The sequence below is a fragment of the Caldibacillus sp. 210928-DFI.2.18 genome (assembly GCF_020554505.1).
GTDB classification, from domain to species: Bacteria; Bacillota; Bacilli; order Bacillales; family Caldibacillaceae; genus Caldifermentibacillus; species Caldifermentibacillus hisashii.
This window is the reverse complement of record NZ_JAJCHL010000011.1, coordinates 1-56,635: the sequence shown is the minus strand read 5'-3', so window position 1 is coordinate 56,635 and position 56,635 is coordinate 1. Positions and strand designations below refer to the sequence as shown.

Genomic DNA, 56,635 nt, shown 5'->3' with positions numbered 1-56,635 from the left:
TACATACAGTAGGGGGGTATAGTATAATAAAAATATCAGGAAGGGGGTATACTCCAAATGGAAGAAGTGAAACAACCTGAACTGGAAAGCTGTGCAGAAGTTGAATGTTGCACCTCGACAAGTGAACGGAAAAGTCACCATTCCGAACAGACGAAGAAAAACTTGGTAACCCGGCTAAATCGGATTGAAGGGCAAATTCGCGGTGTTAAAGGGTTAATTGAAAAGGACACATATTGTGATGATGTCCTCACTCAGATTGCAGCAATCCAGTCAGCGTTAAACGGTGTATCCAAAATCCTTCTCGAAGGTCACTTGAAAAATTGTGTCGTCGAACGTATCCAAGAGGGTGATATGGATGTACTTGATGAATTTTTAACGACGATTCAACGGGTGATGAAAAAGTAGTTCGCAGCTTTAATGGTAACAAATCATTATATTCTTTTATTAGAAAAAAAGGAGATGTATATTCATGGAACACGTGACATTAACTGTTCATGGCATGTCTTGTGGGCATTGTGTAAAAGCGGTAGAAGGCAGTGTCGGCGCATTAAATGGTGTTGACCGCGTTGTTGTAAATTTAGAAGAAGGGAAAGTGGATGTTGACTACAATCCTGAAGTTGTGACGCTTGATACGATTAAAGAAACCATTGATGATCAAGGATACGATGTCGTTTAAGATTTGCACAACCCGTGTTCTTTCGAGGGGCACGGGATCTTTTTGAAGACCATTTTTGCGATGGATTTGAGAATAGACCGTTCACCCAGGAGTAATTTTTTCGGAGCAAATTTTGTTGTGATTGATTTGAGAAAATAAAACGTTCATACAAGAGTAATTTTTTCAAAGCAAATTTTGTTACTATCAACCTGATGTTCATCCGGGAGTAAATTTGTTAAAAATATTTTTCAAAAACTTTGTTGCGATAGATCTGAGAAAATAAACCGTTTATACAAAAGTAAAGTTGTCAGAGCTATTTTTAAAAATCTTGTTGCTATTGATCCGAGCCTAGCTTGCCAAACTTGTGCCGTACCGGGGGTTTGAAGTCTGAATTCCGATAAGACATCATTGGCGAGTCACCAATTACTTTATTTAAAACAAATGCCAACAAACTTTTAATAGGTAGTCTTTTCGAAAAAACATACCCCATATAGGTATGGAGGAGGTGCGAAACATATGACTACAACAAAAGAAACAAACCTGCAAATCCTTGGCATGACCTGTGCAGCATGTGCCAATCGGATTGAAAAGGGATTAAATAAAATCGAAGGGGTCGAGCAGGCAAATGTAAACCTGGCTCTGGAAACAGCCAGTATCAAGTTTGACCCAACAAAAACAAATCTCCAAGACTTCGAGAAAAAAATTAGAGATCTCGGCTATGATGTGGTCAGTGAAAAAGCTGAATTTACGATTACCGGGATGACCTGTGCGGCATGTGCCAACCGGATTGAAAAAGGCTTAAATAAAATGGATGGCGTCACAGCGGCTACTGTCAATCTGGCCCTAGAAACTGCCACCGTCGAATACAATCCGTCCGTCGTGTCACCAAAAGACATGATTGAAAAAGTGGAAAAGCTTGGCTACGGAGCCATTGAAAAACGTGACGAAGAGAAAGCAAACGTCGATTACCGGGAACAAGCAATCCAGAGACAAAAATGGAAATTCATTATATCCGCGATCCTCTCATTGCCGCTCCTATGGACGATGTTTGCCCATTTCTCGTTTACGTCTTGGATGTATGTACCGGATATTTTTATGAATCCATGGTTCCAACTTGCCCTTGCTACTCCGGTCCAATTTATTATTGGAAAACAATTTTATGTTGGCGCATATAAAGCGTTACGTAACGGCAGTGCCAATATGGATGTACTCGTGGCAATGGGTACCTCGGCCGCATATTTTTACAGTTTGTACTTGGTTCTTCGGTCTCTCGGTGCTCACCACCATATAGAAGGTTTATATTTTGAAACAAGTGCTGTCCTAATTACCTTAATTTTGCTAGGAAAATATTTTGAAGCAAAAGCAAAGGGGCGATCATCCGAAGCAATCAAAAAATTAATGGGTCTCCAAGCAAAAACAGCTACGGTCATCCGGGATGGGGTGGAGACAATCATCCCACTGGAAGAAGTTGTTGTTGGTGATCACCTTCAAGTAAAACCGGGAGAAAAAATACCGGTAGATGGTATCATTATTAGCGGGGAGTCAGCTATTGATGAGTCGATGCTTACCGGAGAAAGTGTTCCGGTTGATAAAAAGGCTGGTGATACCGTAATCGGCGCAACCATTAACCGAAATGGCTCCCTCCGTATTGAAGCAACCAAGGTTGGTAAAGATACGGCTCTTGCACAAATTATTAAAGTAGTTGAACAAGCTCAAGGTTCGAAAGCGCCTATTCAACGGTTAGCCGATAAAATATCCGGTATTTTTGTTCCGATTGTTGTTGGGATTGCGCTGATTACATTTCTCGTTTGGTATTTTATCGTTGACCCGGGTGAATTTGCTGTAGCATTAGAAAAACTCGTTGCCGTACTCGTTATCGCCTGTCCATGTGCCCTCGGACTTGCGACACCGACATCGATTATGGCCGGTTCCGGTCGCGCCGCTGAATACGGGATTTTATTTAAAGGTGGCGAACATTTGGAACGGACGCACAACATCACTACCGTTATTTTGGATAAAACCGGAACAATTACAAACGGAACACCTGTATTAACCGATGTGATTGTGGAAAATGGTTGGCAAAATGAGGAGTTTCTCCGGCTGGTCGGTACAGCGGAAAAAAATTCTGAACACCCTTTGGCCGAAGCAATTGTTAGTGGCATCCAGGAAAAGGGAATAGCGCTTGGCAAAACCGAACAATTTGAAGCAATTCCGGGATTTGGAATCAAAGCAGTTGCTGATGGGAAGGAAATTCTTATTGGTACAAGGAAATTACTTGACCAATATCATATTGATTTTACCGTGGCCTCCAAAACAATGCAGCAATTGGAGGAAAATGGAAAAACAGCCATGCTCGCAGCAATTGATGGGAAACTTGCCGGTATCGTTGCTGTTAGTGATACAGTAAAAGACACCTCAAAAGCAGCAATCAAACGGTTGAAAGAAATGGGCATCGAGGTTATTATGATTACCGGCGACAATGAACGGACGGCCAAAACGATCGGTGAGCAAGTCGATGTCGATCGTGTCATTGCAGAAGTACTCCCTGAAGGTAAAGCGGAGGAAGTGAAAAAACTGCAACAACAAGGCAAAATTGTCGGTATGGTTGGTGATGGGATTAATGATGCTCCTGCTCTTGCCACTGCCGATATCGGTATGGCCATCGGGACAGGAACGGATGTTGCCATGGAAGCCGCCGATATTACCCTTATACGTGGCGACTTAAACAGTATTGCCGACGCCATTTTTATGAGTAAAAAAACAATTACAAACATCAAACAAAATCTTTTCTGGGCATTTGCCTATAATACAATTGGTATTCCGATTGCTGCGATGGGCTTTCTAGCACCATGGTTGGCCGGTGCAGCCATGGCCTTCAGTTCGGTATCAGTTGTGTTGAATGCATTACGATTGCAACGGGTGAAATTGTAAAATTGCTGAGAATCATTTTCTTCCGTTTAATTTCCTGTAGTATTAAAATCGACACCATCCATTTCTGTGGGGGGTGTCTTTTTTTACGTTAAGTATGTATAAATTTCCAGCAAAGGAGCGAATTCGACTGAGTGTGAAATTTTTAGAATTTAGTATAAGCGCAACTATAAATTTCTTTTTACCAATAAATGCTTGCTTGAACAGCAGAAAACTTACTGATAAAATATGAAGAGATAGTTCACATAGTGAATAGTTCACCATATTAACTAATATAATAAAAAGGATTTGATGTTAATGGGAAACTTATCCATTCATGAAATTGTTGAACGTTATATACAACTTACACATGAAGTCTGGAAACGGGGTGAAGCTTTAATAAGAGATGAGATTGGGGAAGTTCTGACCAATGATCAGCATTATCTCTTGCGCTATATTTACCGGCAAAAAAGGTGTACACCAACAGAATTGGCCGCTGCCTTCTCTGTACAAAAAAGTGCCATTACTGCTATTATCAACCGGCTTGTCGAAAAAAACCTAATCAAACGTACACAAGATGTGGATGATCGCAGGATCGTTTACTTAACGCTTACGGATCAGGGGGAAATTTTGTTTGAAAAAACGGAAGCGAAAATATTTAAACTAGTTGAATCCATTATAACAAAGTTTGATCAGCAAGAAATTGAGAGCTTCTTAAAAATGTACGGAAAACTTGCGGAAATTTTAAAGGAAACGCAATAGATTCTATGAAACTTTAATAGCCAAAGAAAAATTTCTAAAAATGTTGGGAAAACGAATAATTAATGGTGGAGGCAGACCCGACAAGTGTTGCGGACTACCACTACATTTCACACGAAAAAAATGAATCCTATAATAGTGAGGCGAGCCTGACAATAGGCAAGAACCATCACTAGATTTTACACGAAAGAAACGAATCCTATAATGATGGAGGATATATAAATGAAAGGAATTATTAAAGCAAAATGGCTGATTGTTGTAGCTTGGATTGTTGCTGTCGTCATATTGTTGTTCACCGCTCCAAACATGGCGGATCTTGTTCGAGAAAAAGGACAGCTCGATGTTCCGGACGGCTATTCCTCAAAAGAGGCACAGCAAATTTTAGATGAAATTAATAAACAAAAGGGTGCCGAAAATACAACATCGGTTGCTCTCGTTTTTCACAATAAAGATGGTCTGACGGAAAAAAATATAGAACAAGCGAAGAAAGCTGTCAAACAACTTGAAGACAAAAAAGAGCAACTGGGGATTACAAATATATTAACTCATTTTAATCAGGAAGAATTAAAAGATCAACTTGTATCAAAAGATGGTAAAGCGATTCTCGTTTCTTTGTCCGTCGAATTGAAGGATCGGACGGCACATGAATTAAGTGATGATTTGTACAACGCAATTGAGAATATTAAATTGGAACACTATTATACCGGAAATCTATTTGTTAATGAAGATGTCATTCTCACCTCAGAAGCCGGGTTGAAAAAAACAGAGACGATTACTGTTGTATTCATTTTAATCGTCCTCATTGCGGTTTTCCGTTCGATTGTGACACCATTTATTCCGTTACTTACGGTAGGGATTAGCTATTTGGCTTCACAATCAATTGTTGCTTTTTTAGTGGAATATTTGAACTTCCCGTTATCAAATTTTACCCAAATTTTTCTTGTGGCGGTCCTGTTCGGTATCGGAACCGACTATTCAATATTGCTGTTGAGTCGTTTTAAAGAAGAGTTATCCGCCCGGGAAAATTTAACGGATGCAATTGTAGAAACTTATCGCCATGCCGGAAAAACGGTTTTATTTAGTGGAATTGCAGTTTTAATCGGTTTTGCGGTTATCGGATTCTCGCAATTCAAGCTCTATCAATCCGCAGCAGCGGTAGCCGTTGGGATTGTCGTACTTTTAGCCGCTTTATTCACGATTGTTCCATTTTTTATGGCTGTTCTTGGGAAAAAACTGTTCTGGCCGTTGAAAGGAAGTTTGGAACATAAACCAAGCCGGCTTTGGGCATTTGCCGGACGGATTTCTTTTGCCAGACCGCTTGTATCTTTATTAATCGTTGCCGTTATTACGATTCCTTTTATTGTTACGTACGATGGCGGTTTATCCTATAACTCAATGGATGAAATCGGTGAAGGTTATTCATCGGTAAAGGGATTCGAAATTATTAAAGATCGTTTTGGCCCGGGTCAGGCTATGCCGACGACAGTTGTTATTAAAAATGATGAAGAAATGGATCAAACCGAATATATGTCCATCATAGAAAATATTAGCGGTGAGTTGGAAAAGGTAGATGGTGTCGACACCGTGCGTTCCCTTACCCGTCCGACCGGTGAAAAACTGGATGATTTATCTGTGGCCAGTCAAGCTGAGAAATTAAAAGATGGGATTAATGAAGGAAATGATGGGATTAAACAGATTCGTGACGGGTTGGATGAAGCAAATTCCAAACTCGCCGCATCATCACCACAAATTACCGAAGCAAAAGACGGGATTAGTGCCTTAGTTTCCGGTACGAAAGAATTACAGACAGGTATAGGTCAATTGCAAACAGGTCTTCAGCAAATTGAAGCCGGTATTCGCCAAGGTTCAACCGGTGCCGGAGAGGCAAAAGCGGGACTTGAAGAGATTAAGAAAAATGCTGAGCAAATGTTGGCCGGATATAAACAACTTGCTCAAGGTTACAGTGAAGTCCAAACCAATTTATCTATGTTACAAACAAAATATAAAGATATTGAAAATGGCTTAGTTGGACTAAATAGCCAACTTGCAAACCTCCAACAAGCGTTTGATTTTCTTGAATACTATTTGAACAGTCAACCGGAAAGTGATCCGTTGAAAAAGAATGCAGTCGAAAGTTTTAATGGGATAAAAGTGTATTATACCGCTTTACAACAAAATCTCCCTGCGATGGCAAACGGGATTACTGAGTTAAATACAGGTCTCGGTGCCATTACAGAAGGTTTGAATACAGCGAATACGAACCTTGCTAAACTTAATAACGGGCAAGAGCGGCTAATGAGTGGATTGCAAAAACTGATTGATGGAATTGGTGCTTTGGAAAAAGGACTCGATACTGCAGCCGATGGTCAAGGCACTATTATCGCTAAATTACCTGCTGTAAGTTCCGGTCTCGGTGAAGTAAATTCGGGTCAACAACAATTGTTGGATGGATTTTCCCAACTTGGCGGTCAGTTCGGTCAATTGACTGACGGCCTCGGTCAAAGTGTTAACGGACTTACACAAATTCATGACGGATTTACAGAAGCGGAAGGATTTTTATCAGAGTTAGCCAAAAGTAAAGAAGACACAGGTATATTTATTCCGGACGAAATTTTAGAAGATAAACAATTCGCCCAAGTACTGGATACGTATTTATCACCTGATAGAAAAATTGCCAAGATAGATGTTATTTTCAGTGAAAACCCGTATTCAACAGAAGCAATCAATCAAGTAGGAGAACTGGAAGCTGCAGTCGAACGTGCTGTGAAAGATACAAAGTTAGAAAATGCGAAAGTAAAAGTCGCCGGTGTAACGAGCATGAATCATGATCTGGGAACCATGTCAGATCAAGACTTTTCCAGAACGGTTGTATTTATGTTGGTCGGTATTTTCATCGTACTAGTTATCCTATTCAGATCATTAATTATGCCGATCTATATTGTAGCGTCCTTACTGCTTACTTATTTTACAACGATGGGTATAACCGAAGCGATTTTTGTTAATTTGCTCGGTTATGAAGGATTAACTTGGGCCGTCCCATTCTTCTCATTTGTTATTTTAATGGCTCTTGGCGTCGACTACAGCATTTTCTTAATGGGCCGATTCAATGAATATCGCGGTGAACCGGTTGATAAAGCAATGATCCTTGCCATGGGCTCAATGGGCTCAGTCATCATTTCGGCAGTCATCATCTTGGGTGGTACATTTGCAGCGATGCTTCCAAGTGGTGTCTTATCTTTGTTACAAATCGCAACAGTCGTCATTTCCGGCCTCGTCCTATACTCAGTGGTCATGCTGCCGCTATTTATTCCGGTCGTTGTTAAAATCTTCGGCAAAGCCAACTGGTGGCCGTTTGTGGGTAAGAAAGATTAGTACTTGGAAAAGAACTTTTGATCAACCGTTAGAAGGAAAGTATATATAGTCATCTCCTTAAGTTTAAATATAACTAATTAAAAACCACCTCAGAAATGTAATTGAGGTGGTTTTTTAATAAATGGTGAAAAATCAATGCAGATTCGTTAATATATATTTAAGGAGAAAATAAGTTAATTTGGTTATAGTCCATGGAGGGAAAAGAAAAATGAAAGTGCGAATAGTAAGTGAACATGATTTCATTAGGGGATTCGCACAAAAAATTACTATTAAATTATCCAGTATTTCCCATTAATGTTAATATTTTTTGTTTTGTTCTTTAGTTACCTAAAGGAAATAGTGTATTTCTGTAATTATTTAATAAAAAAATTACAGAAATCGCTGTCGCACTCTATACGGGGTGCGTGGATTGAAATGTGAATAACCTCGACATTTGTCCGTATCGGAGACGTCGCACTCTTCATGGGTGCGTGGATTGAAATCGTAACGGTCTACCTAAAGACGAAATGGAAATGACTGTCGAACCCTACATAAATTTCACACCAAAGGAACTATAAAATAACACAGGAGATGACAATGATTGTAGCGAAGATAGTAATATAATAAAATATGACTTTTCTGGTGGTGTGGATTGTGAAAAAAATTTTGACATCAAAGAAGGCTGTGTTTGGAGGCTTGTTGTTCTTGCTTATTGGTACATGGGTATTCAGCGAAATGAGCAATCGTTTTTCCGTGAAGGGGCAAGAGCCAACTGATGAAGGCTATATTGTTTTTCACAATGGTACGAAATATTTCGTTAAAGGAGAAAATATTACAGATTCTGACTTGGAAAATTTTTCTGATGAAGATGTTACGATGTTTTCAAAAAAGTTTGAGGAAATAGCGATATTACTGGATGATGGAATGAAACTTTTAGGGACAGGAATTAAAAGTGGTGATCAGGTCGCTATTTGGTATGAAGAAGTCCTTGAATCGTACCCGGCACAAATTAAATTAATGCAAATAAGGAAAATTGATAAAAACAAATAAATTTACACTTCTTTACTAATTGTAATTGTTTGTTTTATGAAAATTCGTTATAATATAATCATATTTTGAAAGGAGGTAATATTTTGAAAAAAAGTGTTTTTCTAACAATCTTTTTGTTTACCTTTTTATTCGTTCCAATCAGTGCTTTGGCGGACAATACACTAGGAGACTTTCATTTTAATGCAAAAGAATCTTCACATCCCATGGATAGAGTTAATTCAAAGGGAGAGGTAACAAAATATGAGGATTACAGCAATAAGAACTTAACGTTTATCAATGAAACAAAAAGTTTTCAAGGCTCAGGAGAGCTTAATCCTATTTTTGTTGGTGATTTGCTAAATAAAGGCTTTTTAGAGACTACACAACCTTTAGTAAAAGATGTGACCACAAATGAAGTCGCACCATTTGTTGTCATCGGTCCAGATGGAAGAACTAGAGTAGAAAATACAATAGTATTCCCATATAGTGCCATTACTTATATTTCCTTGGAGTGGGCAGATGGTAGCCGCGGATCTTGTACAGGGACATTAATTGGTATCGATAGAGTTTTAACAAATGGGCATTGTGTTGTGAATCCTACTACGCAAAGAGGGATAGTGAGTGCCACAGTTTATCCGGGTGTAAGTGGTAGTACCGCTTTATTTGGAGCATATAATGCGATCGATTATTATGTTACTTCCCATTGGATTAATACTGGAGCAATATCTCAAGATTATGCAGTTCTTGTACTAAGTCCATCGAATGGCCCCCATGCAGGAGAACGTGCTGGATATGCAGGAATTAGGCAGGTAACGAATATTCTTAATCAGAACATCGGGATCTATGGTTATCCAGGTGATTTGATCAGAAGAGATGGAGCCATAAATCAATATGGGATGAGTGGAAATGTTGCAAGTGAGGATAGTCAAGTAGCTTATTATACAATTGATACAGCACCAGGACAGTCGGGCTCTGCTATGTTAAATACAAGCAATCAAGTCATTGGTGTACATAGCAGCGGTTTTTCTGATCGAAATGGTAATCCGGTGAGAAATGGCGGTCCAAAGATGAGCAGCTTTATGTTTGAGTTCGTTTCAAATGCGTTGAATTAATAATGGATAAAATACTGCACCTTTAAATGTTAGGGAGCACCAACATTTGGAGGTGCAGTTTTGCGTTCGCAAAATACTCAATAAAATGAGTGGGAGTCTGAGAAATGAACTGTTCATAAGTAATCAGTTATTTTGTGCAAAACCAAACTTTTACACGAAATGTGCCGAAAATCTTTTTTATCAACAAATCGGTATAACAAAGTTAATTTTTTGTTTAAGATATAGGATACAGATACTGAGGCAAGAATCCCGAGATAAAAACGAACTTTAAACAATTTTTCTTAGCGGAAACGAAAGATTAGGTGTTTTATGTCAAGGCTTGTAATATCTACTAAGGATGTATCATTCCCAAAAGTCCATTAGTCCTTTATACTAATTGGAGTAAAAGATTTAATGGAGAGGAATTAATTATGACCGTTACGAATGAAGAAATGATTGTTGAGATAAAAAGTTTGGACGATAAAGGCGCGGGACGAGCAACTTTATTTATGAGTCGCCTCAAACGATGAATTACCGCATTCTGATTGTCATCTAATTGAAAATGGTAGATCTATTCGCAAAACTAATCGACTTAAAAATAACTGTTTTTCAGCATTAGCATACATATTTGCTATTCGGATGATAATCTAAACAAATGTCTAATAATTGAATGAATGTCAAAAAAATAGACACTCTTTGCAATTATGCTGAAATTTAAGAAATGAACACGGCCGTCCAAAATTACGCCACACCAACTCAAATACCGTAAAAAAATGTCGACTGTATACATTGGTATCATATTGGCAATGCGATAAAGGTAAAATAATTTTATATCCATAAAAACCACCCAAATGAACAAAAGCAATAGGGTGGTTTTTAAAGGGAAAAAATAAAAGGAAAATGATCACCAAACGAATCTTTATTTAGCAATAATTTTCTGCTTTTCATCTCCTGCATATATTGGCACTTCTTTTTTAATTCCTTGCCTATTTACATACCAATTCGCCGCTCCGACAAACAATCCGCCTCCAACAATATTCCCAAGTGAAACAATGAGCAAATTAAAAGCCGCTCCTGTCAAGGTAATAGTATCCGGGTGAGGGACTGATAAAGAAATAGAAAATAATGCCATGTTGGCAATACTATGCTCATAACCGGAAACAAAGAAAGAAGTGACCGTCATCATGATCAACATAACCTTTGCTGCAAAATTGTCGGTTTGCAACGGGAGCCAAATGGCCAGACAAACAAGCCAGTTACATAGAATACCGCGAAAAAACATTTCCCCTGTCGTTAATCCAATCTTTCCTGTCACCGCACTAAATAAATAGTGGTCAGCTGGAATATCTTTAAATAAACCCGTCTGAACAAATAAAAAAGTAAAAAACAAGACGCCGATTAAATTTCCAAGATAGGTAACACCCCAAACATACAGGGTTTCTTTCAAGGAAGTCTTTTGATCCAGGCTGCCCATTGTCATGTACATCGTATTCCCGGTAAACAGCTCACCGCCACCAATCACAATTAAAACTAACGCTAGTGAGAAGGTCATCCCGCCGATTAAGGATGTGGCCGGTGATCCGGTTGCCCTGAATGCGTCTCCAATTCGAAAGGCAAAAACAACCGCAAACGAAATATAAACTCCTGCAAGCATCGCCTTTGTCCAAAATTTCTTTGGGTCATTTTTCAGCATATCGGCTTTTTTTACAGATGTATCAATGGCTGTACTTAATGCACTTGTAGACATAGAAAAACTCCTAACTTTTTTAATGTATTGTGATCAAAATCACAAGCAACATTAATATACCGATTTTTCTATAGTCAAACAATCCTTTTATAAAAAGTTTCTAAGATTGGTCATAATTTTGTTGTTAATCGTAAATAATTAAACCTTCTTTCCAGGAGAATAAGGAAAAAGATTATCATGTCCATTTTATGCAAGTAACAAGAACGGAAAGTTATCCACAGAGGAACCCTTTATATCCACAACTAATCAAAAATTATCCACATAATAACTGCAGTTAAGCACAGAAAAATCACAACTTATCCACATAACTAACAAAATTGTTCACGGTAGTTGGATAATGCACACAAGTTAGAAGTTAACTATAGAAAAACTACTTGGAAGATGTGGAAAAGTTATCCACAAGCGTTTAAACATACGAATCCGGCAAAATATGATAAAATATAAATTGTATTTTATAAAGCAAAAGCAGGGACTGGGAGTGGTTCCGACGAAAATATAAAAGCCGATCATTATGCAGTTGGTACTCATAAGATTGGAAAAATTGGAATAAAGATACGTGGAATGAACTTCGTCGGACTGACTCCTAAACCGATTATATATTTTGGAGTGAGGGTATGCTTGGAAAATTAATTGCCGGATTAATCTTTCCGTGTTTGTTGGTCATCTTATTTTCACGTGTAACTTATAATCATATCGTCGGATTGCTGTTAACATTGGCTCTGATTTCTGTGTCCGCATATAAAGGTTATACCCATTCATGGCCGTTGATTATTATTGATGGTATTTCGTTGACGATAGGATTTTGGTATTCAAAACGCATGGTAAAAAATTTTAAAAGAAAAAAGGAAGAATAAGGCATAAAATCGCTTATCACAATTTGTTAGGCGGTTTTTCTTTTTATCGGGGAATGTGGATAAGTTCTTCATACCCTGTGGATAAACAGTGTAAAAATTGTGTATAACGTTAATATTGTGGTTAATTAAATTTACAGCTGGGACTGTATCATTTGAAGTTTTTCTTGAGGCGTCCTTAAATCCGCGGAATGGGCATCCTCGTTGGAAATTTATACATTCGCCTAACCTATAAAAATTAAACGAATATTCGTTCGCAAAATAGTGGCTTTTCTGTTATGCTTTTGGTAAAATAGATTCTGTGAATGATGAATGTACGGACCCAAAAAATAATGGGGTGATTTAGATGGAAAAAACAAAGGATCAATTTCAGTTAGTGTCAAAATATCAACCTCAAGGGGATCAACCGCAAGCGATAAAAGAGCTGGTTGCGGGCTTAAAAAACGGCAAGAAACATCAAACATTGCTGGGGGCAACCGGTACAGGGAAAACTTTTACCATTTCTAATGTGATAAAAGAAGTGAATAAACCAACGTTAATTATTGCTCATAACAAGACATTGGCAGGGCAATTATACAGCGAATTCAAAGAGTTTTTCCCAAACAATGCCGTTGAATATTTTGTCAGTTACTATGATTATTACCAACCCGAAGCCTATGTACCACAGACCGATACGTATATCGAGAAGGATGCAAGTATTAATGATGAAATTGATAAGCTGCGACACTCAGCGACATCGGCATTATTTGAACGTCGCGATGTCATTATCATAGCCAGTGTATCCTGCATTTATGGGTTAGGTTCACCTGAAGAATATAAAGAACTTGTATTATCACTAAGGGTCGGCACGGAAATCGAGCGGAATGAACTGCTTCGGAAATTGGTTGATATCCAGTATACCCGAAATGATATTGACTTCCATCGGGGTACCTTCCGGGTTCGCGGTGATGTTGTGGAAATTTTTCCATCTTCACGAGATGAGCATTGTATCCGTGTTGAATTTTTTGGTGATGAAATTGATCGAATTCGGGAAGTCGATGCGTTGACGGGCGAGATTATCGGAGAACGGGAACATGTGGCGATTTATCCGGCTTCCCACTATGTTACACGGGAAGAAAAAATGCAAGTCGCCATTAAAAATATTGAACAAGAATTACAAGAACGGTTAAAGGAACTCCGGGATCAAGGGAAGCTTTTAGAAGCACAAAGATTGGAACAGCGGACAAATTATGATTTGGAAATGATGCGGGAAATGGGTTTTTGTTCAGGAATTGAAAACTATTCGCGTCATTTAACCTTAAGGGAAGCGGGCGCTACCCCATATACGTTGCTCGACTATTTTCCAGAGGATTTTTTAATCGTTGTTGATGAATCCCATGTAACGATTCCGCAAATCCGGGGTATGTATAACGGAGACCAAGCAAGAAAAAATGTACTTGTTGAACATGGCTTCCGCTTACCATCTGCCTTGGATAACCGACCGCTTAAGTTTGAAGAATTTGAAAAACATATCAACCAAATTATTTACGTTTCAGCAACTCCGGGACCATATGAATTGGAACATTGTCCGACGGTGGTTGAACAAATTATTCGTCCCACCGGCTTACTGGATCCGATTATAGAGGTCCGTCCGATCAAAGGACAAATTGATGACCTTATCGGAGAAATTCAAGAACGAATTCGGAAAAATGAGCGGGTTCTTGTAACGACATTAACGAAAAAAATGTCCGAGGATTTAACCGATTATTTGAAAGAAATCGGGATTAAAGTTCAGTATTTACATTCTGAAGTAAAAACATTGGAGCGGATTGAGATTATTCGTGATTTGCGACTGGGCAAATATGATGTCATTGTCGGGATTAACTTGTTACGGGAAGGACTTGATATTCCGGAAGTGTCCCTTGTTGCCATTTTAGATGCAGATAAAGAAGGATTTTTACGGTCAGAACGTTCATTAATCCAAACGATTGGCCGGGCAGCAAGAAATGCAAACGGAAAAGTCATTATGTACGCGGACCAAATTACTCGTTCAATGGATTTCGCAATCAATGAAACAAAACGGCGGCGCCAAATCCAAGAAGAATATAATCGGAAACATGGCATTACCCCGAAAACGATTCAAAAAGAAATTCATGATGTTATTCGTGCAACCATTGCCGCTGAAGAACAGGAAGAATACAGTACGACTGATAAATATGGAAAGTTATCTAAGAAAGAACGGGAAAAATTAATTCAAAAATTAGAAGCGGAAATGAAAGAAGCAGCCAAAGCACTTGACTTTGAACGCGCTGCTGAATTGAGAGACTTGGTATTAGAGTTGAAAGCAGAAAGGTGACGATAAATGAAGGATCAAATTAAAGTAAGAGGTGCACGGACAAATAATTTAAAAAATATTGATGTCGATATTCCCCGTAATCAACTTGTAGTATTTACGGGGTTATCCGGTTCAGGAAAATCTTCGCTGGCTTTTGATACCATTTATGCAGAAGGTCAACGTCGGTATGTCGAGTCCCTTTCTGCTTACGCCAGGCAGTTTTTAGGACAAATGGACAAGCCGGATGTTGATTCTATTGAAGGATTATCTCCGGCTATTTCTATTGACCAAAAAACGACCAGTCGGAATCCCCGTTCAACTGTTGGAACAGTTACGGAAATATATGATTATTTGCGATTACTATATGCTCGTATTGGTCACCCGATTTGTCCGAACCATGGCATTGAAATCACCTCACAAACCGTTGAACAGATGGTCGATCGTATATTGGAATATCCGGAGCGGACCCGGATTCAAATCTTAGCTCCGGTAGTCTCCGGCAGAAAGGGGACGCACGCCAAAGTTCTTGAAGACATAAAGAAAGAAGGGTTTGTCCGCGTCCGTATTGACGGAGAAATGCTTGAATTGAACGATGATATTGAGCTGGAAAAAAATAAAAAGCATTCCATCGATGTTGTCATTGACCGGATTATTATAAAAGAAGGAGTCACAGCACGGCTGACCGACTCATTGGAAACAGCATTGAAACTAGGACAAGGACGCGTCATAATCGATGTCATAGGTCAAGAAGAATTACTTTTCAGTGAGTTACATGCTTGTCCGTATTGTGGTTTTTCCATCGGGGAATTGGAACCAAGGATGTTTTCGTTTAACAGTCCGTTTGGGGCTTGCCCGGATTGTGACGGGATTGGTTCGAAATTGGAAGTGGATCTCGACCTTGTCATTCCGGATAAAAACTTAACATTACGACAAGGGGCGATTGCACCTTGGGAACCGGTCAGTTCCCAGTATTATCCGCAATTATTAGAAGCGGTTTGTAATCATTACGGGATTGATATGGATGTACCGGTGAAAGATATTCCGCAACATTTAATGGATAAAATTTTATACGGTTCAGATGGGGAATTAATTCACTTCCATTATGAAAATGATTTTGGCATGATTCGGGATACGGATATCGAATTTGAAGGCGTTCTTCGCAATATTGAGCGCCGTTTTCGGGAATCCACTTCTGATTATACAAGAGAACAAATGGAAAAGTATATGGCGCAAAACCCTTGTCCGACATGTAAAGGATATCGCTTGAAAAAAGAAACATTGGCAGTGAAAATTAATGGACTTCATATTGCGGAAGTAACCGACTTTTCCATTCAAGAAGCTCTCCATTTTTTCGATAGATTGGAATTAAGTGAAAAAGAACAAAACATTGCTCGCTTAATTTTGCGGGAAATTAAGGAACGGCTCGGTTTTCTTGTTAATGTTGGTTTGGATTATTTAACCTTGAGCAGGGCGGCCGGTACATTATCCGGTGGAGAAGCACAACGGATTCGTCTGGCAACTCAGATCGGTTCCCAATTAACGGGTGTCCTGTATATTTTGGATGAGCCGTCAATTGGTTTGCATCAACGCGATAATGATAAATTAATTGAAACGATGAAACGAATGCGTGATCTTGGAAATACGTTAATCGTTGTTGAACATGATGAAGATACGATGTTGGCGGCTGATTATCTTGTCGACGTTGGACCGGGAGCGGGTGTTCATGGAGGCACGGTTGTTTCAGCCGGAACACCGGAACAAGTGAAGGGTGATCCGCATTCATTAACAGGTCAATATTTAGCCGGCAAAAAATTTATTCCGTTGCCACAAGAACGGCGAAAAGGAAATGGACAATATTTGGAAGTTGTTGGCGGTAAAGAAAACAATTTAAAAAATATCCGTGTTAAATTTCCTCTCGGTACATTTATTGCGGTCACCGGTGTTTCCGGATCAGGTAAAAGTACATTAGTTAATGAAATTTTATATAAAAGCCTATCACAAAAATTAAATCGTGCCAAAGTGAAACCGGGGCAACATAAAGAAATCAAAGGAATAGAAAATCTGGAAAAAGTTATCGATATTGACCAGTCACCGATCGGACGTACTCCACGTTCCAATCCGGCTACTTATACAGGTGTTTTCGATGATATCCGTGATGTATTTGCAGCGACGAACGAGGCCAAAATTCGCGGCTATAAAAAAGGACGCTTTAGTTTTAATGTTAAAGGCGGTCGCTGTGAGGCATGTAAAGGGGACGGCATCATTAAAATTGAAATGCACTTTCTTCCGGATGTTTATGTACCATGCGAGGTTTGTCATGGAAAACGGTACAATCGTGAAACATTGGAAGTGAAATATAAAGGGAAAAATATTGCGGACGTGCTTGATATGACTGTAGAAGATGCATTGGAGTTTTTTGCCAATATCCCAAAAATTAAACGAAAAATCCAAACGATTTATGATGTTGGTCTCGGGTATATGAAACTTGGTCAACCGGCAACGACATTATCCGGTGGGGAAGCACAACGGGTTAAGCTTGCCTCCGAATTACATCGGCGTTCCAATGGCCGCACTTTGTATATTTTGGATGAACCGACAACCGGCCTTCATGCTGATGATATTGCTCGTCTCCTCGATGTTTTGCAACGACTTGTTGAAAACGGCGATACGGTGGTCGTTATTGAACATAATCTCGATGTGATAAAAACAGCGGACTATATTATTGATCTGGGTCCGGAAGGCGGGGATCGCGGCGGAACGGTTATTGCGAAAGGAACGCCTGAACAAGTGGCCAAAACAGATGTGTCTTACACCGGTTATTATTTGAAACGGGTTATCGAGAGGGACCGAGAACGGATGAAAAACATGATTCGGGAAAAAGAAGAACTACCAATACAATCATAATTACCAGATCAAAGCTAAACATTCATGTATAAAATATATATTAAACAGCATAAACCTGTTTCACTAATAGATGAAAAGGCATGGTAACTCAAGTTTTGATTACCATGCCTTTTTGTGTAAAGAAGTTTCTTTAATGTTGTCATCCATTGGGTTTTATATTGAAAATACCTATACTAGTTTTACAAGCTTGATATATTTAAAAAGTCTTTAATGAGAATACATATTTTTTACCGAATTGATTTGCACAATAAGTTTTAATTGTAGAAGATTTGTAAGTAACTTGAGTCTCCCACCTGATAAAGTCAATAAATATTCCTGCATGGAACATAAGAAATAGCATTAAAAACACGCATAAACTTTCTATTATCGGCGCTAAAAAATGGGAATTGCTATATTTACTATTGACATGTATAATTATTATAATAATTGGAATATGTGTTTTGCTTTTATTAAATTTATTCGTAACGACTTTTAGCAAAAGGAGGAATTACTCTGGAGAAAGTTGTGAATATCAAAAATTTAAGTAAAGCGTATCCCGGATTTTTGTTAGATAATGTTAACCTTGAATTGTTTGAGGGAGATATTATGGGATTGGTGGGTGAGAATGGTGCAGGGAAAACAACACTTATCAAGCTGCTGTTGAATCTTATAAATGCGGACAAGGGGGAAATATTGATTTTTGGGAAAAATTATGAAAATGAAGAGAAGTTTATTAAAAATAAAATTGGAATAGTATTTGATGAAAATTACTTACATGAGCTGTTGACCGCGAATCAATTCAATTATATAATGTCACAAATTTATGGAAACTGGGATAAAAATGTATACTATGATTATTTGGATAAGTTTAAACTGCCGCAAAATGTTAAAGTTAAAACGTTCTCCAAAGGGATGAAGGTAAAGCTGAATTTTTCAGTAGCCTTGTCAGTTCGCCCTAAATTACTAATTTTGGATGAGGCTACAAGTGGGTTGGACCCTATGATGAGAGTTGAGATTTTAGATGTCATAGAAAATTATGTTCATCAATATAAATGCACCGTACTTATATCATCCCATATTTTGTCAGATTTTGAGCGAATCGCCAATAAAATAACGCTTATTCACAAAGGCAGACTAATTTTTTCGGATAAAATTTCAAATATAACCCAGGAGGATAGTCTGGAGAATATTATGAGTAAACATATTAAGGGAGATTTTAAATGAAGGGATTAATTGTAAAGGATATATTAGTGCTCAGAAGTAAAATGAAAGTGTTTCCGTTTGTGATACTAATTCTTTTATCGGGCTTGGCTTTATACTTCTTTGGTTCCACCGGGGTGCTGATTTTAGATATTTTTTTGCCAATTTATTTTTGTGCTCTTACTATTCCAGTGTTTCAAGAAGATGATAAAGTAGGGTGGAACACATATGTTTCAGCCTCTCCGTTGTCTAAGAAAGTAATCGTAATTAGTAGGTATATTATTAGTTTTTCTATTATAGCTGCTATTGCGTTTGTATTGCTGATTGCAAATCTGATTTACTCTTTCTTTAGTGATTTTTCTATTTTAGTTCACCTATCCACGCTGCTCCTTTCAATTTTTATTGGATTTATATATTTGTCATTATTAATTCCTTCAATTTATTATAGCGGAAGTAACGGCGCTTCTACAGTTATGTTATTTGCAATTTTAGTAATGTCATTGCTTACGTTCCTTATAAACTCTAAAAAGTTTAACATCAATGCCATACTAGATATTTCTCCTTTGTTTTTAATTGCTGCTATGGTTTTATTTTTGTGCGGCATAATTTATTTATCTTTTCTCACATCACTAAAGATATTTACCAAATCTCTTACTGAATAAGAGAGCGATAAATGAACCACATATAGCAATAATTAAGCGAATCAGTATAATGAAAGCTATCCTGATTCGCTTAAGGGTCAGATTAAATTGCATTAAGCACTAAAAATAAAAAATTGATTTCCTTTTTGTGTATAAATTTATTAAAAAAATACTTTGGAAATATAAAGAAATATATTCCGATTATGAAAATGGAAAAATAATTTTCTTATAAATTTATAAAAAAATATTAGAAAAATGAAAAAATATAGAGGTAATTGCGATGTTCGTTATTCCTTGATTCCCAAAGGATAGAGAATACGCTGAAAAATATTTTCCCCACAGGAATAACGGAAAAATGCGGGCTTAAAGGTCTTTGGGTTACGAAAAATTCAATTTTACTCCCATAAAAAACAACAAAAAATGGACCCCTTGGTGTAAAATTAAGTTAACAAACAAATCAACTTAACGAACCAAAGGAGGATCCATTTATGGCTATTATACCACAACTTAGTCTTTTTGCGTGGGAAGAAATTGAAGAATTAGGAGATTTAGAACGGCTTCGTCTTGTCATAGAGTACATTATCCAAGAAGATTGATTATCCGAGAAGAATTACTGTATGTCTTAAAAATACAGCAATTCTTCTTTTTTTCTTGGATAATCATTTGACACAAGTTTCAGTTTTTATTTTAGAAAATCTGGAATTCTATTTGATGGCTGAGAAGTATCTTTTTTCGTTACATTATTTGGGAACCATTTTTCATTCCACTCTTTTAAATGCCTGTTTACCGTGTCTTGAGAAATTTCTGCATAAATTTGAGTCGTCTGTAGAGATGCATGTCCTAAAAAGTTTTTAATCACAAGTAGAGGTACCCCAGCTTCAAGCATATGGCTTGCAGTTGTATGTCTCATAGAATGAGGTGGATAACTACTAGCAAGAAAAATGGACGGGTTTTCTTTTTTGGCAATGGTTATATATTTTTTAAATATACCTTCTATACAGGCAATGGTCATATATTCATGGGTTTGGCTTGAAAATATATGTCTTTCTGGTTTATCACTGATTTTTCTGTGATCAATATACTGCTTAAGCAAGGTGGCACATGCGGCTGGAATACCGATACGGCGGCTTTTTCCGCCTTTCCCCTTAATATTTAGTGTAGCACCCTTTGGTTGAAACTGAAGATTTCCGACCGTAAGGTCACAAATTTCTTGTGCACGCGCTCCACTTGCATACATAAGACTGAGCAAAATTTTATCTCTGAGGCCAATTTCCCGATTTTCATTAGGAAGGGATAAGAGTATTGTAACTTCCTGACGAGTAAGAATAGCTCTTTGCTTTTGTTGGGTTTTCTTCATAGGAATCTTATTTACACTATTCCTGAAAACAGAAGCTGCAGCAAAATTCCGGTTTTGTGCATAAGCAGAAAAGGAAGCTATTGCAGACAACCGTTGGTTTTTAGTAGAAGCACTGCAGCCACGTATCGATTCAATCCATGTAAAAAAATCTGTTAATGTTTTATAATCAAGCTTGTCAAAGGTAATCTTGTCAGCCTCTATTCCCTTCTCTTTGTACATGAATTCGATCAGCAGACGAAATGCATATTTATAGGATTTGACTGTATTTGGACTTGAACCTATGGAACAAGGAAGATAGGTGGTAATATAAACGTCAAGGAGACTTAAAAAATCAGATGCTTTATTCATCATAATCCACCTCCGGGAAAACCTGTAATGTGTAATCCTCAAACAGTTCTATAGCTTCCGGATATAATTCGCTGCTGAATTTCAAATAACTCTCCGTTTCTTTAAGACTATCATGTCCCAGATATATAGATAAGTAGGGGACAGATGCGTCAATTGAACGCCCTGACTTTTCAGCTTCTGCAAATGATTTGAAAGCAAACACATGCCGTAGGCAGTGAAGGCATGGACCACGTTCCTGTTTTGCTCTACCTTTCATCGATATGCCGGCATATTTCAGTATGGTATTGAACTTATTACGGGCAGCTTTAACAGAAAATGGTACTGCCTGTATTGCACTGGGGAACAGTAGTGCTTCAGCCTTTCCTATCAACCCCATTGCTAAACAGTATTTATTTAAGATCGAAATCAAAGTCTGATGCATGGGTACTAGCCGTTGCTTGTCTCCTTTTGTCTGTTTTAGAATGAGGATTCCACCATTGAGATCTACATTCTTCATCTTCAAAGCTAGAGTTTCCCCTACGCGTAACCCACAGCCATACATGATTCGGAGCATCATTGGAAACTCAAGCTGGATAAATGGATTCGGTTGGCTCTTTGTAAGGGTAATATTATCAGATAATGTAAAAATCCTTTTCAGTTCCTCATCAGTAAAAATATACGGAACATAGTCATCTGTAACCTTAGGTATTGGCGGCATAAAAACCCTAATTCCAATACTGCTTAAATACCGGAGAAACAGTCGTATAACTATAACCTCATTGGCAATGGAACTGCTTTTTCCAGATAAACTTTTTACCCATTCGCTTATTACATTTTCAGAAACCTCCTTATGTTGAAATAGTCTCTCGGAATTCACCGAGCTAGTTGGGACAAAGAATTCACTGTCCCATTAATAGAAGTTCCCTCCTACTTTTTCGTAGGAGTTTTAATTTTATTCAATATTTTAACATCTATAAAATTGTTAAAATGTTGTCACATAAATCGTGAAAAAACACTTGACTTTTCAAAATGTCCCTAAAAATTGCGGTTGAAGGAACAATTTTTCCTTACAAACCAAGATTGAGGTGGACATATGAAACCGATCTTCTCTTCCCATGCAACATATCAAGATTTTGTCATGACAAGACTCCAAGAACACTATGGCGGTAGTGGGATTCTTGTTCTAGTCAACAAGGATTGGCCGACTATTAAAAAACTTTGGATAACGGATCTCTCCCAAATGACAAATACCCTAAGCAATGAATATGGGGTTAAAGGTCCTTTACCAAGAGACCCATCCTCTATGATGCGTTCTTATTTACTCTTGATTTTAACTAACCCAACCATGAGTATTACAAAATGGGTAGACGAATTACGCCGAGTTCCACTTTATGCCATTCTTAGTGGATTTGAACCAGGAAATACGCCCGGTATTGGAACGTTTTATGACTTCTTTAAACGTTTATGGGGTTCAAAAAGTAAAAACCGGACCCATAAACGGAAAAGTAAAAATTCAAGAGCACGAAAGCCGAAAAAGGGAAAGAACGGTCAAAAGGCACCAACCGCTACATCTGGTCGAGTGAAGCGACTTGTTGAATGGATCCTTCCTCGCATGGATCAAAAAAAGGAGTTACCATGCGACCGTCTATTTGATTTCTTCCATTCTCAAATCCTTACAGTCTCAGCTCGGCTGGGCTTACTGGGAAACACAGATCAACTTAACGTTGCTGGTGATGGAACACCACTTGTAACCGCAGCCAAAATCCGAAGTAAACCAACATGTAAATGTCAGGCTGAAGGAATAAAAAACTGTTCGCATCCACGTATTTATTCACAGCCAGATATTAATACTGGTTGGGATAGTCATCGGAAAAAGTTTTTTAACGGTTATCACCTATACATGATTAGTGCAAGTGACAGTCCTTATGACTTGCCACTATATCCAAGACTCCATTTAGCTTCAAATCATGATTCGGTCAGCTTTATTATTAGTTGGGTAGAATTTTCCCAACGGTTTCAACTTGGTTCCATTGATAAAATCCTTCTTGATGCTGCTCATGATGCCGAGGCGATTTATCAACTAATCAATCATAGTCAGGCAGAACCGATTATTGACTTAAACAAACGAAGTAAAAAACGAATTGAAACAGGTAGCGATATAGAGCTTTCCCCTGCAGGTACACCAATTTGTCCCATTGGGTTACAAATGAAACCCAATGGCTATGATCAAACACAAAACCGTCAAAAATGGCGTTGCCCTTTAGCTTGTGGAACAAAGAATACATGTAAGACACCTTGTTCGTCTGCCAAATATGGTAGAACTTATCATACGCATCCAAAAGATAATCCCAGATTGTTTCCAAAAACGCCACGGGAGACGGATAAATGGAAATGCATGTATAAACGCCGTACTTCCATTGAGCGTTCGAACAAACGAGAGAAAGTCGACTACCATTTGGAAGCAGGTAGGCACCGTTCCTCAATGATGTGGTATATACGCATTTATGGGATTATGACGTGTCAACATATAGATGCTTGGTATTCTAATCAACATGATGAATTACGTTTCCTAGAACGAAAAATATTCCCTGCAACAGCCTAGTTATCAGATTTTTAAAAAGTAATAACGCTAGGTTTATTTGGCATGCACTTTTTTAAAAAAGCCATAAAATGAATTTTTTAAATAGAAAGCAGGGCCCGTTTATCGTTGTTTTTTATAAATTGCCATCACTCCTTTCTAAAATTCCGAGAGTGTATAATATGTTTAGATTCCTTTTTCAAGGTAATTTCCAATTCTAATTTTAGTAATGTTCTTTGATAACTTCATAGATGTTCGTTCAGATTGTGGGGGGCTAGCCCCCCACAATCTGAAAAAATTTGGTCAAAAGGGTGGACTTTTCGTGATGTCCCTAGATAATGATATTAGGATCATTTGGGGAAATTCTTTGCCCTCCTGTAGCCTTTGACTACTACTATAGTCTGTTTCCCCAGTTCTTGTTTGAACTTCTAACCCGCAGGCTGTTCCCTCTGGCAGCCCATGCTGGAAGTTGCAGCTTCCAGGCAGCTCATGGACCAGAGTGAGTTCTAATAAGCGAGGGTGATTGACCTACAAGTACACTGGGGACATCCCGAAGAGTCCTTCCCTTGATCCTAGATTGAAAGGAGGTTAACCCCATGAAATTATTTGTTGGAATAGACGTTAGCTCTCAAGACATGAAGGCTTGTATCATGTCCTTTGATGGAGAAACATTAGCTTCTCTCACCGTCGATAATAATTTAATTGGGGCTTCTTATCTACGAGATCAAATTGTAGATATTGCCCAAAAACATGTGATTCAAGAGATTGTGATAGGTATGGAGGCCACCTCAGTTTATAGTTGGCATCCAGCCATGTTCTTTCATGAAGATGAATCGTTAAAAAGGTTTCAAACAAAAGTCCTTACGATAAATCCTAAGCTGATTAAAAAATTCAAAGAATCCTATGTCGATTTGGATAAAACTGACCATATTGATGCTTGGATTATCGCTGATCGACTTCGCTTTGGACGCCTTCGTCAATCGGTCGTCATGCAAAACCAATTTATTGCCCTCCAAAGATTAACAAGAATGAGATATCATCTCGTTCACAATTTAACACGAGAAAAGCAGTATTTTCTTGAACACCTGTTTTACAAATGCAGTTCCTTTACAACTGAGGTTGAAAGCTCAGTGTTTGGAAATGCCATAATGGAGCTGTTGTTAGAGCAGTACAGCTTAGATGAAATTAGCGCAATGGACATTCAAGACCTGGCTGAATTTCTCCGGATAAAGGGCAAAAATCGGTTTACTGACGCCGAATATGTGGCAAAGTCCATTCAAAAGGCTGCGAGGTCTTCCTATCGATTATCGAAATGTGTAGAAGACTCCATCGATCTTTTATTAGGGACTTCCATTGAGTCCATTCGCAGTGTTACCAAGCAAATCAAGGAACTGGATAAAGCCATTAAAAAGCTATTAGATGGTATACCGAATACTATACAAACGATTCCTGGAATTGGACCTGTTTATAGTGCTGGTATTTTAGCAGAAATTGGACAAATAGAACGTTTTGACAACCAAGCCTCAGTAGCTAAATATGCCGGTTTGACATGGAACAAGCACCAATCAGGATTGTTTGAGGCTGAGGAAACCAAGATGATACGTTCAGGAAATCGTTATCTTCGTTATTACCTAGTTGAAGCTGCCAACTCGGTACAGCGAAACGAGCCTGAATATCGGGCATACTACCTAAAAAAGTATCACGAGGTTCCCAAGCACCAACATAAAAGAGCACTCGTCTTAACCGCAAGAAAACTTGTGCGTTTGATCGATACGCTGCTACGTAACGATCAAATTTACACGCCTAGAAGGAAGGTGAATAAATAAGGAATAACCCTTTACTTAATCCTTCTAATTTCCAGTAAATGGTAATTTTTACTGGGTTTCTTTAGTGTTGTCTTTTTAAGGTTAATTGCTAAAAAAATTTCCAATTCCTTAGATTTTTGGACTTGACATATTACCGCAGGACTATACAATATTTAGGTACACTTTTATTGTATAGGAGAATTATGATTATTCGAGAAAAAAGACAAAAAATGAAGTGATTAAGCAACTTTTTGTGATTTTTTTCGGATAATCAATCTTCTTGGATAATGAGCCTTATCTTAGTTCTCGGATAAGGCTCATGTTAGGCGATATTGGTTAAAAGCAGACAGTAAAAACGGACGAATTGGTGTAAAATATTGTGATGAATTATTTAGTCTTGAAAGGGAATTTAAACACTTATCCCCAAGTAAACGAAGAAAAAAACGCAAAAAACACTCGAAACCGTTAGTTGATGAATTTCTTGCTTGGGTTGAAAACTCACCATTCTACGGAAAAAATGCGCTCGCTAAAGCAGCTGAATACACGCTAAATCGAGCGAATGGACTAAAAGCATTCTTGGATGATGGACGAATAGAAATTGATAACAATCCCGCTGAGAATGCCATCCGTCCGAATGTAATTGGTCGAAAAAATTGGTTATTTTCCGTAAGTGAAGCTGGTGCGAAAGCAAACGCAATCTGTCTAAGTATCGCAGAAACAGCTAAAGCGAATGGAGTAGATTTCTACCAGTATCTAGTGAAGTTACTGAGAGACCTACCAAATTTAGATATTCATAGAAATCCAGAAATTATAAACAACTATTTGCCTTGGTCAAAAATGATCCAAGCAGAGTGTGTAAAATAACCGTAAATCTGATTAAAAAATCATGGTTTTACGGTTATTTGTCGTACGTACCCTGAAGGTGCGTTTATTTTTTATTTCGGGCTTACTGTTCAATTAAGAAGTTGGAGGATAATAGGAAACTACACAGGGAGTTGCGCAGAAGAAAGTGGAGAGGGGAACTTCCAAAGCTTCGGATGTTTGCATGGAGAAGTTCAAAGTGTGAACCCGTACACGTAGCCCTTCCAAATAAATGGTTTTATAAAGAGAAAGGTCTTGTTTCTCTTGAGAATATTTACAATGAACATCACCCCCAGCGGGGATAATCATGGAGGAGCCGTATGCGATGACCCGCACGTACGGATCTGTGAGAGGCGCATGAGATAAATTCATGCGCCTACTCTATTTGTATAAAGGAATTAATTTCAAATAGTTTTATATTGAAAATGCATATATTGCTTTTACAAACTTGATTTGTTCAAATAGTTTTATATAAGAGAGCTTTATAAATAAAATTTATTCTATGCTGCTTTGGCTGTCTTGACTTGCCATAATGCGCGATACTAATTGGTTATTCATATCGTAAAGCATCGATTGGGTCTAAATTCGATGCTTTATTAGCAGGTAAGATGCCGAATATGATACCGATAAACATCGAGAACAATAATCCGATTAAAACGACCGGCAATGAGACAATTATCGGAAACCCGATTATCGACGAAACCAAATAGGCAACACCAGCACCAAATAAAATCCCAATCGTCCCGCCGATTAACGTTAATGTCATTGCTTCGACTAAAAACTGAAATAAAATTTGCCCTCTTGTCGCACCCAAAGCCATCCGGGTACCTATTTCACGGGTACGCTCGGTAATGGAAACAAGCATAATATTCATGACGCCAATTCCACCGACTAATAAAGAAACTCCGGCAATACATCCAATAATCAGGGTCATAATGGATGTAATTTGGCCAATCCCTTCAGCAATTTCTTCCATGTTTGTCACTTGGTAGGCTTCCTCTGTTCCATGAATTTGATTTAATAATTGTGCTGCTTTCTTTCCTGCTTCTTGCAATTTCTCAGTATTTTCAGCTTGAATCGTTATGGAACTGATTTTGTTGTTACCGGTGATCGTCCGCCAAGTTTTCCAAGGAACATATACTTCATTAGAACTAAATGATGCCAACAACCCGGTTGGTTTTTCTAAAACACCGACAACTTCAAAAGGCTGTGATTGAACATAAATAATTTTTCCTAACGGCTCCTCTTTTTCAAATAATTCCTTGCTAAGACCTGAACTGATTACAGCCGCACGTCCGCCCCCTAAAAAATCTGATGGCAGTAAATTTCTTCCGCTCGATACGTTTAACTCGTTTACTTCAATGTACGTTTGGTTAATACCGGAAATAGATGACTCAATTGTATTTTCCCGGTAGCGAACATTGCCAAATTCATCACTGGATGTCACAATTTTTGAAATTTCCGGGATTGTTTCAATGGCACGGATATCGTCTTCCGTAAACGGTGACCAAAGAGCATCCGGATTTTCCTTCATTTCTTCTTCAGAGGGGGAGTAAGATAAAGAAACCGTATTTCCGGAACCAACAATTAGTGATTTGAGCTTTTCCGTTCCCCCTTGACCAAGTGCGACAATGAAAATGACGCTCGATACACCAATAATTATGCCAATCATTGTTAAAACTGAACGCATTTTATGAACAAAGATGGAGGAGAAAGCAATTTTAATATTTTCGACAATACTCATAGGATCTCTCCTCTATTTTCTTGATCAATATCTTGAACGATGTACCCGTCACGTAATAAGATTAACCGATTGGCATAGCTGGCCACTTCTTCTTCGTGCGTAACAACAATTACGGTAGTCCCGTCTTCTTTATTTAACATAGTAAATAGCTCCATAATCTGTTCGCTTGTTTTTGTATCGAGAGCACCGGTCGGTTCATCAGCCAGGATCAGATCGGGTTTATTGACAATGGCTCTGGCAATTGCCACCCGTTGTTTTTGGCCACCTGACAGCTCATTGGGTAAGTGTAACATCCGATCCCCGAGTCCAACTTTCTCTAAAGCTTCTTTTGCTCGTTCTTCCCGCTCTTTCTTTTTAACTCCGGCATAAATCATCGGAAGTTCAACATTTTTCAACGCATTTAATCGCGGTAACAAATTAAATTGTTGAAAGACAAAGCCAATCGCCCGGTTGCGAATTTTTGCCAGTTCATGCTCTTTATACTGCAAAACCTCTTTCCCGTTTAAAAAATATGTACCCTCAGTCGGTCGATCGAGAAATCCAATAATATTCATTAAAGTGGATTTTCCGGAACCGGACGGGCCCATAATTGAGATAAATTCTCCTCTATTAATCTTTAAATCAATTCCGTTTAGAACAAGAACATCTTCATTCCCTAGTGAATAACTTTTTTTAATAGAAGCCAATTGGATCATTTTACAATCACTTCCATGCCATCTTGAATGTCATCGGACGGGTCTTTAATGACTTTATCTTTCTTGGTAACCCCATCTTTAATTTCAATGGATTCGAGTGAGGCGTTGCCAACTTTTACTTCTTTTCTTACAGCTTTTCCATTTTTAACAATGAAAACATAACTTTTTTCCCCGTCTTGTTTAACAGCAGTTAATGGGAGAGTTTTAGCCGTGTATTCATTGGCGGTGATTTCAATAATCATTTGAAACCCGGGCTTTAACTCAATATTTTGATCGGTTACTTCAATTTCGATCGTATATTGAACGCCGCTTTGTGCACCTGAATCTTGTAAACCGGTCGACTCTTCGGGTAAATATGAAATACTTTTCACTTTCCCTGACCATGTCTTATCAGGAACTGTGTCCGCAGTTAGTTTAACCGCTTGTCCTTCATTAATTTTCAGCGCATCATATTCTGAAACTGAGCCAACAACGATAAATTGACCGATTGAACCAATTTTCATGATCGGTTCGGGGATTTCCGAATTTGTTTTAAACTGGGCATCCTCATTTATCTCAATGATTTTACCGGCAATATCACTAACAACTTTCAAATCGGCTAACTGTTGGTTAATATTGTCTTTTTGTAATTGAGCTTGCTTTAATTCAAGTTTTGCTTGTTCCAACTGAAGATTTACTTGATCACGTTCTTTCTTTAATGTTTCATCATCTTTATTGTCTTTTAAAAGTTTATCTATTTCCTTTAGCTGTTTTTGTGTATCTTCAATTTGTAAATTAACCGACTGGATTTGCAACTCATTTTGTTTTTGTTCCATTAAAAGCTGGTCACTTTTATAGGTGAAAAGCGGGGTTCCTGCTTGAACATCGTCACCAACTTTTACTGAGATATCTGCAATCTTTCCTTTCGTTGCATCATAGTAAATCGACTGTTCGTTTGCCAGTTTTAATGTTCCTTGTGAGATAACATTTTCGGATAATTTTTCCTCCTTAACGGAAGCAACTTCAACTTCAATATTATTACCGGAAGCTTTTATTAGATTAAAAGAAAACAAGGTTGCAATAATGGCGATAATTCCAATGGTTATCCATAGTTTTTTATTTTTCATCAATAAACACCTTTCACTTACTTATAGAATAGAAACAATGACCGATTCAGATAATGCTTCTTAGGCCCATCCGATTATGGAGAAAAAGATCGTTAACATGTAAAAACCGATGGAAACACCCCATGCTAATCCTTTGGAAAAAGATGCTACTTTCTGTAATCCAATTGCCGATAATATGACACTCCAAATGGAAAAAACTTCAATATTATCAAATACTGCCTTTAGTGCACCATCAGCGGGGATCAATGTAGTAAGACTAGTGAACGTAGTAGTTGACGACCCGGTAATGACCATGCCAATTCCGTTTACAATCATGCCTAAAGCAGTTAGGATCAATAAATATACATTCATTGAAAACAGCTGGCGGAACGATACATTCGAACGTGCTAACCTTGCAATCAACAAATAAACAAGCGTACCAATAAACGCAGTTACAATAGGTACAATCACACCGGCAATAATAGAACCGATTACTAAAAATGGTTTAATCAGGGCCAACTCGTCCGCCGATATACCTTCAGTTCCTAATTCGGTATTGGTTGTAACAATGATCATTCCAATGCTAAACACAAGAATAATCATTAACAATGGTCCCCAGATTTTCGGTTTTTCTTTTATTCTGGCAAAATGTTCGCTTGGACTCCAAAGAATCCCCCATAGACTTGGACTCTTCTTTTCAATTTCATTTGTTTCTAATCTTTCTTCCACAACAATCCATCCCTTCTTTATGGTTTACTCTAATTTTTACGGATTTGAAGAAAAAAGGTTTCAAACCCGTATGATTTATTTTAAAGGTACTAATAACTTGATATTGCCATAATCGTGCAGCGATCTGATTGATACAGCTGTTTTATCATCAATTTCTTCAATTCAAAAAATTTTTTCATTTCCAATCCTCCATTTAGATACGTATTAAAGCTCTATTCTTACTATAAAGCCTAACGTAACTGTAGGTTCAAGAGGAAATTTAATCGAAAAAAAATTGTTTTTTGATGAAACTGATTTAAAAAAAGAATTGCCCGCTCTCTAGCGAATTTTACAGACTGTCCCTTTGCTTTAAAAAACACTACATGATAAAAGAATTTTAAACAACATAAGCTATTTCCATGAAACTTTTCGGTTTGAATTACGTAAAAAGTATAAATAAATGAGAGATTTTGTAAAGGACGTGAAAAATATGAAGGAAGAACGGAAGAAAATTTTAGAAATGGTCAAGACAGGCCAAGTCAGTATTGAAGAAGCGGAAAAATTGTTGGAAGAACTCGAAAACATGGAGTCACTAAAAGAAGAAAAAAAAGCGAAAATGGCTGAAGAATTATCAAAAATTGAAGCATACAAATCCAGTCATGAACAAAATGAGAAGGAGACTTTTCATCAGTCAGGTTCTACAAAAACATCAACGTTTGCCAAGGAAGCAAAAGACACATTGTTCAATTTGTTTGAAGGAGCAATGAAGAAAATAAAGGAAATGGACTTGGATTTCCATCATTCGGTCAATGTTTCACACGTATTTCAACAAAATGAAAACAAGTTTAAAGATGTGTTTATTGAAATTCCAAATGGTTCTGTACAGCTGATTGTATGGGATCATTCCGACGTCCGTGTGGAATGTGAAGGGAAAGTGTATCGCGAGGAAGATCCTGTTCAAGGGAAAGAGCGATTTTTAGAAAATATTGAGTTTCGTGTCGATCAAGAGGCCCTTGCTTTTTTAGCTAAAGAGAAATTCATGAAGGTTGACACAAAAGTTTTCTTACCACAAAGCATTTATAACAAAGTAGCGATTAAACTGTTTAACGGCACGATTAGCGGGGAAGGCGTTAAAGGGAAAAAAATTAATTTTCAAACGTCCAATGGAGGCATCCGATTAGAAAGTTGTGAAGCAGAAAAGGCAGATCTTGAAACTGTGAATGGAACGATAAACTTGACCCAATGTAAAATAGATGATGCGGAAACGGAAACAATGAACGGTAAGGTGACGATTGACGGTTCCTATCAAAAAATCGAAGCAGAAACAATAAGCGGTTCAATTTCTGTTCGGATTAGTAAACCGGCACCGCAATCGGTTAAGTTATCAAGTGGGGCAGGCAGTATCCATGTAAGAATCGCTAATGATTTACCGGTAAGCGGAGAGGTTAAATCCAATTTTGGCAATGTTCAAGTTGATTTATCCAATCTATATAAAATTGACGAGAAAAAGGAAATGATTCAAAAAGTCATCAAGTTTGATACAACAGCAGAATTACAAAATAAAATGTATTTATTTGCAGAATCGAAAACGGGTTCGGTTACTGTTCAACCGTATTAAAAGAATTGGCTAAAACAACTCTTCTCTCAACTTTTTATTATTTAATAAAGTTGAGAGGGAGTTTTTTAATTTTGTACTTATAACGTTTTTGTTTCGGGTTCTTCTTTGGTTTCAGGAAAAAACATGGTAAAATGGAACATACAAAGAGTTAAGTAATAGACAAATTGAAGCCTAAGTGAGGGAGTTCATACATGTCAAAAGTGACCATCAAGGATATTTTAAATAAATTTAAATTAGAATTGATCAGTGGGGAAGAGGGCATCAATCGTCCAGTAACGACAAGTGATATTTCCCGTCCTGGACTCGAAATGGCCGGATTTTTTGATTATTATCCGGAAGATCGTTTGCAGTTATTAGGAAGAACTGAATTGACATTTTTTTCCATGCTAAATGAAGAAGATCGCATCGTCCGGATGCAGCGGCTATGTACTGATGTCACCCCGGGGATTATTATTACACGTGGGCTGGAAATCCCGGAAGAATTAATTGAGGCTTCCGAGCAAGAAGCAGTACCGGTTATGCGTTCAAATTTGAAAACGACACAATTAGTCAGCCGATTAACAAATTATTTGGAAATTGCGCTTGCTCCGACAATTGCTATTCATGGTGTGTTGGTTGATGTATACGGCGTTGGTGTTCTTATTACCGGTCAAAGTGGAGTTGGTAAAAGTGAAACAGCTTTGGAACTTGTGAAACGGGGGCATCGGCTTGTTGCAGACGATTGTGTGGAAATACGCCAAGAAGATCAAGAATCGCTAGTAGGAAATTCACCCCCACTCATAGAACATCTTCTTGAAATTCGCGGACTCGGTATCATTGATGTCATGACTTTATTTGGTGCCGGAGCTGTTCGATCCTATAAGAGAATAACGATGTGCATCCATTTAGAAAACTGGGATCAAAATAAACGTTATGACCGGTTGGGACTCGATGAAGATAAAATGAAAATTTTTGATGTTGAAATTCCGAAATTGACCATCCCGGTTCGTCCCGGAAGAAACTTGGCTGTTATTATCGAAGTGGCGGCCATGAACTTTCGTTTGAAAAGAATGGGTGTCAATACAGCAAAGCAATTCACCCAAAGGCTCCAAGAAACGATTAAAGATCATGATCATGATGATTAACATACCTGTTCAATTCTGTACGCAATGCTCTTTATTTTAATCAGAAATAATTTTAAAACTGATTGTTGTTTGTTACAATTAGTGAAATGACAGGGAAGTTCTCTCTCGTCAAACTGTTTCTTTTTGAAACGTATAAACGTAAAGAAGGAGTTGTTGAGATGCTTTATCATGTTCAGCCCTTAAATCCGGTGGCCTTAGAGCTTGGCCCTTTATCAATCCGATGGTACGGAATCATTATTGCTTTAGGCATTGTAATTGCATATATATTAGCAACCCGTGAAGGAAAGAGACGAGGTCTTCCGGATGAAATTTTCGCTGATCTTTTACTTTGGGCCATTCCGATTTCCATTATTTGTGCCAGAATTTATTATGTTCTTTTCAAATGGGACTATTATTCGGTTAATCCGGGGAAAATAATTGCCATTTGGGAAGGCGGAATTGCCATCCATGGTGCCCTAATTGGGGCGATCGTTACCGCTGTCGTTTTTTGCCGGAAACGAAATATCTCTTTTTGGAAATTAGCTGATATTGCCGCACCAAGTATTATCATTGCTCAAGCGATTGGCCGGTGGGGGAATTTTATGAACCAAGAAGCCCATGGGGGACCGGTTACTCGCGAATTTTTGGAAGGCTTGCACTTACCTGATTTTATCATTAATCAAATGTATATAAACGGTTCCTATTATCATCCAACCTTTTTATATGAATCGCTCTGGAGTTTGCTTGGTTTTATACTTTTACTTCTATTAAGAAGAGTTAATTTGAAACAGGGAGAAATCTTTTTAGCTTACGGAATTTGGTATTCAATCGGTCGCTATTTCATTGAAGGGCTTCGAACCGACAGTTTATATTTTTTCGATACAGATATACGAGTGGCTCAGCTCGTTTCTGCTGCTGTTATCATTATTTCACTTGCCTTAATTATTTTTAGAAGGACGAAACATAATATTCCGCGTTATTTAGATTAAAATCATTTTCATGGTCAATCCGATAAGGGGGGAGTAGTATCTTGTTAAATTCGGTAAAGCAAGGGATTATGAATGGGTTACATACCACTTGGACATTGGGAAAAGTTATTTTTCCGGTAACCTTAATCGTCTCTTTGTTACAATATACTCCTGTACTTCCGTGGTTATTTGACAAGTTGGCACCATTTATGTCCGTTTTCGGTTTGTCGGGTGAGGCGGCCATCCCTCTTGTACTGGGTAATCTATTAAACTTATATGCGGCAATCGGCGGGATTTTAACACTTGAACTCACTGTTAAAGAAGTATTTATTATTGCAGTTATGCTTAGTTTTTCCCATAATTTACTAATTGAAACAAGTGTGGCATTAAAATCAGGTGTTAAACTCTGGGTCGTTTTATCTGTTCGGATCGGTTTAGCATTGGTTGCAGCCTTTATTATCAATTTGGTTTGGCCGGGCGGGAGTGAAATGGTCCAATATGGTTTAATAACAGCAAATGAAACAGCACCGGTTGGTATGGCGGCTATTTTTCTTGCTGGCTTACAAAAAGCCGTATTAGGTACTCTTCAGTTGGCGATGATTGTAATTCCATTAATGATCGGCATTCAAATTCTTAAAGATTTAAAATGGTTGAATGTATTTACCGGATGGATGGCTCCCGTTACCCGTGGATTAGGGATGAATGAAAACACGGCATTGGTTTTGACGGCCGGCTTAATTTTCGGTTTAGCCTATGGGGCAGGTGTATTATTGCAAGCCGTGAAAGAGGATGGTGTCAGCAAAAAAGATGCGACATTGGCATTTATTTTTCTCGTTGCGTGCCATGCTGTCGTTGAAGATACATTGATTTTTGTTCCATTAGGTATCCCGGTTTTTCCTTTATTTATAATTCGTTTATGTACGGCAATTGCTTTAACACTCATTGTCAGCAGGATCTGGAATCGGATGGAACTAGCAGCAAAAAGAAAGGGAATCTCTTATGAAACAAAATATTGATACGATTTTATTTGATTTAGACGGGACATTAGTTAACACATATGAACTTATTTTGCAATCGTTTCTTTATACTTTTCATCAATTTGGTTTCGATGAATTGAAGAGGGAAGACTGTTACAAATTTATTGGACCAACTTTACTTGAATCGTTCTCATCAGTTGCACCGGATAAAGCGGAAGAAATGATCCATTACTATCGAACATTTAATAAAAAACATCACGATAAACTTGTTCGTGAGTTTCCGGGGGTTCTCGAGACAATCGATACGCTTTCCAAACAAGGATATAAGCTCGGTGTTGTTTCTACGAAAGTACGAGAGATGGTTTTTAAAGCGTTGGATAAAGCCAACTTAACTCCATATTTTCCTGTAGTGATCACATTGGACGAAGTTGAGAAGGCAAAACCGGATCCGGAACCGCTAAATAAAGCGATGCACTTGTTAGGGGCAAAACCGGAAAACACGTTGATGGTCGGCGATTCTTACCATGACATATTGGGGGCGAAAAATTCCGGCACTGGATCCGTTGGAGTTGCTTGGACAATTCAAGGGACAGACTACTTAAAGAAGTATAATCCGGATTTTTTAATTAATGATATGCGCGAGTTATTGGCAATTGTTGGAGTGAAATAATTTATGCGGAAAACGACCCGTTACCCGATTCAAGGAGCCAATTCATTATGGCAAATATATAAAACTGTGTCTTTTTGGAAGGTATTTAAAAACGTCATCGTTATTTTGATTGCTCGTTATACACCGTTCATGTCCTGGAAAGTTTGGATGTACCGTAAGTTTTTAAAAATGAAGGTGGGCGATCATACGGCTTTTGCGTTTATGGTCATGCCGGATATAATGTTTCCGGAAAAAATTAATGTTGGTAAAAATACGATTATTGGATATCATACGACGATTTTGGCACATGAATATTTGATTGATGAGTATCGATTAGGAGAGGTTCGAATTGGGGATGAGGTCATGATCGGTGCCAATTCAACAATACTGCCGGGAGTAGAAATTGGTGACCGGGCAACGGTTTCTGCAGGGACGCTTGTGAACCGGGATGTTCCTCCGGGCTCGTTTGTCGGTGGAAACCCGATGCAGGTTATTTATACAAAAGAAGAGATGGATAAAAGAAGAAACCGTGGGCTTTTGACCGATCCTTTAAATAAATAAGTTTTTACATTAAAGTGATGTTGAATGCGGGACGAAGAATCTTCCAGTAGTGGCTTTTTCCGAGCACGAAGAAAATGATACTTTTCCGGCTGTGTGCTTCTCTACTGCTTTATTACATCATTATATAAATACATCATGATTTTTGGAGGATGTTTTGTGAGTAAAAATGTAAGCAATAATCATATTGATGGTAATATTTTAATGTTCAATCCTTCAGGGGAATTTTTCTTTTCAAAGGGAATTGCAGCATTTGAAAGGAATGATTTGGTAAAGGCAAAAAAGTATTTGGCTCGTGCTTGGAAATTTGAACCAACTGAGCCAATTATTGCTTGCCAACTTGCCATTGTTTTAACTGAAATGAGTGAATATGATTCTTCTAATAAAATTTTACTGAAAGTGCTCAGTGAAATCGATCCATACATGGTTGAATGTCACTACTTTTTAGCAAATAATTATGCCTATATTGGTAATTATATGGAAGCGAAGAAACATGTCAAACAATATTTGAAATCAGCTCCAAATGGGGAATATACAAGTGATGCACAGGAATTATTGGAAATCATATCTCTTGAAGCGGATGAAATAAAAACGACTTGTTTGACAGAAAATCATATGGAGTATGAAGATGAACTGATTGAAAAACAGGAACATTCGCGAAAATTAATGGAAGACGGTGATTTTGATGGAGCAGTTCCGTTATTAGAACAAATGATTCGTGAGTACCCAAATTTTTGGCCTGCGTATAATAATCTGGCATTGGCCTATTTTTATCAAGGAAAATCCAAAGAGTCTGTTGAGATACTCCAACGAGTGTTGGAAGAAAACCCGGGAAACTTACATGCATTATGTAATCTGGCGGTACTTGATTTTTATAAAGGAAAGAATGTAAAGCCGTTATTAGATATATTAAAAAAAGTTTATCCCATTTCTGTTGATCATCGTTATAAATTAGGTGTTACTTTGTTAATTTTAGAACAATATGAACTTGGCTATCATTGGCTCAAGAAAATTTTACATGACGGCAATGAAGTTGAGGGTATTTTTTATTATTGGTTTGCCTATGCCGCCTATAAGATGGGAAAAATGAACTTAGCAGAAAAAGCATGGAAGAAGCTCTTGTTAGAACATCCGGAAAAGGACGGGCAGGAACCTTGGAAACATGAAGAAATACCAATGTTTACGAAATGATTGAGCATAATAGTGGTAAAATGTTTGAAATTTATGTAGTATCAAGAACTACAGGGGCACTTGAAGCTGTTGCAAATTTGTAGTAGTGAATCCTGATGGTTCCATCAATTTTTAAGACATTTAATTGGTGTCAATCTATTGAGCTTTAGGGACATAACGCATAACGAACAGAAAATCTGTTCAAACTGTCCATAAAAAGATTCTCATCGATAAAACGAATTCGAAAACCGATTAAACCGTCCATAACAATACCTGATACCATATCACTGGAATACGAGGAGTGTGTAGAATGTCAGAGGATAAAATTTATGATGTAATAATAATTGGGGCAGGTCCTGCAGGTATGACTGCAGCTGTCTATACATCCCGTGCCAATTTGTCGACCTTAATGATTGAACGGGGTGTACCGGGTGGACAAATGATGAATACAGAAGAAGTAGAGAATTATCCCGGTTATGATTCAATTTTAGGTCCGGACCTTTCTAATAAAATGTTCGAACATGCGAAAAAATTTGGTGCCGAATACGCATATGGCGATATTAAAGAAATTATTGACGGGAAAGAATTTAAAATAGTGAAAGCCGGCTCAAAAGAGTTTAAGGCAAGAGCCATCATCATTGCGACCGGTGCCGAATATAAAAAACTCGGTGTCCCGGGAGAAAATGAACTGGGCGGACGCGGTGTTTCGTACTGTGCAGTCTGTGACGGTGCTTTTTTCAAAAATAAACAATTGGTGGTCGTCGGTGGTGGTGACTCTGCTGTTGAAGAGGGCGTATACTTAACGAGATTTGCTGAAAAGGTAACGATTGTACACCGGCGTGATCAGTTGCGGGCACAAAAGATTTTACAAGATCGCGCATTTGCTAATGAAAAAGTAGACTTTATTTGGAATCATACAGTTAAGGCGATTAACGAAAAGGATGGCAAAGTCGGCAGTGTTACCTTAGTTTCTACTGTTGATGGCACTGAAAAAGGATTCCCTTGTGACGGCGTATTTATTTATATTGGGATGATCCCTTTGACAAAGCCTTTTGAAAATCTAGGAATTACGAATGAAGCCGGTTATATTGAAACAAATGAGTTAATGGAAACAAAAGTTCCCGGGATTTTTGCGGCCGGTGATGTACGTGAAAAACAACTTCGCCAAATCGTAACGGCAACGGGTGATGGAAGTATTGCCGCTCAAAGTGCTCAACATTATATTGAGGAACTTTTAGAACAAATAAAGTAATATCAAAGTTGAAGAGGGTTCATTGTTTCATTAACAATTTAAAGAAAAAAAGTAATCGTCGTTTAACGCTGCTGTAACACGTATGAAACAAAGAAAGAGTATTATAAAGGTATGAAGAAATTGACCCCCTTTTAAATATATTTTTTTGGTACAGGAGATATCCTGTACTTTTTTTGTATGTTTACAATAACTAGGGGAAGTCGACACCCCGCTGATGTTAGATTTTATCACTTATTTCTACAGGTAATGATTATTCATTCACTTCATTGTTTGCATGTGATAAGGTATAGTATAATAATATTAGTTAAGTAATAATATAATGATTTACCTTTACCTTTATAATCATGATGGTGAAATTCACGGTGTTAAAAGCCGGTCAACCAATAGCAATTACTATATTATGTTGACTTGATTATATGGTCTGGAGTGAGTGAGAGAAATGCAAAGAGTTGCAAATTGTATATATATGAAAAACGGGGAAATCTTGTTGTTGCAAAAACCTCGTCGCGGCTGGTGGGCCATACCGGGTGGAAAAGTAGAGCCAAAAGAAACCGTAAAAGCAGCAGCCATCCGTGAATATGGGGAGGAGACGGGAATCCAAATTCGCGATCCCATCATAAAAGGTATATACACTTTTTTAATAGAAGATGATGATAAGTTTACCGAATGGATGATGTTTACTTTTTTTACGAATCAAGGTGACGGCATACAAAAAAATGTAACAAGGGAAGGAAAGCTGCAATGGCATCCGGTCGATAAATTAGATGAATTACCAATGGCTGAAGGAGATCGAATGATTATTCAACAAGCCTTATTTGGGGAAAATGTTCAGTTTGGTACATTCCATTACACAAAAGATTTCCAGCTAATATCACAAAAGTTGGATTGATAAATCTTATATTTACCAAATTTATAAAAGGGACTCTGGTGCCCGTTCATCGTTCAATCGATACGTTGTAAATAATTTTAAAAGGAATGGTGGTAAGAACAGTGGAAAATTCCAATGAGTTGCAAATAGTTATTATAACCGGAATGAGTGGTGCCGGCAAAACGGTTGCTATTCAAAGTTTTGAGGATCTTGGTTTTTTTTGTGTCGATAATTTACCACCAAGTCTTTTGCCAAAATTTTTAGAGTTAATGAGAGAATCCAAGAATAAAATGAATAAGGTTGCTTTGGTTATGGACTTACGCGGTCGTGAATTTTTTGAACAATTAATTCACGTTTTGGATGAATTGCAACATTACTCATGGCTAACCCCACATATATTATTTTTAGATGCCGATGACGCCACTTTGGTAAGAAGGTATAAAGAAACGCGCCGTTTTCACCCGTTGGCCAAATCGGGATTGCCGCTAGACGGGATTCGTAATGAGCGACAATTATTGGAAGAGTTAAAGGCAAGAGCACAAACAATTATAAACACATCCGAGTTAAAGCCGAAAGAATTACGTGAAAAGATTACAGAGAAATTTACCAACAGCAGGCAAAATTTATTTACGGTAAATGTAATCTCTTTTGGTTTTAAACATGGGATTCCGATCGACGCCGATTTAGTTTTCGATGTCCGATTTTTACCAAATCCATTTTATATTGAACAATTACGTCCGAAAACAGGGCTCGATCAGGATGTATATGAATATGTAATGAAATGGACGGATACAAGTAAATTTTTAGAAAAAATATTGGATTTACTATCTTTCATGTTACCGTTGTATAAACGAGAAGGAAAAAGTCAACTGGTAATTGCGATCGGTTGTACCGGTGGCCAGCATCGATCGGTTGCCATTGCCAAGTATTTGGGTGAAAAATTGGGAAAAGATTATCAAGTACAAGTGTCCCATAGAGAAATTGCAAATGAGAGGATTCAGAAACATGAATATTAGTCAACCAAGAATTGTGATCATCGGTGGAGGCACCGGTCTTCCGGTATTATTGCGTGGTATGAAAAGATTTCCGGTGGACATTACGGCCATTGTTACAGTTGCTGATGATGGCGGCAGCTCCGGACGCTTACGTGAGGATTTCCGAATACCGCCTCCGGGAGATATTAGAAATGTTCTCGCAGCACTTTCAGAAGTTGAGCCGTTAATCGAGGAGTTATTTCAACATCGTTTTGAGACGAATAGTGATTTGTCCGGTCATTCATTAGGTAACTTAATGTTGGCAGCGATGACGAACATTACCGGAAATTTTGCACATGCGGTTCATGAATTAAGCAGGGTACTCAATGTGAAGGGCAGAGTATTGCCATCGGCAAACCAAAGTGTTGTCCTTCATGCCGAAATGGAGGACGGGGTGATTATTCATGGAGAATCAAAAATACCGCTATACGGCAAAAGAATTAAGCGGGTATTTTTAACCCCTGACCATATTCATCCGTTACCTGAAACATTATATGCTATTCGAGAAGCGGATCTTATTGTAATCGGACCCGGTTCGCTTTATACAAGCATCTTGCCTAACCTAATTGTCCCTGAAATTGGGAATGAGCTCGCCAAGGCAAAAGCGAAAAAGGTGTATATATGTAATTTAATGACACAAAAAGGTGAAACAGGCGGTTTTTCTGCAAGTGATCATGTGAGAGCAATTTATGACCATACTGAACCATACTCCATCCAAAAAATCATCGTTAATAACGGCTACATTCCAGATTCGGTAAAATTGCGATATAAAGGTGAATACGCAGATCCGGTAAAGATTGATTATGATAATTTAGAGAAACTTGGAATCGAAATTATTGCCGATTCGATTGCAACCTTAACCGAAGGCTTTTTGCGGCATGATACAAAAACTTTATCGCAATTAATATTTAATATCTTAGAAAATGAAACAAAAAACCGCTTTCAATCGTAGTATTAGATGTATGAATGGAGGTTAGGGGATTGTCTTTTGCCTCAGATGTAAAAAAAGAATTAACCAATTTACCGATCGACGACACCAGCAGCAAATCGGAACTATCTGCATTAATTCGTATGAACGGTGCCGTTTCTTTTACGAATCAACGACTTGTTGTCGATATCCAAACAGAAAATGCAGCCATTGCGCGCCGGATCTACTCACTTTTAAAAAAACACTACCAGGTGGATGTGGAATTATTTGTCAGGAAAAAAATGAGGTTGAAAAAAAACAACGTCTATATTGTTCGGTTAATTGACCAGGTCAAAGAAATTTTAAAAGACCTTTCTATTATTGATGAGGGATTTGAATTTCATCATCAAATAGCCCCCGAACTGATTCAAAAGAAAAGTTGCAAAAGAGCTTATTTAAGAGGTGCTTTTTTAGCAGGTGGTTCAATTAATAATCCCGAAACCTCTTCATATCATTTAGAGATTTTTACATTATATAAGGATCATAGTGAGGCGTTGTGTGAGCTTCTCAACTCTTTTTCATTAAACAGCAAAACTTTGGAGCGGAAAAAGGGTTGGATTACTTACTTGAAGGAAGCTGAAAAAATTTCCGATTTTCTGGGCATTATTGGTGCACACAATGCGTTGTTAAGATTTGAGGATGTCCGCATAGTCCGGGATATGAGAAACTCAGTGAATCGCTTGGTAAACTGTGAAACCGCAAATTTGAACAAAACGATTGGAGCGGCTATCAGACAAGTAGAAAATATTAAATTTATTGATCAAACGATTGGACTGGATTCGCTACCGGAAAAGCTGAGAGAAATCGCAAAATTAAGAATTGAATACCAAGATGTGACGTTGAAAGAATTGGGTGAAATGGTATCAGGAGGAATTAGTAAGTCGGGGATTAATCACCGGTTAAGAAAAATTGACGAAATTGCAGAAAAGCTGCGAGCGGGTCAAACCGTTCACTTTAAATAATTTTTTAAAAGATCGGGCGCTCAAGTTTTTCTTTATACGAATAATCGGTGGGGGGATATTGTTTCCCCCTTAGATTGAAGTTCCCCTTTATCCGGAAAATTAAAAGATTCATAGATATATACATTTATCAAGGAGGAAAGGATTATGTTAGAAAAAAATGTGAAAGTAAAATTAAAATCCGGCCTGCAAGCTCGACCGGCAGCATTATTTGTCCAGGAGGCGAATCGGTTTTCATCTGATATTTCAATTGAAAGTGAAAGTCGAACAGTCAATGCCAAAAGTATTATGGGGATTATGAGTTTAGCGATAGGTTCCGGGAAAACAATTAAAATCATTGCCGATGGTAGTGATGAGGCAGAAGCGTTGGAAGTATTAACGAAATTTGTTGAAGATGAAAATAATTAATTTGTTTTTTTTGATAAAGCAAAAAGAGAAGGCTGTCAAATACCCGCCTGTCTTTTAAGCTAATTGGAGAGTATAAATTTTTCAATTTCTACTTTCCTAACGCCATAAGTGCAACTACGGCTCTGCCATCGCCTGAAGGCTCGGCAGTCGCTGAGTTTTCTTTAAAATGAATGAAGCGGTTACGGTTATGACAGCTTTTTTCGTTATCCAGAAAAAAACCGGGCGCATTACCCGGTTTTTCTTTACTATTTTCCAATTGTATTTCGACTGATGATGTGGTCAATCAATCCATATTCTTTTGCTCTTTCTGCAGACATAAAGTTATCGCGGTCTGTATCCCTTTCAATGACTTCTAGGGGTTGACCGGTATTTTCAGCCAAGATTTTATTTAATTTATCACGAGTATATAAAATATGTCTTGCTGCAATTTCAATTTCTGTTGCTTGACCTTGAGCACCGCCAAGTGGTTGGTGAATCATGACTTCTGCGTTTGGTAAAGCATAACGTTTCCCTTTTGCACCTGAAGAAAGCAGGAATGCACCCATAGATGCGGCCATTCCGATACAAATGGTTTGGACATCTGCTTTAACAAAATTCATCGTATCATAAATAGCCATACCTGCTGTTACACTTCCACCGGGACTGTTAATATAAAGGGAAATATCTTTCTCCGGGTTTTCGGCATCCAAGAATAATAACTGTGCAACAATCGAGTTGGCCGAGACATCATCAATTTGGCCGCCGAGAATAATAATCCGGTCTTTCAAAAGTCGGGAATAAATATCATATGCACGTTCCCCACGACTTGTTTGTTCAATAACTGTAGGAATTAAATTCATTTTTTATCCTCCTTTAATTGAAATTCCCTTTTACTAATTACCAAAGGTTTTCAATCTAATATATGTACATTCTACAACAAAGGTCAATAAAGGTCAAACAAAAGGCTACGAAGAAATAGAATTGATTTCTCCTTCAAATATTACCAAGTATATGTCATTTTAAACCTAAAAGAACATATTAAAACAAGCAGGGCTTGAATAAAATTCTCTTAATTGGAGGAAGAAATATGGGAAAAAACCGATATATTTATCCTGCAATTTTTGATTATGCGGAAGATGGAATTTCAGTAGAGTTTCCGGACTTACCTGGTTGCTTAACCTTTGGTAGCTCGGATGAAGAAGCGTTGACTATGGCAAAAGAAGCAATGGCGCTTCATTTATACGGTATGGAGGAAGATAATGTATCGATCCCCGCACCTTCAAAAGCAACAGATATAAAAACAGAATCGAATCAAGTTGTTGATCTTGTTGAGGTATGGATGCCGCCATTCCGCAATGCTACTTATAATTCGTAGTACTTTTAAAAAGTTTTCTCATTGATATTATGTATAAAAAAATACCACTACGTCTTATAAACGTAATGGTATTCAGTGTTTGAACGCCCTCGGCAGGAATCGAACCCACATTTCAAGAACCGGAATCTTGCGTGCTATCCGTTACACCACGAGGGCAAACTGTATTACTGACGAACAAAAACTATTATAATTCAAATGCAATAATTAATCAAGAGGGAAAATGTTACATTGCGTTGCGTTTTTTGCCTGCAAGTTTACGCACCGAAAAATTGGGAGTCCCTAGTAAAGTTGGAAATAAATATTTTTTCATTAATTTAGTCAATTTTTGTTTTCAATTTTGAAGAGAACCCTTACAATGAGAGTAAGGGAGAGATGTATATGAATATCGAATATGGAATGTTCCAACAACAAGCATTAAAATTAAATATGTCACAGGAACTTGTCCAGGCGATTTCGTTACTCCAATATACTTCCATGGAATTAGCCGGTTTTGTTGAACAAATAGCGACAGAAAATCCGCTGCTGGAAGTCGAAATGAATTATTATTCCACTTTTAGTCAAAAATCTTTGAAAAAAAGAAAAAAACAATCAGCAAACGCAGGCAATTTTGAAGCTTTTATCCCCGACCATTTGCCCAGCCTGTCAAATTATTTACAAGATCAATTATTGACAAAAAATCTTTCTTCAACAGAAAAAAGCTATGTCACATTTTTAATCAACAATTTAAATGACAATGGTTATTTAGAAATTGATATAGATGAAGCCAGCCGGATTTTAAATTTACCGAGGAAAATAGGTGAAAAAGCCCTTAACATCATCCAAAGTCTTGAACCGGCGGGTATCGGAGCAAGGAATTTGCAAGAATGTATTATATTACAGCTAAGGCGGAATGACAACGCAGACCCACGGCTTATAGAAATCGTAGAACATTATTTCGACGATTTTGCTTATAAAAAGTGGAAAAAAATTGAAAAAGACTTGAGCATCTCATTAAATGAAATTCAACGACTTTTTGATCTCGTTCAAACATTGGAACCTCGACCGGGCGCACTAATTTCTAATGAGCGAACCGAATATGTGATACCAGATATAATCATTGAAAAAAAGGAAGATATTTGGCATATTCATGTAGCGGAAGATTCCTATTTTCATATAAACATAAATGAAGGTTACTATCGTGAATTGATGCAACAACCTGAACCAATGGTAAAATCTTATGTGAAAGAAAAATATCAACAGATCCAATGGTTGAAACAAAGTATCGAACAAAGAAAAACAACAATGATCAACATGATGCGTGCAATTATAGAGATGCAAGAACCATACCTATTGGGGAGTAAGAAAGAATTAAAACCGATGACCATGAATAATGTTGCAGAAAAAATCGGCGTTCATGAATCAACCGTATCTCGAATTGCAAAAAACAAATATGCCCGTACACCAATTGGAACGATTCCCCTGCGAAAACTGTTTACAACTGGAGCAAAAACAGCAACCGGTAATGATACCATATCAACCGAACAGGTGAAAAATGAAATTCGCGATATGATTGACCAAGAAAATAAAAAATCACCCTATTCGGATCAAGAAATTGTCAAGCTGCTCGAAAAAAAGGGGATACGTGTTTCGAGAAGAACAGTTACCAAATACCGCGAGCAATTGAAGATTCCTTCTTCAATCAAAAGAAAAAGATATAATTAAGGATGGATCGGTAACCGGATTCTGAATGGTCCAAACCGAAACGATAAAAAGAAATCTGTGACAGGCCTGATTGGAAAGGAGAACAAATTTGAGACAAGAAATTATTTTATATAAAAGGAAAGAATGCCATTTATGCGATAATGCGCTTGAACTTTTGAGACGATTACAGAATGAGCATGATTTCACCCTCAAATTAGTTGATATTGAAGAAAATGATGATTTGGAAGAAAAGTACGGTTTATATATTCCTGTTGTAGAAATTGACGGAGAGGTCTTTCAATTTGGGCGAATTGATGAACATGTAATTAGAATGCGCTTACAAAAAAAATAAAAATGTTAAAGATAGTTGATTTTCCATATATTCTCTGCTAACATAATAAGTGTAACGGAGATGATTTTTTTGATATCTGTGGGACGAAAAATAACCTTATGGGTCGGGCACTGACCAATAAAATAATGAATTTCCCCAGTATTATTTTTGCTTTAAGTGGGACATTATTAACGATAGCAGGGTTTCAATAAGTCCACCTATTCCTGTTATTTGTGAGGAGAACATAGAATGAAGTCGATTATTAATGTACAAAAAAGACTAATACCGGATTTAGTTGAAATCATGCAGAAAAGATATCGAATTCTTCGTTACATAGAAATTATGCAGCCGGTTGGCAGACGCAGTTTATCCCAAAGTTTACAAATAACTGAACGGGTATTACGCAGTGAAACAGATTTTCTTAAAGATCAAGATTTAATTGCAATTTCAACGTCCGGTATGAGATTAACAGAAGAGGGAAAAATAATTTTGGACCAACTTGAACCAATTATGAAGGAATTTTCAAGTGCCCCGGAATTAGAAAAACAGTTGGCAGCTGCCCTAAATCTCCAATCATGTAATGTCGTTTCCGGTAACGCCGATGAATCGGACTGGGTTAAGTCTGAATTGGGGCGTGCATGTGTAAGCAGACTTAAGGAAGTCATTAAAGAAGGTCACGTTATTAGTGTGACCGGCGGATCTACAATGAATGCTGTTGCTGAGGCATTTACTGAAAAATTAAATAAAGAGAATTTGCTGTTTGTCCCTGCTCGAGGTGGAATCGGGGCAGACATAAAAGACCAGGCAAATACAATTTGTCAAAAGATGGCAAATAAAGCCGGCGGAAACTATATGGTTCTCTATTCCCCTGATCAAGTCACGAAAGAGTTTTATGAAACCTTCATCCAAGAGTCATCCATTCGAGAAGTACTAATGAAGATCAAATCAGCAGATATTGTTATTCACGGGATTGGTGATGCAATGACAATGGCAAGAAGAAGGATGACATCGGAAGAAGATATGCAAAAGCTTGTTCAGGAAAAAGCTGTTGCCGAAGCATTTGGATATTACTTTGATGAAAATGGACGCATTGTCCATAAAGTGCAAACAGTCGGCTTGCAGTTGGAAGATTTAAAAAACATCCCTCATATTTTTGCAGTTGCCGGTGGAGCTTCCAAGGCAAAGGCAATCAAGGCGTACATGAAAATCGCCCCGAAAAATACGGTTTTAATTACCGATGAAGCCGTAACAAATGAGATATTAAAAGGGTAATCCCTTTTAAATATAAAAAAATTCTTTACAGTTCAAAAGGAGGAAATGAACATGGCAGTAAAAGTTGGTATAAACGGTTTTGGACGTATTGGACGGTTAGTTTTCCGTGCAGCATTAAATAACCCTGATATTGAAGTAGTAGCTGTAAATGACTTAACAGATGCAAAAATGTTGGCTCATTTACTCAAATATGACTCTGTACACGGAACATTAGAAGAAGAAGTATCTGTTGATGGTGATTCTTTCGTAGTTGCCGGTCATAAAGTAAAAGTTATAGCTGAACGTGACCCGGCGCAAATTCCTTGGAAAGACCTTGGCGTAGAAATCGTTGTTGAATCTACCGGACGCTTCACAAAACGTGCAGACGCTGCAAAACATTTAGAAGGCGGCGCTAAAAAAGTTGTTATTTCTGCACCTGCTAAAGAAGAAGATATTACGATTGTTATGGGTGTTAATGAAGAAAAATATGATCCGGCAAATCATCATGTTATTTCCAACGCTTCTTGTACAACAAACTGTTTAGCTCCATTTGCAAAAGTTTTACAAGAAAAATTCGGAATCAAACGCGGTATGATGACAACGATTCACTCTTACACAAACGACCAACAAATTCTTGACTTACCTCATAAAGATTTTCGTCGTGCTCGTGCAGCAGCTGAATCTATGATTCCAACAACAACCGGTGCTGCAAAAGCTGTTGCGTTAGTTCTTCCTGAATTAAAAGGTAAACTAAATGGTATGGCTGTTCGTGTACCAACTCCTAACGTATCATTAGTTGACCTTGTTGCTGAACTTGGTAAAGATGTAACTGTTGAAGAAGTGAACGCAGCAATCAAAGCAGCTGCTGAAGGAGAATTAAAAGGAATTCTTGCTTACAACGAATTACCGTTAGTTTCTAAAGACTATAACCATACAAAAGTTTCTTCGACAGTTGACGGATTATCAACAATGGTTATGGAAGGAAATATGGTTAAAGTACTTGCTTGGTATGACAACGAATATGGTTACTCTAACCGTGTAGTTGATCTTGTAGACTATGTTGCAAAAAAAGGACTTTAATAAATAAGTGCCCAAGATCATAAGTGATAAAACATTTAAAAGACTAATTTGAACCTTAGTCAGGGGAATGGGGATACACGATTCCCCTCCCCTTTTTTATTGTTATAATAATCATGTTCAGAAAACCCGGGGAGGTCCGAACAATGGCTAAAAAATCAGTTAGAGATGTAGATGTTAAAGGAAAACGAGTTTTTGTACGGGTAGACTTTAACGTTCCAATGAAAGATGGACAAGTAACAGATGACACGAGGATTCGTGCTGCGTTACCAACCATTCAATACTTAATAGAACAAGGTGCAAAAGTAATTTTGGCCAGCCACTTAGGTCGTCCAAAAGGTCAAGTTGTTGAAGAAATGCGCTTAACAGCAGCCGGAAATCGCCTTTCCGAACTGCTTGGCAAACCGGTTCGGAAAGCGGACGAAGCATACGGAGAATCAGTTAAAGCAGAAATTGCCAAAATGGAAAATGGCGACGTACTCTTACTTGAAAATGTACGCTTCTATCCGGGAGAAACGAAAAATGATCCGGAATTGGCTAAGGCTTTTGCTGAACTTGCCGATTTATTTGTTAACGATGCGTTTGGTTCCGCACACCGGGCTCATGCTTCGACGGAAGGGATCGCTCATTACTTACCAGCTGTTTCCGGATTTTTAATGGAAAAAGAATTAAATGTTCTCGGTGGGGCTCTTGAAAATCCAAAACGTCCTTTCACAGCTATCATTGGCGGGGCAAAGGTAAAAGATAAAATTGGGGTTATTGAAAACTTGCTTGAAAAAGTTGATAATCTCATTATTGGCGGCGGACTTGCTTATACATTTGTGAAAGCACAAGGGTATGAAATCGGCCAATCTCTTCTTGAAGAAGATAAAATTGAGTTAGCTAAACAATTTATGGAAAAAGCGAAAGCAAAAGGCGTCAACTTCTATATGCCGATTGATGCGGTTGTCGCAAAAGAATTTGCCGAAAATGCCGAATCAAAAGTGGTTGATATTAAAGAAATTCCGGCAGATTGGCAAGCACTTGATATCGGGCCGAAAACTGAAGAACTTTATCGTGATGTTGTTCAAAAATCTGCAACGGTTATTTGGAACGGACCGATGGGTGTATTCGAATTTGATAAATTTGCCCATGGTACAAAAGCAGTTGCTGAAAGTTTAGCAGAAGCTACCGACGCAATTACGATTATTGGTGGTGGTGACTCTGCAGCTGCTGTTGAAAAATTCCATTTAGCAGAAAAAATGACTCATATTTCAACCGGCGGCGGTGCATCCCTTGAATTTATGGAAGGTAAAGTATTGCCGGGCGTTGCAGCATTAAATGATAAATAAGCAGCATTGTTCAATTATTGACTACCAAATTCGTACAGCATGAAATATTTGCTGCTAAATAAGAGACAGTGCAAGTAAAAAATCATTTGTATTGATACGATCATGTTACGAATATCTTTACATTTGTTCAATCACGTGCAATGAAGTAAAAAAACATTCGTATTGATACGGACCTGGTTGGAATGTACATGCACATTCCAGCATTAAATGATAAATTATTCGTATTAACAGTGTGCCGGCTCTGCAAGATTTCCTCGCCTTTTCATTGATAAGGATACAAGTTTTGTGGAAATATACAATTGCAGGGCCAATCGTAAAGAAGGAAGAAAGCAAGTAAAGGGAAGGTGTATTATGCGTAAACCGATTATAGCAGGGAACTGGAAAATGAATAAAACCTTGCAAGAAGCAGTCAATTTTGCATCTGAAGTAAAGCAGAAAATCCCGAGTTTTGAATCGGTTGAATCCGTCATCTGTGCCCCGGCGCTTTTTCTGGATCGACTTGTTCAAGAAGTAAAAGGAACGGACCTTCGTGTTGGTGCACAAAATATGCATTTTGAAGATGAAGGAGCATTTACCGGAGAAATTAGTCCGGTAGCCTTAAAAGATTTAGGTGTACAATATGTGATCATTGGCCATTCTGAACGGCGGGAAATGTTCAATGAAACCGATGAGTCAGTCAATAAAAAGGTTCATGCAGCTTTTAGACACGGATTAACTCCAATCATGTGTGTAGGAGAAACATTGGAAGAACGAGAAGCTGGCCAATGGCAACAAGTCGTTCATACGCAAACACGAAAAGGACTTGTCGGATTAACGAAAGAACAAGTGGCAAAAGTAGTTATTGCCTATGAACCGATTTGGGCAATCGGTACCGGAAAAACGGCCAGTGCGGAAGATGCAAATGAAGTATGTGCTTATATCCGGGAAACGGTGGCAGAACAATATGATCAAGATACAGCGGAAAAGATGCGGATCCAGTATGGTGGCAGTGTAAAGCCTGGCAATATCCAAGAATTAATGAACCAATCAGATATTGATGGGGCATTAGTTGGCGGTGCCAGCCTAGATCCAAATTCATTTTTACAACTATTGGAGGCAGGAAAATAATGAGTAAATCTCCAACAGCGTTAATCATCCTGGATGGATTTGGTTTACGCGAAGAAACGAAGGGAAATGCGGTAGCACATGCAAATAAACCGAATTTTGACCGTTACTGGAATGAGTTTCCGCATTCAACGCTGAGGGCAGACGGTGAATTTGTCGGCCTTCCTGAAGGTCAAATGGGAAACTCCGAAGTCGGTCATATGAACATCGGTGCCGGCCGCATTGTTTATCAAAGTTTATCAAGAGTTAATATTTCTATTCGTGAAGGCGAATTTGCTAAAAATCAAACATTCCTTAATGCAATGAATCATGTGAAAGAAAAAGGAACGAACTTGCACATATTCGGACTTTTATCAGATGGTGGTGTACATTCCCATATTAATCATATGTTTGCATTGCTAAAACTTGCCGCTGATCAAGGCGTGAAAAATGTTTATGTACACGCCTTTTTAGATGGACGGGATGTCGGTCCACAAACGGCAAAAACTTATATCCATGAAACACTTGAAAAAATGAAAGAATATGGTGTTGGTCAGTTCGCTACGATTTCTGGCCGATACTATGCTATGGATCGTGACAAACGTTGGGATCGTGAAGAAAAATGTTACCGTGCCATGGTTTACGGGGAAGGTCCGACATACCAAGATCCCATTCAATTAATAGATGACAGTTATGCAAATGGAATTTATGATGAATTCGTCATTCCATCTGTTATGGTAAACGAAAATAGTGAACCGGTAGCAACGATTAAAGACGAAGATGCAGTCATCTTCTATAACTTCCGTCCTGACCGGGCCATTCAAATCTCAAATGTTTTCACAAATGAAGAATTCGACGGGTTTGATCGTGGTCCAAGATGGCCGAAAAATTTACATTTCGTATGTTTAACTCATTTTAGCGAAACCGTAAAAGGTTATGTGGCTTACGAACCGGTGAACTTGGATAATACATTAGGTGAGGTTTTGGCTAAGCATAATCTAAAGCAATTACGTATAGCTGAAACTGAAAAATATCCACATGTTACGTACTTCTTTAACGGTGGTAAAGAAGAAGTGAATCCCGGTGAGGATCGAATCTTAATTCACTCACCAAAAGTGGCAACCTATGATTTAAAACCGGAAATGAGTGCTTATGAAGTAACCGATGCTTTAATTGAGCAAATTAAAGCTGACAAATATGATGTGATCATTTTAAACTATGCGAACCCTGATATGGTTGGTCACTCCGGGAAATTGGAACCGACTGTAAAGGCAATTGAAGCTGTTGATGAATGCTTGGGTAAAGTAGTTGACTTGATACTTGAAAAAGGTGGCAAAGCCATTATTACCGCTGACCATGGTAACTCGGAAGAAGTAATTACTTTAGAAGGAAATCCAATGACTGCCCATACAACCAATCCGGTTCCCGTTATTGTAACAGACAAAAATGTTACCTTACGTTCCGGTGGTAAATTAGGTGATTTAGCACCAACTATACTTGATATAATGGGAATTCAAAAACCGAAAGAAATGACCGGAGAATCCATCATTGCAAAATAATGACCAATAAATGGAAATAAAGGAGAGGTTTTAGATATGCCAACAATTACTGATATTTATGCTCGTGAAGTCTTAGACTCCCGAGGCAACCCAACTGTAGAAGTAGAAGTTTTAACAGAATCCGGCGCATTTGGCCGCGCTTTAGTACCAAGTGGTGCATCCACCGGTGAATATGAAGCTGTAGAATTACGTGACGGTGACAAAAGCCGTTATTTAGGAAAAGGTGTTTTAAAAGCTGTAGAAAATGTAAATGACATTATTGCACCGGAAATTATCGGCTTCAACGTTATGGATCAAGTAGCAATCGATAAAGCAATGATCGAACTTGATGGTACACCAAACAAAGGTAAATTAGGTGCGAACGCTATTCTTGGTGTTTCTCTTGCTGTTGCTCGTGCAGCTGCAGACTTCCTCGGAATTGAATTGTATCAATACCTTGGAGGGTTCAATGCAAAACAACTTCCGGTACCAATGATGAACATTCTAAACGGTGGGAAACATGCTGACAGTACGGTTGATATTCAGGAATTCATGGTCATGCCTGTAGGTGCGCCAAACTTCCGTGAAGCATTACGCATGGGTGCAGAAGTATTCCATAGCCTCCGTTCTGTTTTAAAAGCAAAAGGTTATAATACCGCTGTTGGTGATGAAGGCGGCTTTGCTCCAAGTTTAAAAACAAACGAAGAAGCGCTTTCTACAATTGTAGAAGCAATCGAAAAAGCCGGTTACAAACCTGGTGAAGAAGTAATGCTTGCAATGGACGTTGCTTCCTCGGAATTATTTAACAAAGAAGATGGGAAATACCACTTCCCTGGTGAAGGTGTTGTTCGTACATCTGAAGAAATGGTTGCATTCTATGAAGATCTTTGCAGCAAATACCCAATCGTATCTATTGAAGACGGTCTCGATGAAAACGACTGGGAAGGATTTAAACTTTTAACGGAACGTCTTGGTAAAAAAGTTCAATTAGTCGGTGATGACCTGTTCGTTACGAATACAGAAAAACTTGCTCGTGGTATTGAACAAGGAATTGCAAACTCTATCCTAATCAAAGTAAACCAAATCGGTACATTAACGGAAACTTTTGATGCAATTGAAATGGCGAAACGTGCCGGTTACACAGCTGTTGTATCCCATCGCTCCGGTGAAACTGAAGATACAACAATTGCTGATATCGCTGTTGCTACAAACGCCGGTCAAATTAAAACAGGTGCTCCATCTCGTACCGATCGTGTTGCAAAATATAACCAACTGCTTCGTATTGAAGACCAATTGGCTGAAACAGCACAATACCTTGGTAAAAACACATTCTACAATTTGAAAAAATAATTGTATGAATGTTTTAAAAGGCTACCCTCTATTTTTCCGGGGTAGCCTTATTTTTTGAACAAAACTTCCTTAAAACAGTGTCAGGATTTCATCAGAAGATTCCGTCCACAATGATAAATAATTCAACGATAGTAAAGTCACCCTTATATAATCGGATTTCGGGTCAATAAAAATTTTTTCTGTATTGGCTCATAAAGAGAGCGATGGGATCATATATTTGTTATAAAAAACATGCATTTTATTCTAGTATAGTTTTATGGAAATACAAAAACAATTACAAATTAGGCAAAAAATTAGTTTACAAATTACCATAAAGTCGATATAATTACCAATGTAAGAAAAAATCTTAAGGAGGTCGAGTGCAATGATGATTATTAAAAATTTCTTTGGCAAAACAATCTTGAATCGAAATAACACGCATTCGACCGAATCTAAATGGATCGCATAGGATTTATTTGCAATTAAGTATATCCATGCCGTAGGGAGAATCGTGCCCTGCGGTATTTTTGTGCCTTTTTAAAGCCGCAGGGAGCAGTCTCTTTGCGGCTTTTTACATTTTTTGGATATAGAAATGGAGGTGAAAAGAACATGACCATCAATATTTTGTTTGTCAGCATTACAATAAAACAGCGGGAAATTTCTCTTGAAGAGGAACTTCATAATCAACAAGTTGAAAAGCTTTATGAACAGAACCAAATGCGAATTTCCACTTTTATGGGGAACCATTAATTTAGTGAAAAAAACTTAGGAAAGGTGTGAGGACAAATGATTTTACGATATAGGCGATTTATGAGTTGTACTGGAGGTCGGATGCTGAATAACCGGATAAGGAGGTGAAAAGAGCATGACCATCAATATTTTGTTTTTTACAATTACAATCAGCAAAAGGAAGATCACCCTTGAAGAAGCACTGAACAACCAGAGGGTGGAAAAATTATATGAGGAAAATAAAGACCGTGCGGCAAAATATATCCGCAATTTATAATTTGTACGAAAATATGAAGGAAAGGTGGTTATCATGATGATTTATATCATGCAAAAGAGATTTTCAATTTTATGGGTGGAGAAAGATACCACCTAGTCATTTTTGTTAGGAGGTTGGAAAATTGTCACTTCATATGTTGATTATTATGTTTATTTATAGAAAGAGAAAGAAATAGCTATAAAAAAATCAAGCCAAGTTTGATACCATTCGTTCATAACAGGTAAAATTGACTCGTAGTTTTTTTAGAAACTGCATCTTTATGAACACGTAAAAGCAGAGTAATTCGCTCTGCTTTTTTTACTCGGAAAGTACCCCGGTGTTCTCCTCGAAGACTTGCACTGCTCCCATTCGTTTATTATTCAGTTATCTCTATAAATCTAATACATCTATAAATTTACGAAAGCATAATATTTAGCTTCCTTCCATTTATTAAAGGTTTTAGTAAAAAACTATCCCAAAAAAACTTTTTTGGTACATAAATTTAATCATAGTACCCGAAACATTTAGACAAATAAAAATATAACAGCAATGTCCTTATGCCTAAAACATCAGCACGAAAAGTCGATAAAATAAGCCCTTATTTTACTAAAATAATATAACCCAAAAAGTGATTAGCCGATGCAAGTGGAAAAATTAGTCAAGGTGATTTAACGGTTCATATTGATTTGGAAAGAAATGATGAACTTGGAAAATTAGCGAAGGCCTTCAACAATATGCGAAAACATCTTCATTTTGTTATTACGGAAGTTCGTGACAAAGCCGGCAGTCTTGCTTCTTCTTCTGAGCAGTTAAACTTAGGAGCGGAACAAAATACAGCAGCAACAGAATTAATTTCGTCATCAATTCAAGAGATTGCATCTAGTATGGATGATCAATCGAACAATATTTTAGAGAGTCAAAAAGTAGCAGAGGGCATGGTAAATTCTATTCATGAAATGTCGGTAATGGCCAATGATGTGACACAAACAGCTCAAAGTACGAAGCAAGCTGTCGATGAAGGAAATAAATCAATAGAAACAACAATTAACCAAATGGAATCAATTAAGCAAAACACACTTGAATTAGCAACAAACATTCAAGGCCTAGGTAATCTGTCTTCTGAAATTAATAAGATTATTGATGTAATTACAGATATTGCCGGTCAAACAAATTTACTTGCATTAAATGCTGCAATAGAGGCGGCAAGAGCGGGCGAATATGGAAAGGGGTTTGCTGTTGTTGCTGATGAGGTACGGAAATTGGCGGAAGAGTCCACTCAATCGGCAGAAAAAATTAAACAAATGATTGAAAAAATTCAAGATGAAACATCAACCACAGTACAGTCCATGGAAGCAGCAACCGAACAAGTAGAAAAAGGAATTTCCGTGGCAAACAATGCAGGTTCATCTTTTTCAACAATAAAAGGGTTCACGGATAAAATTACTGATCAAGTAAATGCTGTTGCAACGAATATTGAAGGAATTTCTGCAGGAGCGAAACAGTTTATCTTAAATAGGCGAGAATACTCCTACTTCAAGGAGCGGTAGCGAGTAAGTG

General features: G+C 37.8%; 47 protein-coding genes, 1 tRNA gene and 2 pseudogenes. 41 read left to right on the top strand and 9 right to left on the bottom strand.

Features of this window, described 5'->3' with window-relative positions; translation table 11 throughout:
* Positions 1-57: 57 nt before the first annotated feature.
* The 7 genes from LIZ98_RS04465 (at position 58) to LIZ98_RS04435 (ending at position 9,813) form a co-directional block, all read left to right on the top strand.
* On the top strand, positions 58-405 hold the full coding sequence (locus tag LIZ98_RS04465) for a metal-sensitive transcriptional regulator (RefSeq protein WP_034772533.1): 348 nt from the start codon (positions 58-60) through the stop codon (positions 403-405).
* A 64-nt stretch (positions 406-469) separates the two neighbouring features.
* Positions 470-676, top strand: coding sequence for a copper chaperone CopZ (copZ, locus tag LIZ98_RS04460; RefSeq protein ID WP_034772531.1), 207 nt, complete (start codon positions 470-472; stop codon positions 674-676).
* A 495-nt stretch (positions 677-1,171) separates the two neighbouring features.
* Entirely contained in the window at positions 1,172-3,586 is a 2,415-nt protein-coding gene (locus LIZ98_RS04455) for a heavy metal translocating P-type ATPase (RefSeq protein WP_227139047.1), read from the top strand.
* A 294-nt stretch (positions 3,587-3,880) separates the two neighbouring features.
* Positions 3,881-4,324, top strand: a complete 444-nt coding sequence (locus LIZ98_RS04450; RefSeq protein ID WP_227139046.1) for a MarR family winged helix-turn-helix transcriptional regulator — start codon at positions 3,881-3,883, stop codon at positions 4,322-4,324.
* Between the two features lie 219 nt (positions 4,325-4,543).
* On the top strand, positions 4,544-7,693 hold the full coding sequence (locus LIZ98_RS04445; RefSeq protein ID WP_227139045.1) for an MMPL family transporter: 3,150 nt from the start codon (positions 4,544-4,546) through the stop codon (positions 7,691-7,693).
* Between the two features lie 633 nt (positions 7,694-8,326).
* Positions 8,327-8,722 carry a DUF3221 domain-containing protein gene (locus tag LIZ98_RS04440; RefSeq protein WP_227139044.1) on the top strand — a complete coding sequence of 132 codons (396 nt, stop codon included), beginning with the start codon at positions 8,327-8,329 and terminating at the stop codon, positions 8,720-8,722.
* 83 nt (positions 8,723-8,805) lie between these two features.
* Entirely contained in the window at positions 8,806-9,813 is a 1,008-nt protein-coding gene (locus LIZ98_RS04435; RefSeq protein WP_227139043.1) for a trypsin-like serine peptidase, read from the top strand.
* A gap of 898 nt (positions 9,814-10,711) precedes the next feature.
* Here LIZ98_RS04435 and LIZ98_RS04430 read toward each other — a convergent pair.
* Complete coding sequence (locus LIZ98_RS04430; RefSeq protein WP_227139042.1) at positions 10,712-11,539, bottom strand: formate/nitrite transporter family protein; 828 nt, start codon at positions 11,537-11,539, stop codon at positions 10,712-10,714.
* A 614-nt stretch (positions 11,540-12,153) separates the two neighbouring features.
* Here LIZ98_RS04430 and LIZ98_RS04425 point away from each other — a divergent pair.
* From LIZ98_RS04425 to LIZ98_RS04405, 5 genes are all read left to right on the top strand, one after another.
* On the top strand, positions 12,154-12,393 hold the full coding sequence (locus LIZ98_RS04425; protein WP_227091819.1) for a CsbA family protein: 240 nt from the start codon (positions 12,154-12,156) through the stop codon (positions 12,391-12,393).
* A gap of 343 nt (positions 12,394-12,736) precedes the next feature.
* A complete protein-coding gene (uvrB, locus tag LIZ98_RS04420; protein WP_227139041.1) occupies positions 12,737-14,725 on the top strand; it encodes an excinuclease ABC subunit UvrB in 1,989 nt (662 codons plus the stop codon).
* A 6-nt stretch (positions 14,726-14,731) separates the two neighbouring features.
* Positions 14,732-17,608, top strand: a complete 2,877-nt coding sequence (gene uvrA / locus LIZ98_RS04415) for an excinuclease ABC subunit UvrA (protein ID WP_227139040.1) — start codon at positions 14,732-14,734, stop codon at positions 17,606-17,608.
* Between the two features lie 504 nt (positions 17,609-18,112).
* Positions 18,113-18,811 (top strand): ABC transporter ATP-binding protein, encoded by a 699-nt coding sequence (locus LIZ98_RS04410; protein WP_227139039.1) that lies wholly within the window; start codon positions 18,113-18,115, stop codon positions 18,809-18,811.
* The gene (locus LIZ98_RS04405; protein ID WP_227139038.1) at positions 18,808-19,449 is read left to right on the top strand and encodes an ABC-2 transporter permease; all 642 of its coding nucleotides are present in this window, start codon (positions 18,808-18,810) and stop codon (positions 19,447-19,449) included. The genes LIZ98_RS04410 and LIZ98_RS04405 overlap by 4 nt, the downstream gene beginning before the upstream one ends.
* Before the next feature lie 661 nt (positions 19,450-20,110).
* On the opposite strand, the gene LIZ98_RS04400 is transcribed toward LIZ98_RS04405, so the two are convergent.
* On the bottom strand, positions 20,111-21,133 hold the full coding sequence (locus LIZ98_RS04400; RefSeq protein WP_227139037.1) for a tyrosine-type recombinase/integrase: 1,023 nt from the start codon (positions 21,131-21,133) through the stop codon (positions 20,111-20,113).
* Entirely contained in the window at positions 21,126-21,830 is a 705-nt protein-coding gene (locus LIZ98_RS04395; protein ID WP_227202952.1) for a tyrosine-type recombinase/integrase, read from the bottom strand. The genes LIZ98_RS04400 and LIZ98_RS04395 overlap by 8 nt, the downstream gene beginning before the upstream one ends.
* A gap of 375 nt (positions 21,831-22,205) precedes the next feature.
* On the opposite strand from LIZ98_RS04395, the gene LIZ98_RS04390 reads away from it, so the two are divergent.
* The 3 genes and pseudogenes from LIZ98_RS04390 to LIZ98_RS18255 form a co-directional block, all read left to right on the top strand.
* Positions 22,206-23,714: a transposase gene (locus tag LIZ98_RS04390; protein WP_227139035.1), complete on the top strand. Its 1,509-nt coding sequence runs from the start codon at positions 22,206-22,208 to the stop codon at positions 23,712-23,714.
* Between the two features lie 572 nt (positions 23,715-24,286).
* Positions 24,287-25,516: an IS110 family RNA-guided transposase gene (locus LIZ98_RS04385; protein ID WP_216408741.1), complete on the top strand. Its 1,230-nt coding sequence runs from the start codon at positions 24,287-24,289 to the stop codon at positions 25,514-25,516.
* 294 nt (positions 25,517-25,810) lie between these two features.
* Positions 25,811-26,359: pseudogene (locus tag LIZ98_RS18255) on the top strand (IS66 family transposase); the annotation flags it as partial.
* Between the two features lie 547 nt (positions 26,360-26,906).
* Here LIZ98_RS18255 and LIZ98_RS04375 read toward each other — a convergent pair.
* From LIZ98_RS04375 to yknW, 4 genes are read right to left on the bottom strand one after another with little or no spacing between them, the layout of a single operon-like run.
* Positions 26,907-28,100, bottom strand: a complete 1,194-nt coding sequence (locus LIZ98_RS04375; protein WP_216406683.1) for an ABC transporter permease — start codon at positions 28,098-28,100, stop codon at positions 26,907-26,909.
* The gene (locus LIZ98_RS04370) at positions 28,097-28,795 is read right to left on the bottom strand and encodes an ABC transporter ATP-binding protein (RefSeq protein WP_034772494.1); all 699 of its coding nucleotides are present in this window, start codon (positions 28,793-28,795) and stop codon (positions 28,097-28,099) included. Before LIZ98_RS04370 ends, LIZ98_RS04375 begins: the two co-directional genes overlap by 4 nt.
* Positions 28,792-29,901 (bottom strand): efflux RND transporter periplasmic adaptor subunit, encoded by a 1,110-nt coding sequence (locus LIZ98_RS04365; protein ID WP_227139034.1) that lies wholly within the window; start codon positions 29,899-29,901, stop codon positions 28,792-28,794. The genes LIZ98_RS04370 and LIZ98_RS04365 overlap by 4 nt, the downstream gene beginning before the upstream one ends.
* Positions 29,902-29,961: 60 nt before the next feature.
* Positions 29,962-30,609 (bottom strand): YknW family membrane protein, encoded by a 648-nt coding sequence (yknW, locus tag LIZ98_RS04360; RefSeq protein ID WP_227139033.1) that lies wholly within the window; start codon positions 30,607-30,609, stop codon positions 29,962-29,964.
* A 439-nt stretch (positions 30,610-31,048) separates the two neighbouring features.
* On the opposite strand from yknW, the gene LIZ98_RS04355 reads away from it, so the two are divergent.
* The 13 genes from LIZ98_RS04355 to LIZ98_RS04295 all read left to right on the top strand — a co-directional run bounded on the left by LIZ98_RS04355 (position 31,049) and on the right by LIZ98_RS04295 (position 43,119).
* The gene (locus tag LIZ98_RS04355; RefSeq protein ID WP_227139032.1) at positions 31,049-32,206 is read left to right on the top strand and encodes a DUF4097 family beta strand repeat-containing protein; all 1,158 of its coding nucleotides are present in this window, start codon (positions 31,049-31,051) and stop codon (positions 32,204-32,206) included.
* A 191-nt stretch (positions 32,207-32,397) separates the two neighbouring features.
* Positions 32,398-33,330 (top strand): HPr(Ser) kinase/phosphatase, encoded by a 933-nt coding sequence (gene hprK, locus LIZ98_RS04350; protein WP_108898668.1) that lies wholly within the window; start codon positions 32,398-32,400, stop codon positions 33,328-33,330.
* A 158-nt stretch (positions 33,331-33,488) separates the two neighbouring features.
* Positions 33,489-34,298, top strand: coding sequence for a prolipoprotein diacylglyceryl transferase (lgt, locus tag LIZ98_RS04345; protein WP_227091823.1), 810 nt, complete (start codon positions 33,489-33,491; stop codon positions 34,296-34,298).
* Positions 34,299-34,336: 38 nt separating this feature from the next.
* Positions 34,337-35,293, top strand: coding sequence for a nucleoside recognition domain-containing protein (locus tag LIZ98_RS04340; RefSeq protein ID WP_108898666.1), 957 nt, complete (start codon positions 34,337-34,339; stop codon positions 35,291-35,293).
* Positions 35,277-35,924 carry a pyrophosphatase PpaX gene (ppaX, locus tag LIZ98_RS04335; protein WP_227139031.1) on the top strand — a complete coding sequence of 216 codons (648 nt, stop codon included), beginning with the start codon at positions 35,277-35,279 and terminating at the stop codon, positions 35,922-35,924. Before LIZ98_RS04340 ends, ppaX begins: the two co-directional genes overlap by 17 nt.
* A 3-nt stretch (positions 35,925-35,927) precedes the next feature.
* A complete protein-coding gene (locus tag LIZ98_RS04330; RefSeq protein ID WP_227139030.1) occupies positions 35,928-36,464 on the top strand; it encodes an acyltransferase in 537 nt (178 codons plus the stop codon).
* Positions 36,465-36,620: 156 nt separating this feature from the next.
* Positions 36,621-37,652 (top strand): tetratricopeptide repeat protein, encoded by a 1,032-nt coding sequence (locus tag LIZ98_RS18085; RefSeq protein WP_227139029.1) that lies wholly within the window; start codon positions 36,621-36,623, stop codon positions 37,650-37,652.
* Between the two features lie 289 nt (positions 37,653-37,941).
* Entirely contained in the window at positions 37,942-38,883 is a 942-nt protein-coding gene (gene trxB, locus LIZ98_RS04320) for a thioredoxin-disulfide reductase (protein WP_034772472.1), read from the top strand.
* A 439-nt stretch (positions 38,884-39,322) separates the two neighbouring features.
* Complete coding sequence (locus tag LIZ98_RS04315; protein ID WP_227139028.1) at positions 39,323-39,772, top strand: NUDIX hydrolase; 450 nt, start codon at positions 39,323-39,325, stop codon at positions 39,770-39,772.
* A gap of 101 nt (positions 39,773-39,873) precedes the next feature.
* Positions 39,874-40,767, top strand: coding sequence for an RNase adapter RapZ (gene rapZ / locus LIZ98_RS04310; RefSeq protein WP_375293566.1), 894 nt, complete (start codon positions 39,874-39,876; stop codon positions 40,765-40,767).
* Complete coding sequence (locus LIZ98_RS04305) at positions 40,757-41,737, top strand: gluconeogenesis factor YvcK family protein (protein WP_227139026.1); 981 nt, start codon at positions 40,757-40,759, stop codon at positions 41,735-41,737. The genes rapZ and LIZ98_RS04305 overlap by 11 nt, the downstream gene beginning before the upstream one ends.
* 29 nt (positions 41,738-41,766) lie before the next feature.
* Positions 41,767-42,714, top strand: coding sequence for a DNA-binding protein WhiA (whiA, locus tag LIZ98_RS04300; RefSeq protein ID WP_255601996.1), 948 nt, complete (start codon positions 41,767-41,769; stop codon positions 42,712-42,714).
* Positions 42,715-42,858: 144 nt separating this feature from the next.
* A complete protein-coding gene (locus LIZ98_RS04295; protein WP_034772464.1) occupies positions 42,859-43,119 on the top strand; it encodes an HPr family phosphocarrier protein in 261 nt (86 codons plus the stop codon).
* 245 nt (positions 43,120-43,364) lie between these two features.
* Here LIZ98_RS04295 and clpP read toward each other — a convergent pair whose 3' ends face one another.
* On the bottom strand, positions 43,365-43,958 hold the full coding sequence (clpP, locus tag LIZ98_RS04290; protein WP_034772463.1) for an ATP-dependent Clp endopeptidase proteolytic subunit ClpP: 594 nt from the start codon (positions 43,956-43,958) through the stop codon (positions 43,365-43,367).
* A 227-nt stretch (positions 43,959-44,185) separates the two neighbouring features.
* Here clpP and LIZ98_RS04285 point away from each other — a divergent pair, with 227 nt between their 5' ends.
* Complete coding sequence (locus tag LIZ98_RS04285; protein WP_227139024.1) at positions 44,186-44,473, top strand: type II toxin-antitoxin system HicB family antitoxin; 288 nt, start codon at positions 44,186-44,188, stop codon at positions 44,471-44,473.
* Between the two features lie 84 nt (positions 44,474-44,557).
* On the opposite strand, the gene LIZ98_RS04280 is transcribed toward LIZ98_RS04285, so the two are convergent.
* Positions 44,558-44,629 (bottom strand) — tRNA-Arg (locus LIZ98_RS04280).
* A 222-nt stretch (positions 44,630-44,851) separates the two neighbouring features.
* On the opposite strand from LIZ98_RS04280, the gene rpoN reads away from it, so the two are divergent.
* From rpoN to LIZ98_RS04225, 12 genes and pseudogenes are all read left to right on the top strand, one after another.
* Complete coding sequence (rpoN, locus tag LIZ98_RS04275; protein ID WP_227139023.1) at positions 44,852-46,174, top strand: RNA polymerase factor sigma-54; 1,323 nt, start codon at positions 44,852-44,854, stop codon at positions 46,172-46,174.
* 88 nt (positions 46,175-46,262) lie between these two features.
* On the top strand, positions 46,263-46,505 hold the full coding sequence (locus LIZ98_RS04270; RefSeq protein WP_227139022.1) for a glutaredoxin family protein: 243 nt from the start codon (positions 46,263-46,265) through the stop codon (positions 46,503-46,505).
* A gap of 228 nt (positions 46,506-46,733) precedes the next feature.
* On the top strand, positions 46,734-47,756 hold the full coding sequence (locus LIZ98_RS04265) for a sugar-binding transcriptional regulator (protein ID WP_227139021.1): 1,023 nt from the start codon (positions 46,734-46,736) through the stop codon (positions 47,754-47,756).
* A 51-nt stretch (positions 47,757-47,807) separates the two neighbouring features.
* Positions 47,808-48,815, top strand: coding sequence for a type I glyceraldehyde-3-phosphate dehydrogenase (gap, locus tag LIZ98_RS04260; RefSeq protein ID WP_227139020.1), 1,008 nt, complete (start codon positions 47,808-47,810; stop codon positions 48,813-48,815).
* Between the two features lie 143 nt (positions 48,816-48,958).
* Positions 48,959-50,143: a phosphoglycerate kinase gene (locus tag LIZ98_RS04255; protein WP_034772457.1), complete on the top strand. Its 1,185-nt coding sequence runs from the start codon at positions 48,959-48,961 to the stop codon at positions 50,141-50,143.
* Positions 50,144-50,494: 351 nt separating this feature from the next.
* On the top strand, positions 50,495-51,250 hold the full coding sequence (tpiA, locus tag LIZ98_RS04250) for a triose-phosphate isomerase (protein ID WP_227091829.1): 756 nt from the start codon (positions 50,495-50,497) through the stop codon (positions 51,248-51,250).
* Complete coding sequence (gpmI, locus tag LIZ98_RS04245; protein WP_227139019.1) at positions 51,250-52,785, top strand: 2,3-bisphosphoglycerate-independent phosphoglycerate mutase; 1,536 nt, start codon at positions 51,250-51,252, stop codon at positions 52,783-52,785. Before tpiA ends, gpmI begins: the two co-directional genes overlap by 1 nt.
* A gap of 36 nt (positions 52,786-52,821) precedes the next feature.
* On the top strand, positions 52,822-54,114 hold the full coding sequence (gene eno / locus LIZ98_RS04240; protein ID WP_227139018.1) for a phosphopyruvate hydratase: 1,293 nt from the start codon (positions 52,822-52,824) through the stop codon (positions 54,112-54,114).
* A 588-nt stretch (positions 54,115-54,702) separates the two neighbouring features.
* Positions 54,703-54,843, top strand: coding sequence for a YrzI family small protein (locus LIZ98_RS04235; protein ID WP_072012707.1), 141 nt, complete (start codon positions 54,703-54,705; stop codon positions 54,841-54,843).
* Positions 54,844-54,958: 115 nt separating this feature from the next.
* Positions 54,959-55,099 carry a YrzI family small protein gene (locus LIZ98_RS04230; protein ID WP_082026086.1) on the top strand — a complete coding sequence of 47 codons (141 nt, stop codon included), beginning with the start codon at positions 54,959-54,961 and terminating at the stop codon, positions 55,097-55,099.
* Positions 55,100-55,722: 623 nt separating this feature from the next.
* A pseudogene (locus LIZ98_RS17930) lies at positions 55,723-55,818 on the top strand (HAMP domain-containing protein); the annotation flags it as partial.
* Positions 55,813-56,625: a methyl-accepting chemotaxis protein gene (locus LIZ98_RS04225; protein WP_309240445.1), complete on the top strand. Its 813-nt coding sequence runs from the start codon at positions 55,813-55,815 to the stop codon at positions 56,623-56,625. The pseudogene LIZ98_RS17930 and the gene LIZ98_RS04225, both read left to right, overlap by 6 nt.
* The last annotated feature ends 10 nt before the right edge of the window (positions 56,626-56,635 follow it).

What these genes read in the sequence shown, in the direction of transcription:
- LIZ98_RS04230 (WP_082026086.1), top strand. Translation starts at nt 54,959, where the DNA reads ATGACCATCAATATTTTGTTTTTTACAATTACAATCAGCAAAAGGAAG.
- LIZ98_RS04370 (WP_034772494.1), bottom strand. Translation starts at nt 28,795, where the DNA reads ATGATCCAATTGGCTTCTATTAAAAAAAGTTATTCACTAGGGAATGAA.
- uvrA (WP_227139040.1), top strand. Translation starts at nt 14,732, where the DNA reads ATGAAGGATCAAATTAAAGTAAGAGGTGCACGGACAAATAATTTAAAA.
- LIZ98_RS04365 (WP_227139034.1), bottom strand. Translation starts at nt 29,901, where the DNA reads ATGAAAAATAAAAAACTATGGATAACCATTGGAATTATCGCCATTATT.
- LIZ98_RS04355 (WP_227139032.1), top strand. Translation starts at nt 31,049, where the DNA reads ATGAGAGATTTTGTAAAGGACGTGAAAAATATGAAGGAAGAACGGAAG.
- gap (WP_227139020.1), top strand. Translation starts at nt 47,808, where the DNA reads ATGGCAGTAAAAGTTGGTATAAACGGTTTTGGACGTATTGGACGGTTA.
- LIZ98_RS04330 (WP_227139030.1), top strand. Translation starts at nt 35,928, where the DNA reads ATGCGGAAAACGACCCGTTACCCGATTCAAGGAGCCAATTCATTATGG.
- LIZ98_RS04465 (WP_034772533.1), top strand. Translation starts at nt 58, where the DNA reads ATGGAAGAAGTGAAACAACCTGAACTGGAAAGCTGTGCAGAAGTTGAA.
- LIZ98_RS04425 (WP_227091819.1), top strand. Translation starts at nt 12,154, where the DNA reads ATGCTTGGAAAATTAATTGCCGGATTAATCTTTCCGTGTTTGTTGGTC.
- eno (WP_227139018.1), top strand. Translation starts at nt 52,822, where the DNA reads ATGCCAACAATTACTGATATTTATGCTCGTGAAGTCTTAGACTCCCGA.
- LIZ98_RS04375 (WP_216406683.1), bottom strand. Translation starts at nt 28,100, where the DNA reads ATGAGTATTGTCGAAAATATTAAAATTGCTTTCTCCTCCATCTTTGTT.
- LIZ98_RS04430 (WP_227139042.1), bottom strand. Translation starts at nt 11,539, where the DNA reads ATGTCTACAAGTGCATTAAGTACAGCCATTGATACATCTGTAAAAAAA.
- LIZ98_RS04405 (WP_227139038.1), top strand. Translation starts at nt 18,808, where the DNA reads ATGAAGGGATTAATTGTAAAGGATATATTAGTGCTCAGAAGTAAAATG.
- LIZ98_RS04395 (WP_227202952.1), bottom strand. Translation starts at nt 21,830, where the DNA reads ATGCCGCCAATACCTAAGGTTACAGATGACTATGTTCCGTATATTTTT.
- LIZ98_RS04305 (WP_227139026.1), top strand. Translation starts at nt 40,757, where the DNA reads ATGAATATTAGTCAACCAAGAATTGTGATCATCGGTGGAGGCACCGGT.
- uvrB (WP_227139041.1), top strand. Translation starts at nt 12,737, where the DNA reads ATGGAAAAAACAAAGGATCAATTTCAGTTAGTGTCAAAATATCAACCT.
- lgt (WP_227091823.1), top strand. Translation starts at nt 33,489, where the DNA reads ATGCTTTATCATGTTCAGCCCTTAAATCCGGTGGCCTTAGAGCTTGGC.
- LIZ98_RS04390 (WP_227139035.1), top strand. Translation starts at nt 22,206, where the DNA reads ATGAAACCGATCTTCTCTTCCCATGCAACATATCAAGATTTTGTCATG.
- tpiA (WP_227091829.1), top strand. Translation starts at nt 50,495, where the DNA reads ATGCGTAAACCGATTATAGCAGGGAACTGGAAAATGAATAAAACCTTG.
- LIZ98_RS04265 (WP_227139021.1), top strand. Translation starts at nt 46,734, where the DNA reads ATGAAGTCGATTATTAATGTACAAAAAAGACTAATACCGGATTTAGTT.
- LIZ98_RS04400 (WP_227139037.1), bottom strand. Translation starts at nt 21,133, where the DNA reads ATGAATAAAGCATCTGATTTTTTAAGTCTCCTTGACGTTTATATTACC.
- LIZ98_RS04285 (WP_227139024.1), top strand. Translation starts at nt 44,186, where the DNA reads ATGGGAAAAAACCGATATATTTATCCTGCAATTTTTGATTATGCGGAA.
- LIZ98_RS04450 (WP_227139046.1), top strand. Translation starts at nt 3,881, where the DNA reads ATGGGAAACTTATCCATTCATGAAATTGTTGAACGTTATATACAACTT.
- clpP (WP_034772463.1), bottom strand. Translation starts at nt 43,958, where the DNA reads ATGAATTTAATTCCTACAGTTATTGAACAAACAAGTCGTGGGGAACGT.
- LIZ98_RS04225 (WP_309240445.1), top strand. Translation starts at nt 55,813, where the DNA reads ATGCGAAAACATCTTCATTTTGTTATTACGGAAGTTCGTGACAAAGCC.
- LIZ98_RS04235 (WP_072012707.1), top strand. Translation starts at nt 54,703, where the DNA reads ATGACCATCAATATTTTGTTTGTCAGCATTACAATAAAACAGCGGGAA.
- trxB (WP_034772472.1), top strand. Translation starts at nt 37,942, where the DNA reads ATGTCAGAGGATAAAATTTATGATGTAATAATAATTGGGGCAGGTCCT.
- gpmI (WP_227139019.1), top strand. Translation starts at nt 51,250, where the DNA reads ATGAGTAAATCTCCAACAGCGTTAATCATCCTGGATGGATTTGGTTTA.
- LIZ98_RS04445 (WP_227139045.1), top strand. Translation starts at nt 4,544, where the DNA reads ATGAAAGGAATTATTAAAGCAAAATGGCTGATTGTTGTAGCTTGGATT.
- LIZ98_RS04455 (WP_227139047.1), top strand. Translation starts at nt 1,172, where the DNA reads ATGACTACAACAAAAGAAACAAACCTGCAAATCCTTGGCATGACCTGT.
- ppaX (WP_227139031.1), top strand. Translation starts at nt 35,277, where the DNA reads ATGAAACAAAATATTGATACGATTTTATTTGATTTAGACGGGACATTA.
- LIZ98_RS04295 (WP_034772464.1), top strand. Translation starts at nt 42,859, where the DNA reads ATGTTAGAAAAAAATGTGAAAGTAAAATTAAAATCCGGCCTGCAAGCT.
- copZ (WP_034772531.1), top strand. Translation starts at nt 470, where the DNA reads ATGGAACACGTGACATTAACTGTTCATGGCATGTCTTGTGGGCATTGT.
- LIZ98_RS04315 (WP_227139028.1), top strand. Translation starts at nt 39,323, where the DNA reads ATGCAAAGAGTTGCAAATTGTATATATATGAAAAACGGGGAAATCTTG.
- LIZ98_RS04385 (WP_216408741.1), top strand. Translation starts at nt 24,287, where the DNA reads ATGAAATTATTTGTTGGAATAGACGTTAGCTCTCAAGACATGAAGGCT.
- rpoN (WP_227139023.1), top strand. Translation starts at nt 44,852, where the DNA reads ATGAATATCGAATATGGAATGTTCCAACAACAAGCATTAAAATTAAAT.
- hprK (WP_108898668.1), top strand. Translation starts at nt 32,398, where the DNA reads ATGTCAAAAGTGACCATCAAGGATATTTTAAATAAATTTAAATTAGAA.
- LIZ98_RS04255 (WP_034772457.1), top strand. Translation starts at nt 48,959, where the DNA reads ATGGCTAAAAAATCAGTTAGAGATGTAGATGTTAAAGGAAAACGAGTT.